We start from the raw sequence: 57,671 nt of genomic DNA, 5'->3' as shown, positions 1-57,671 counted from the left end.
ACTAAAAAACAACAGTCCGATGACCCTGAGACTGTTGGCTATGCAGGGTTAAAATTATATGTCTAACAAAGCAGAATTTAACTGGGAAGATTTCGAAACCAAAGGTTTTGGCGAGGGATATTCCAAAGCGCAACGCGAGCAGATGGCAGCAATGTACGAAGGCACGCTAAGCGAAATCACTGAAAAGGAAGTCATCAAAGGTACCGTTGTAGGTGTTAATGACAAGGACGTGATCATCAACATTGGATTCAAATCTGATGGATTGGTTCCGTTGAGTGAATTTAGAGATCTAGAGTCTATCAAGCCAGGTGATACTGTAGAAGTATTTATCGAAGAGCAGGAAAACTCATTGGGTCAGTTGATCCTTTCCCGTAAGAAGGCAAAGATCGTACGTGCATGGCAGGACATCGAAGATGCTCTTGAGAACGATAACGTGATCGAAGGTTTGGTGAAGAGAAGAACTAAGGGTGGTTTGATCGTGGATATCTACGGTGTTGAAGCATTCTTGCCAGGTTCTCAGATCGACGTGAAGCCTATCCGTGATTTCGATATCTATGTAGGTAAGAAAATGGAAGTGAAAGTGGTGAAAATCAACCACGCAAATGATAACGTAGTTGTTTCTCATAAGATCTTGATCGAGAAGGATCTAGAGAAGCAAAAAGCAGAAATCCTAAACAACCTAGAGAAAGGTCAGGTATTGGAAGGTGTGATCAAGAACATGACCAACTTCGGTGTATTCATCGATCTAGGTGGTGTAGATGGTCTTCTTCACATTACAGATATCTCTTGGGGACGTATCAATCATCCGGAAGAAGTATTGCAGCTTGATCAGAAAGTTCAGATTGTGGTACTTGACTTTGATGACGATAAGAGAAGAATTTCTTTGGGTATGAAGCAGCTTTCTGCTCATCCTTGGGATTCTTTGGCAGCAAGCCTAGAAGTAGGTAGCAGGGTGAAAGGTAAGATTGTAAACGTAGCTGACTACGGTGCATTCCTTGAGTTGGCTCCTGGTGTAGAAGGTTTGATCCACGTATCAGAAATGAGCTGGTCTCAGCATTTGAGAAACCCTGCTGATTTTGTAAAAGTTGGTGACGAGGTAGAAGCAGTAGTATTGACTTTGGACAAAGATGACAGAAAAATGTCTCTTGGAATCAAGCAATTGACTGAAGATCCTTGGACTAAGCAGGATATGAACACGAAATATGCGGTAGGTACTAAGCATAAAGGTGTAGTAAGAAACTTGACAAACTTCGGTCTTTTCCTTGAGTTGGAAGAGGGAATCGATGGTCTAGTTCACGTTTCTGACTTGTCTTGGACTAAGAAAATCAAGCATCCATCTGAGTTTGTGAAAGTAGGAGATGAGCTAGAAGTAGCTGTTCTTGAACTTGACGTAGATAACAGAAGACTTGCTCTTGGACATAAGCAGTTGGAAGAAAATCCTTGGGATACTTTCGAATCTGTGTTCCCAGTAGGATCTGTTCATAAGTGTACTGTCAATTCTAAGAATGACAAAGGTGCCGTTCTTGAGCTTCCTTATGGTCTTGAAGGATTTGCGACTATCAAAAATCTGGAGAAAGAAGACGGTTCTCAGGTAGAAGTTGGTGAGTCATTAGACTTCAAAGTGACTGAGTTCTCTAAAGATGACAAGCGAATCGTTCTTTCTCACACAGCAATGTTCAAAGAAGATGCGAAGCCTGCTAAGAAGGCTGCTTCTAAGAAGAAGGAAGATTCTTCTGATTCAGGTTCTTCTTCTTCAGCACCAGCTGAGAAGTCTACTCTAGGTGACTTGGACGCTCTTGCAGAATTGAAAGAGAAAATGGAAGGAAAAAAGTAAGAAGTTAGATTCTAGACTTTAGAATCAAGACTTACTTAATATTGAAAACGCCGGCTGAATAATCAGTCGGTGTTTTTTTGTGCTAAGTTTTCTTGAATAAGTAGTGCTGATTTTTTTCAGCTTGAAGCGAATTCTTTGGAAAGAGGAATGTGACTAATAATTTTTAAATCAATAATTTTATCAATATCTTTTTCGTTCAAATTAAGGAAGAGAAACTCCGTATATAATTCTTAAAATTATTACACATCAAAGATCCTTTCACCTTTTCATTAATTGACTATGAAAAAAATCATTGTTTTAGTTTGTCTTTTCGGAGTCCATTTTGGCATTTTTGCCCAATCAACTCTCGAAGTGAAAGGTTATTTGGGGGTTTCCAGTACTCAGTTGGCGAGAAAAGCGGATTTAGTAGGAGTGGGGGGCGTTGAAATGAATAATCTAACTGAGTTTGGTTTTTTACTTTCTAAAAGAATCAGTCAAAAGTTAAGGTTTACTGCCGGAGTTGGGTATTCCTTTAGTGAAGTCAAATATCAGCCTCCTTTTTGTTCAAGCTGTGGAGAGGAATTTAATTCAGGCCAAATTTCTGATTTTAAAATGTTGTCTTTTCCCATCTATGCAGAATATACGCTAGGGAAGTACTTTTATGCAGCAGCAGGACCAATCATTGATTTAGAACTCTCAAATGAGGAAACTTATTCTGATCAAAGCGGCATTGGGTACTTAATTGGTTTAGGAGCAAGATGGCAAGCTGAAAAGTTCACTTTTTCCATTTTCCCGAATTACAAAAGGCATGGTATGATTCCTTTTGATAATTCTTCAAAATTCAAACATGTCCTTCAGGAAATCGGGGTTCAAGCGGGAGTAAGATATAGCTTCTAGCATAATTCCTAACGATCGATTCCCGCTTTATTCAAACCTCTAGAAAAATAAAAGCATCCCGAATTCGGGATGCTTTTTTGTTGAGGTCGAGAGCGGATTCGAACCGCTGTACAAGGTTTTGCAGACCTCTGCCTAGCCACTCGGCCACTCGACCAATCTGAATTGGAATGCAAATGTAGGTAATATCTCTATTCCTCCAAAAAAGCAATGAGATATTTTAAGTTCCTAATAAATTTCGAAACTGCTCAATCTAACAAAGTGGGTTTGAGAAAACTCTTTAAGGTTGATTTTCAGCAGTGTACGTATTTGAAGCAAAATAAGCATTATTTATAATCATTCTAAATTAAAAATATCTCCTTTTTGACACCCTAATATGCTGGAAATCAATTTTATATAAATTCAATTGAGACAGGTTACAAACTGTCACAACAAACGAAACCTTGTTTGAAAAATTGGCTTCGGGTAGTACCTTTGCAAGGGTTATAGAAAACCATTTAAACTATTTAATTAGCTAAAATATGTTATCCAAACGCTCGTTAGTAGGGGTTCGATTGAATTTCCACACACTGGCAGTGCTATTTTTCCTCTTGATCGGGACGCAAGCTTTTGCAGCGGATCCATCAGTGGCAAATAGTGACGAAGCAGTAGCAGCAGGTAAGACTGTGTTTAATGCCAACTGTAAGCAATGTCATAAGCTGGATCAAAAGTACACTGGTCCTGCCTTGAGAGGTGCTACAGACCGACAATCAGTTGAGCTTGTCAAAAAATTCATCAAAAATTCCGGTGCTGTCATTGCTTCAGGAGATGCTTATTATGCGGCACTCTACAAGGAATACAATAATTTGGCTATGCCGTCTCATGAGTTTTTGTCTGACGATGATTTAAACAATCTTCTCGCCTACATAGAATATGGTGATGTGGTAGATCCAGCGGCGGCAGTTGCTGCGGCAGGAACTGACGGAGCTGTGGCTACTGGTGGAGGGATTCCAAATGAGTATTTGACTGGGATCGTTGTGGTCTTGGTTTTGGTACTTCTTTTAATCCTGATTGTACTAGGATTGATTATCTCAGTTCTCACCAAGTATTTGAATAAGCAAGAACTTGATGAAACAGACAAAGAATTTGTATCCCAAAAATTTGAGTTTGGAAAAATCCTTCGTAGTGATGGGTTTATCGTCATTGTGACTGCTTTAGTAGTAGCGATGGTTGCCAAAACAGCGATTGATGGACTTTACTCTGTTGGTGTGCAGCAAGGATATGCGCCAACTCAGCCAATTGCTTATTCTCACGCACTGCATGCAGGTACTTTAGAGATTGCTTGTCAATACTGTCATACAGGAGTCGAGATTGGGAAATCAGCAAATATTCCATCTGCTAACATTTGTATGAACTGTCATACACATATTCAAAATGTGGAGGGTAAAGATGGTATATCTCCAGAGATCCAAAAGATTTATGATGCAGTTGATAATAATAAGCCAATAGAATGGGTTAGAGTGCACAATTTACCTGATCTAGCTTATTTCAACCACTCCCAGCACGTGAAAGTAGGAGGCATTGAATGTCAAACTTGTCACGGACCTATCCAGGAAATGGAGGTCGTTGGCCAGCACAGTTCGTTGACCATGGGATGGTGTATTGATTGTCACAGACAAACTGAGATTGCTACGGCTGGAAATGCCTATTACGATAAGTTGGTTCAACTTCATTCTGACTCCAAAGATGCTTTGAAAGTGAAAGATATCGGAGGTTTGGAGTGTGCTAAGTGCCACTATTAATTCATCATTCTATTTGAAAATTCATTCTAGATTATAATGAAGGAAACTAAAAAAACATACTGGAAAGGTCTTGAGCAGCTCAATAACGATCCAGAGTTTGTAAAGAACGCCGACAAGGAATTTGTCGAGCTTCCGTCGAGTTTGAGTGAGGATGGAGGTTCTTCCAGAAGAGACTTCTTGAAAGTAATGGGATTCAGCTTAGCAGCAGCATCTCTTGCGGCTTGCGAGGCTCCGGTAAGAAAAGCGATTCCTTATGTGAATAAGCCGGTTGATATCAACCCATCTATTCCTAATTACTACGCATCGACTTATGCAACTGGTGGAGATTATGCTTCAATTGTAGTGAAAACAAGAGAGGGTAGACCAATCAAAATTGATGGAAACACTCTTTCTCCTATTAATAAAGGAAAAGTAAATGCAATCGTTGAGGGTTCGATTTTATCTCTTTATGATAAAGAACGTCTAGCTGGACCATATATTAATGGTGAGAAAACAGATTGGGCTACCATCGATACGCAAGTAAAATCTAAATTAGCTTCTTCCGGGGCTGTGAAGATCGTATCAAATACAATTCTATCCCCTTCGACACTTCAGGCTCTTCAGCTCTTTGCTGAATCTTTTGGAGGCGCAGAATTGATTCAATATGATCCGATTTCAAACTTTGGAATCAAATCAGCGGCAGAGACCTTCTACGGAACTGCTGTTATCCCTTCTTACTCTTTTGATAAAGCAAAGACAATTGTCTCTTTCGGAGCAGATTTCCTAGGTACTTGGATCTCCCCAATTGAATTTGCAGGTCAATACGCAAAAACTCGTAAGATTAGCAAAGAACGTCCTGAAATGTCGAGACATTATCAGTTCGAATCTAACCTGTCTATGACAGGAGCAAACGCAGATTACAGAACTCCAATCAAAGCTTCTCAAAGCGGATTGGCGGTTTTAGCCTTATATAATGCTATTGCTAAGAAAGCAGGTGCAGCTGCAGTTTCCGCCCCAGCTGTGGAAATCGCTCATCTTGACAAAGCAGCTAATGATCTTTGGGCTAGTAAAGGCGCATCATTAGTAGTTTCAGGATCGAATGATCCAAATGTTCAGGTAGTTGTCAATGCAATTAATGAGATGCTTGGTGCCAATGGTACTACAGTTGATTTTGCAAATCCTGTTCACTTCAGAAAAGGCGATGATTCTAGAATGAATCAGTTTGTCAATGAATTGAAAGGTGGGCAAGTTGGAGCAGTTATCTTCTACAATTGTAACCCAGTATACGACTTTGCACGTGGTGCAGAGGTTGCTGAAGGGATTGCAAAAGCAAAACTGAGTATTGCTACTAATGGTACAATGGATGAAACAGCATCATTGGTACAGATGGTAGCTCCTGATCACCATTATTTGGAATCTTGGAATGATTTTGAACCAAAGCGTGGACATTTCTCATTGTCACAGCCTACGATATCTCCATTATTTGATACAAGACAGGCTCAAGAGTCATTCCTTGTTTGGGCTGGATCCGCTACAAATTATTATGATTTCCTTCAGTCTGTATGGGAAAATGAAGTTTTCACATTAGTAGAGACTGGTAATAGCTTCCAGGAGTTTTGGGATACTACCTTATATAATGGTGTATTGGCAATTGATTCGCCAGCATCTGCTCCAACACCTATTTCTGATGCAAGTGCCGCTGCCGCTGTAGTTGCAAAATCGTATGCTGCAGCAAATGCGGGAGTCGAATTGATTATTTATTCTAAAGTAGGAATAGGAAATGGTATTTATGCCAACATCCCATGGCTACAGGAGATGCCAGATCCAATTACTAAAGCAACTTGGGATAACTATCTAACTGTTTCTCAAAAATGGGCTTCAGAAAATGGAGTAACTATGTATGAGGAGAATACTGGTAAAGCTTCCATTACTGTAAATGGAAAGTCATTAATCGTTCCGATTATGATTCAACCAGGTCAAGCAGATGGTACTTTCGGTTTGGCTCTAGGTTACGGAAGAACAAAAGCTGGAAGAGTTGCTAATGGAGTAGGTGTAAATGCTTACGAGTTATTAGATGCTTCGAAAGGCTTTGTAAATTTTGATATTACTTCAGGTGTAGAAGTTTCTGTAACAGAAGACAAATATAAAATTGCAAGAACGCAGACTCACCAAACCTTCATGGGTCGTGAAAACGTCATCCAAGAAGCTACTTTGGGAGAATACAAAGAAAATGCAGGAGCAGGAAGATATCATCCGGAAATCTACAAGGATGGTGAATTCATAAAGCCATCTAAAATATCGCTTTGGAAAGGTCATCAATATAGCCAGCACCATTGGGGACTTGCTATCGATATGAATTCTTGTATCGGCTGTAGTGCTTGTTCGGTTGCATGTCAAGTTGAAAACAACGTGGCGGTAGTTGGAAAGCAGGAAGTATTAAATAGAAGAGAAATGGCATGGATCAGAATTGATCGCTATTATTCTTCCGATGCGCCAGCTGATGACTTGAAAGCAATGGAAATTGCAGCTGATAATCCAGAAGTGACTTTCCAGCCAATGATGTGTCAGCAATGTAACAACGCTCCTTGTGAGACTGTATGTCCAGTTGCTGCTACTACACACTCCTCAGAGGGTTTGAATCAAATGACTTACAACAGATGTATTGGTACAAGATATTGTGCAAATAACTGTCCGTATAAAGTGCGTCGATTCAACTGGTTCAAATACCATGATAACAAAGATTTCGCTGGTGTCAATGTGGCTCAGAACGATGACATGGGTAAAATGGTATTGAATCCTGATGTAACTGTTAGAGTAAGAGGTGTGATGGAGAAATGCTCCATGTGTGTGCAGCGTATTCAAGCTGGTAAATTGACAGCCAAGCGCGAAAAGCGAAAAGTACAAGATGGCGAAATCAATGTGGCATGTGCTGTAGCTTGTCCAACCGATGCTTTGGTTTTTGGGGATATGAATGATCCAAATAGCCAAGTCTCCAAACTTTTGAAAATTGAGGATAACAACACCTCTGCCTTGAAAGAAGTTGGCGAAGAAAGAGCATACCATGTATTGGAAGAGATCAACGTTAGTCCAAACGTTTGGTACTTTACCAAAATCAGAAATAAAGACAAAAACGAAGCGTAATCTTAATTTTATAAACTATGCAGGTTACTTCATCCGTACGAGAGCCGTTAGTTACCGGGGGTAAAACCTACCATGATGTGACACATGATGTGTCGCGTCAAGTAGAAGGCAAACCATCACTAGCTTGGTTCCTTGCTTTTCTTACCGCTGCCGGAGTTTTGGCTCTAGGATCAATTGCTCTGATAGCCACTCTCTGGGAAGGGATTGGAATGTGGGGCTTAAATAAAACTGTAGGCTGGGCCTGGGATATCACCAACTTCGTATGGTGGGTTGGTATTGGTCACGCTGGTACTTTGATTTCAGCGGTTTTATTGCTTTTCAGACAGAAATGGAGAACATCCATCAACAGAGCTGCAGAGGCAATGACTATTTTCGCGGTTATCTGTGCTGCAATGTTCCCAGTGATTCACATGGGACGTCCATGGTTAGGAGCTTATTGGGCACTTCCACTTCCAAATACCTTTGGATCGCTTTGGGTTAACTTTAACTCTCCGCTTTTATGGGACGTTTTTGCGATTTCAACCTATTTCTCCGTATCACTAGTTTTCTGGTATATTGGATTAATACCTGATTTTGCTACCATTCGTGACCGTGCTACTGGTTTGAGGAAAACGATCTATGGAGCACTTTCATTCGGTTGGGATGGCGCTGCAAAAACTTGGATGAGATACGAATCTGTATCTTTGATTCTTGCAGGTTTGGCTACTCCGCTTGTACTTTCAGTACACACGATCGTATCCTTTGACTTTGCAACATCGGTTATTCCAGGATGGCACACTACGATTTTCCCTCCATACTTTGTTGCTGGAGCGATTTTCTCAGGATTTGCAATGGTATTGACTTTGATGATTGTGACAAGAAAAGTCTTCAAACTTGAGGATTACATCACAATTGGTCACATCGAATTGATGAATATTGTAATTATTGTAACTGGTTCAATTGTAGGTGTAGCTTACATCACTGAGTTCTTTATAGCATGGTACTCTGGAGTTGAGCCTGAATTTTATGCTTTTTACAATAGAGCGACTGGACCATATTTCTGGGCTTATTGGACGATGATGACATGTAATGTTATTTCTCCTCAGCTCTTTTGGATTAAAAAGATCAGAACTTCAATTGTTGCCACGTTTGCGCTTTCTATTGTTGTGAACATCGGTATGTGGTTTGAGCGATTTGTAATTATCGTGACTTCACTTCACAGAGATTACTTACCATCCTCTTGGGCTATGTTCTACCCAACCTGGGCAGATGTCGGAGTATACTTATTTACGTTTGGATTGTTCTTTACTCTCTTCTTCTTGTTTGCTAAATTCTTCCCTGTGATCAATATGGCTGAGGTAAAGTCTGTTTTAAAATCTTCATCTGAAAAAGTGTCTAAATAATCATGGAAAGAGATACAAATTTTGTTTTAGGAGTATTTGACGATGAGGACGTGTTACTCCATGCTGTTGAGGAAGTAAGAGCCAGTGGTGTGAAAATTCACGAGGTTTATTCTCCTTATCCAGTTCACGGGCTAGAGCATGTGCTAGGATATAAAAGAAGCCGACTACCGATTGCAGCATTTCTATTTGGTATGCTAGGCACTAGTTTGGCTTTGACCATGCAGTTCTATATGATGCGGTTTGATTGGCCTATGATCATCGGTGGTAAAGACTACGCTGCTTTCCCTGATTTCATTCCTGTTACCTTTGAAATGACTGTATTGTTAGCAGCTTTCGGTATGGTTGGTGTATTCATGATTAGTTCTAATCTGAAGCCTTGGGCTCAGCCAAGAATTTTTGATGTGCGGAGCACAGATGATAAACACATTATGGCCATAGACATTGCTAATAATTCAGCGATGGATCTTGCTAAAATTGAGGAAATTCTTAAGTCTTCTGGAGCATCAGAGGTTAATAAAAAAAGTTTTGAATAGTAAATCTGGAAATATGAAGATTACTAATACATACAATTTGCTTGGTTTTGCGCTTTCAGGTATTATCCTGTTTGGTTGTAAAGCTGGCGGAGAAGACCAAGGTCTAGAATATGCACCTCAAATGTATCATTCGGTAGCATATGAGCCATTGACTCAAATTACTGACGAATCTCAAGGTTCTTGGCTATCGACTCGTGAGGATGGTAAAGGTGAATATTACAATAGTAATATTCATAATCCCAATAATATGAACATGCGAGAGCCTGTGGCTAATACTGTTCCTAGAAATAAGAACGGATATTTGCCTTATCGATTAAAGGCATTTGAAGTGGATGTTGCCGGGGAGACCGTAAGGAATCCAGTTGAGCTAACTGATGATGTTTTGAAAGATGGGGAGCAATTGTTCTTAAATTACTGTTCTACATGCCATGGAAAAGGTGGTCAAGGTGATGGTAAAGCAGGAGAAAAAATTGGCGGTGTTGCCAATCTAACTGGTGGAGCTTACATCGGACTTCCTGAAGGGCATATTTACCATGTGATTACAAAAGGTAAAGGAAGAATGGGCGCTCACGGTTCTCAAATCCTACCAGAGGATCGATGGAAGATAGTTCACTATGTGAAACAAAAAATTCAAGGTGGTCAAGGTGCACAAACTCCTGTTGTAGCTGAGGCCGAAGTATCAACTGAAGAAACTCCAGCAAATTAATTATGGCTCACGACGCACAACACTATAATCTGGATCAAAAGTTTGAGTTCAAAGCATCGACTAAGAAGTCGATCATGACAGTTTTGGTCATTGGCGCTATTTTGCTAGGCATAGGTATTGTCATGGCAATTTTTGGCGGTCATCATGAAGAGGGAGCCGAAGCAGGTGCTCATGCTTTCCATTGGTACGAGAGACTTTATGCTAACCTTTGGATAAACAATGTCTATTTCACAGGTATTGCTATTGTTGGTGTATTTTTCTTTGCCATTCAATATGCAGCTCAGGCTGGTTGGTCAGCTCCTATCGTAAGAGTAATGCTTTCATTTGGAAACTGGTTGCCATATGCTGCAGTACTTATGATTGCTACATTCTTTTTAGCAAATCATGATTTATTCCACTGGACTCATAGCTATTTGTTTGATAAAGCTTCTCCTGAATATGATAAAATCATTGATGGAAAGGGTGCTTTCTTCTATTGGCCGATGGCAAAAGGAACATTCCCTGTTTTCTATATAGCAAGAATGGTTTTATTCTTTGGTTTTTGGGTCTTTTTCTTTAATAAGTTAAAGAAGCTTTCTTATGCTGAGGATAGCCTAGGAGGTAGTACTTCTTGGTATAAAATCAGAAGTACATCTGCTTACTTCATCATCTTCTTTGCAGTATCTTCATCGATTTCCGCATGGGATTGGGTAATGTCTATTGATACACACTGGTTCTCTACGCTTTTCGGATGGTATGTGTTTTCATCTTGGTTTGTTGCTGGTTTATCTGCAATGACTTTGTTGACAATCTTTCTTAAAGGTCAGGGTTATTTAGAAATGGTTAATGAAAATCATATTCATGACCTAGGTAAGTTTGTATTCGGATTTACAATTTTCTGGACCTATTTATGGTTTTCTCAGTTCTTATTGATCTATTATGCCAATATACCTGAAGAATCAGTTTATTTTATTGAGAGACTGTCAAGTGACGTGTATGGACCGTTCATTTTCGTAAATATAGGGATGAACTTTGTGTTACCCTTCCTAGTTTTAATGACTAGAGATGCAAAGAGACATGGAGTATTCTTAAAGTTAGTTTGTACTTTGATCATTGCAGGTCACTGGGTAGACTTCTTTTTAATGGTACAGCCAGGTACTCTTGGACATAATGGAGGAGTTGGTTTCATGGAAATTGGAATGTTCCTAGTTTATGGTTCGGCAGTGGCGTTGGTGGTGTTAGGAGGTCTAGCCAAAGGGAATTTGATCCCGAAAAATCACCCAATGCTTGAAGAGAGTTATCATCATCATATTTAATAACAGCCTAAAAAATTAAGGTATGTACGGATTTCTGATTGGAGTAGGTGTTCTATTATTACTTTCCATTATCTGGATGGTTTATAGAATCCAAACGTTGGTTTCAGTAGTAAAAGGCTCAGATAAAAAAGTAGCCTCTGGAAGTAATAAAGTAAATGCGATATTATTCGTGTTGTTTTTAGTTGGATCTGGAATTCTAATGTTCTGGTATTCAATTAAAGAGTTTGACAATTATCAGCTTCCTATCGCTTCCGAGCATGGAATGGTCACTGATCAATTGTTTTGGATAACCATGGCAGTTACTGGTGTTGTTTTTCTAATTACTCACGTATTGCTTTTTATTTTCCCTTATAAATATCAATACAGCGAGAAAAGAAAAGCCTCATTCTATCCTGATAATAATAAGCTGGAGATAATTTGGACAATAGTCCCAGGTATTGTTTTGGCAGGTTTGGTTATTTCTGGATGGATGGCCTGGTCTGACATTACTGCTCCGGCTCCTGAAGAAGCTCATGTTGTTGAGATTATGGGTTATCAGTTTGCATGGGAAGTGAGATATCCTGGAACCGATAATGTACTTGGAGATTATGATTACAGATTGATCACAGCCTCTAATTCACATGGAGTTGACTTCACTGATAAAAATTCAATTGATGATTTTCCTTCTCCGAAAGTAGTTATTCCTAAAGGAGAACCAGTTCTCTTTAAAATTAGAGCAAGAGATGTTCTTCACTCTGTTTTTGCTCCTCACATGAGATTGAAAATGGATGCAGTTCCGGGAATGCCAACTAGATTCTGGTTTGTTCCTACCAAGACTACTGCTGAAATGAGAGAGGAATTAGGAGATCCTGAATTTGAATATGAAATTGCCTGTACAGAAATTTGTGGGCGTGGGCACTTCTCGATGAAGAAGGTGATTGAGGTGGTAGAGCCAGAGGCCTATCAGAAGTGGTTAGCAGAACAAAAATCTTTTATCCAGATGAATCCTTCTTTAGCAGAGGGTCTTCCAGCTGAAACAAAAGAACTTGCAGAGATTCAATTAAAGAAATAAACACAAAATTATAAAGATTATGGCTTCAGCATCTGTAGCAAATCATGACACCGCAGCACACGATCATCACGATCATGAGCATCATGATAATTTTGTAACGAAATACATCTTCACCCAAGATCACAAAATGATTGGAAAGCAATTTCTAATCACTGGTATGTTCTGGGCGATCATAGGTGGTTTCCTTTCCATTCTATTCCGTCTACAACTTGGCTTTCCGGAAATGGATATGTCTTTCCTAAGACCGATCTTGGGAGGTTGGATTGATGATACAGGAGCTTTGGATCCTACCTTTTATCTGGCATTGGTTACGATGCATGGTACCATCATGGTATTCTTTGTTTTGACTGCTGGATTAAGTGGTACATTTTCCAATTACTTGATTCCATTACAAATTGGAGCTCGTGATATGGCATCTGGTTTCATGAACATGCTTTCATACTGGTTCTTCTTTTTGTCTGGTGTGATAATGTTTATTTCCTTGTTCATTAAAACTGGTCCTGCCGGTGGGGGATGGGTTGTATATCCACCTTTATCTGCATTGGAGCAGGCTATACCGGGTTCAGGCTTAGGTATGACTCTTTGGTTAGTTGCAATGACTTTCTTTATTGCATCTTCATTACTGGGAGGAATTAACTACATCACTACAGTAATTAATCTTAGAACAAAAGGAATGTCTTTTTCAAGACTTCCGCTTACCATTTGGGCTTTCTTCTTGACGGCTGTTATCGGTTTGCTCTCTTTCCCAGTTTTGTTTGCAGCTGCATTATTGCTTGTTTTTGATAGAAGCTTTGGTACATCCTTCTACTTATCTGATATCTATATTGGTGGAGAGGCTCTCCCTAATACAGGCGGTAGTCCAGTCCTTTACCAACACTTATTTTGGTTCTTAGGTCACCCTGAAGTATATATTGTATTGCTTCCAGCTTTAGGTATTACTTCTGAAGTTATCGCAACCAATTCTAGGAAACCAATCTTTGGCTACAAAGCAATGATTATTTCAATGCTTGGAATTACAATACTTTCATTTATTGTGTGGGCTCACCACATGTTTGTGTCAGGTATGAATCCATTCCTAGGATCAATTTTTATGTTCCTTACATTGATTATTGCGGTTCCTTCTGCGGTGAAAGTGTTCAATTATTTGACTACGCTTTGGAGAGGTAATTTGATCTTCACTCCTGGAATGCTTTTCTCTATTGGTTTGGTTTCTTTCTTTATTTCAGGAGGACTTACTGGTATTTTCCTTGGAAACTCAGCAATTGATATTCAATTGCATGATACATATTTCGTTGTAGCTCACTTCCACTTGGTAATGGGTTCCGCCTCTTTCTTCGGTTTGATGGCTGGTGTTTACCACTGGTTCCCTAAAATGTTTGGAAGAATGATGGATGCAAGACTCGGGTATGTTCACTTCTGGTTGACCTTTGTCGGAGTATACTTGGTATTCTTCCCTATGCACTACATCGGTATTGCAGGTTTCCCAAGAAGATATTATAGCTGGACAAACTTCGAATTTGCAAATATGTACACTGATTTGAATATGTTCGTATCAGTTGCTGCAATCATCACTTTCGCTGCTCAGTTTATCTTTATTTTCAACTTCTTCTACAGCATGTATAGAGGTAGAAAAGCAACATTGAATCCTTGGAGATCAAACACGCTTGAGTGGACTACTCCTTTGTATCCAGGGCATGGTAACTGGCCTGGTGAGATCCCTACGGTATACAGATGGCCTTATGATTATTCTAAGCCTGGTGCTGAGGAGGATTTTATTCCTCAAACCGTTCCTTTGTCTGCTACTCCTGAATCCAACCTACCTCATGAGCAGGAGTTGGTGAAACTTGAACTGGAGATTATGAAGGAAGATGAGGAGGTTTTAGTAGCCAATGAATCTAAACACTAAAAATTCTCTAAACAGCTTTCGCCGTGTAAGTACAATCACGGTGATAGCTGTTTATTTTCTGATACTGGTTGGGGGGATCGTTAGGAGTACAGGTTCTGGAATGGGTTGTCCTGATTGGCCAAAATGTTTTGGGAGCTTGGTACCACCTACAAATGTGGATCAGCTCCCTTCTAATTATCAGGATATTTACCTTGAAAAAAGGTTAGCTAAAAACGAAAGGTTTATAGCAACTCTTGAAAAACTTGGATTAAATGATGCTGCAGAGAAAATCTCAAATGATAAGTCTATTCTGATTGAAGAAGAGTTTAATCCTGTTAAAACTTGGATTGAATACCTGAATCGATTGATAGGTGTTGTAATTGGTTTACTGATAATCTTAACAGTTTGGAAATCATTACCTATTTGGAAAATTGACAAAACTATTCCAATTCTATCGATTTCATCATTGATTTTGGTCTTGTTTATTGGATGGATTGGTTCCATAGTAGTATCCACAAATTTGCTTCAGTGGATCATTACGCTCCATATGATACTAGCCTTAGTTCTTGTAGGATTATTGATTATTGTGAATCATAGGTCCTCCAAATTAAGGAACCGTAAAGGAGTTAATATGGATGTTCCTTCCAAAGTAGAATGGATTCTCATAATTGGTATCATTCTGATGTTCATACAGGTTGTCTTAGGTACACAGGTAAGGGAGCAAATCGATATTATATCAGAATCTATGGGGAATATGCTTAGAGATGAATGGGTTGGTTTAGTGGGAATTAATTTCCTTGTTCATCGATCGTTTTCTTTGTTGCTTCTTGTAATTTATCTTTTGTATTTCTTCTGGGCTTTTAAATACACGCTCAGGAAATCTCAAGTTAATTTGTGGTCTCAAGTATTAATTGGGTTAATCATATTGGAAATAGCTACAGGAATGGGAATGGCATATTTTGGTATTCCAGCTTTTCTACAGCCAATCCATTTACTTATTGGTTCTCTTATTGTAGGAGTTCAGTTGATTCTGATTCTTCAACTTAGAGAACATAGACAATTTCGATTAAATATAAATTGAATATGAGGACAGTTGAAGTAGCTGACCATTCGAATAGTTTTATCCTTGGAAGAGTCAAAGCTTATTCTGAATTATTGAAATTCAGATTATCAGCTTTGGTAACTTTCTCAGCAGTATTCGGCTATATCTTAGGGGATCGAGGGGTTTCTTTTGGCTGGTCCGGATTTCTTGGACTTGCTCTTGGAGGATTTTTAATTAGTGGCGCTTCAGGTGCTGCAAATGAGATCATGGAAAGAGATCTTGATAAGCTTATGAAGCGAACGCAAAATCGTCCCCTTCCTTTAAATATCATTTCTCTTCAAGAAGCCTACTGGTTCACTAGCATGGTTGCATTTGTAGGGATAGGTCTACTCTGGATTTTTACCAATCCTCTTACCACAGGCTTGGGAATACTAAGCATGGTTTTATACGTATTTGTCTATACTCCTCTAAAAAGAGTAGGGCCAATAGCAGTATTTGTGGGTGCGATTCCAGGTGCAATGCCTCCTTTACTGGGTTGGACAGCAGCTACAGGTTCTATTTCTTATGAAGCCTTAATAATTTTTGGGATTCAGTTTATCTGGCAGTTTCCTCATTTCTGGGCTATTGCTTGGGTTTCGGATGAGGATTATAAAGCAGCAGGTTTTAAACTTCTCCCAAGCGGTGGTGGTAAAGATTTGAATACAGCTGTTCAAATCATGATCTACACACTCTTTTTGTTACCATTAGGTTTGCTTCCAAGTTATTTTGGACTTACCGGTTTGAATTCTGGAATAGTAGCTACTGTATGTGGTGTACTGTTTCTAGCACAAACTTTTTCTTTAATGCGGGATTGTTCAAGAAAATCTGCTCTTAAGATCATGTTTGGATCATTCCTCTATTTGCCTATCGTACAAATTGCTTACTTATTAGATAAATTACCATAATGATGGAAAAGGAATTGAAGTACGTTGATTTGGTGGAGCAGCCGATTTCCATGCATCCAAAGAAGTTTGCATTATGGCTTTTTATGGTGACAGTGGTTATGATATTTGCGGCTTTGACTAGTGCATATATCGTTAGACAAGCAGAAGGTAATTGGTTGGAATATGATCTTCCGCAGATATTCTATTATACTTCTGCTTTAGTGATTATTAGCAGTGTTTTCCTTCAATTTGCATACGCCTCTGCGAAAAAAGATAATATTTCAAATCTTAGGTTAGGGCTTGCAGGAGCTGTAATTTTTGGTTCTGCTTTTTTAGTGGGGCAATGGTACAGCTGGGTAGCTTTGGTAGATAGAGAAGTGTTTTTTGTAGGGAATCCTGCGGGATCATTTCTTTATGTTTTTACAGGATTACATGCTGCACACCTTATTAGTGGTGTGATATTTCTCATTATTGTATTAATTTCGACATTCAAATACAAAGTTCATTCTCAATCCATGAATACTATGGAAATGGCAACCACCTATTGGCATTTTCTTGGAGGATTATGGTTGTATTTGTTTATGTTTTTGCTTTTGAATCATTAAATTAAAACCCAGTACAAATTAATATTCTATGTCCGCGCATTCTACTGCTATTGAAGTAAGCTCGAAAAGAGGCATTTGGGGAGGTGGTAACGAACCTTTCAAAGCCAGCTATGGAAAACTCATGATGTGGTTTTTCTTGCTATCAGATATCTTCACCTTTGCTGCTTTCCTGATTACTTATATCTCTATTCGAGTAAGTTATCCGGCGTATGAAGGTTCTCTTGAATCTTTCGCAGGTTCAAATGAATATTGGCCAGTGCCAGAATTGGTTTTTGAAGCTTTGCCTTTCGTGCATGGACTTCATGCTCCATTGATTTTCGTAGGTATTATGACCTTTATCTTGATCTCTAGTTCTGTTACTATGGTACTTGCTGTAGAAGCTGGTCACAGAAATGACAGAGATGATGTGGTGAAATGGATGCTTTGGACGCTTCTAGGCGGAATCACATTCTTGAGCTGTCAAGCTTGGGAGTGGAATCACTTTATCCACGGAACTGACACTGGTACTGTAATGACCTATGTGAACAACCTCAATCAAGTTGTAACTGAGACAATCTATGGTGCCAACTTAACTGTAAATGAATACGGACCCGCTTCTTTTGCTAACCTATTCTTCTTTATTACAGGATTCCATGGTTTCCACGTGACAATTGGTGTTTTCTTACTTTTTCTTTGCTTCTATCAGGCCGCTGTCGGAGTTTATGATAGAAGAGGGCATTACGAAATGGTTGAAAAGATTGGACTTTATTGGCACTTTGTCGATTTGGTTTGGGTATTCGTATTTACCTTATTTTATCTTATCTAGGATTAAAAATTACTGAGCTATGCAAATTCAAGAAAATAAATCAACGCTTAACGTTATCCCTAGGGATAATGAAAAGATTAAAAAAATCTGGAAAACAGCAGGTATCCTACTCGCTATTACCGTTGTAGAATTCATTATGGCCTTTACAATGGATAGAGGTATCTTGCTTTATTTCCTTTTCATGGCTTTGACCGTCTGGAAGGCTAAATATATCATGATGGAGTTCATGCACCTCGGCGAAGAGGCTAAGCCTTTATTTTATTCGATCATCGTACCTTTGATTTTCCTGGTGTGGTTGGTTATCGCTTTGATGAAAGAAGGATCAGATATTTTCATGTTACGCTGGTAATTCATTAAATATTTAAAAAAAAGAAGGTTGAGGTGTGACACTTCAACCTTCTTTTTTGTTAAAGAAATACTATGAGAGGATTAAGAGTACTTCAAGCAATGGTGCTTATATGCATTTTACTTGTCCCGGTATTGATTTTCATGTTTTTGAAAGGATTTGGAAATAATACCTATGATATACCGGTATTCTTCGAAAAAGGTGTGGAAAACCCATTTCTGGAATGCCCCATTGGCGATACTACACAACACTACATCCCTGATTTTACTTTTGTAAATCAAATGGGCAATCCTGTAGGAAAGGCTCAAATGGAAGGAAAGATTACAATTGTCGATTTCTTCTTCACTTCCTGTCCTTCAATTTGTCCTGTAATGTCAAGTGAAATGGAAAGAGTCAATGACATGTTTCGTGATGAACCGAACGTTCAAATACTTTCTATCAGTATTGATCCAGAATTTGATACACCGGAGATCTTGAAAGAGTATGCGGACAAACATAAAGCCCAAGCTGGAAAGTGGGATTTCCTGAGTGGGGACAAGGCAGAAACTTATCAATTAGCAAAATGTGGATTTATTCTCCCAACGTTGGATGGATTCGGTGTTCCTGATGATTTTGCACACAGTGATAAATTTGTCCTAGTGGATGAGCTTGGGAGAATTAGAGGTTATTATTCTGGAACAAATCGTGAAGATGTTGATTTATTAATGTTAGAAGCGAAAATATTATTATATGGAAACGAATAGGCTAGGCTTGCTCCAAGATGAGCAAAAAGTAAAGGGATGGATTGTTGGGATTTCAATCTTGATTCCTATTGTAGTTGCGATTTTATTATTTATGCCCTCCAAGCTTGAGCTTGGAACTGACTTGGTGTATTTTCTACCCCATCTTAATGCGATTATTAATTCTGCTGCTTCTGTAGCACTTGTTGCAGGAGTTATTTTCATCAAGAAAAACAATATTGCTTATCATAGAGCTGCAATGACCACTGCATTTGTGTTAGGAGCGATTTTTCTTGTTTCCTATGTGATCTACCATGCTACGGCGGAGAGTACTACATTTGGTGGAGAAGGAGTAATTAGACCCATTTATTATTTTCTTCTGATTACCCATATTATTTTAGCAGCAGTCGCTTTGTTTCCGATCCTGTTTGCCTATTATTATGGATATACAGATCAGCGGGAAAAGCACCGAAAAGTCGTTAAATTTGCATTTCCGATTTGGTTGTATGTGACTGTTACTGGAGTGATCGTCTATCTGATGATATCCCCGTACTACACACATTGATCTAAAAATTATAGTCAATTGAAATCGAGCTTAATTAAAATTCATAATCTGATATGATTAATTTCTTTCGAGATTTCTCCCGACCAATTATGGGATGGCCTTTAGAAAAAAAATTATAAGCGCATGAAAAGTATCCTAAAAAAAATATTCTACTATTCGTTTTTAGTCTTTGCATTTCTGTTTGTTCAGACTAATTCTTTTGCACAGTGTGCCATGTGCCGTGCCTCGGTAGAAAATAACGTGAGTAATGGCGATACCAGTATTGGAGCCGGCTTGAACAATGGAATCCTTTATTTATTCATTATGCCATACCTTATGGCAGCAGTAATTGGTTTCTTTTGGTATAGAGCAGCAAAAAAGAAAAAAGCCAAATTAGCACTACGCTAAATCAAAAAAGAGCAAAGTTTGATCAGGGACTTTGCTTTTTTTATTTTACATCCAAATGAGCCATGAATCCCGTAGACTGATCATTTTGATCAGTGCTTTCTTGCTTCTTGCAGTCCTTGTCTTGAATTTCTTTTTTTTCCAAAAAAGTGATGAGGAGACCTATCTCCAAGACCTTCAAGATAGAATCCAAGCGGTGGACCGTGAATTTGATGAAGATTTTATTCAGGTTCTGATGGAGTTCCGAAATGAAGACAGCCTTAGCTTTGGTAAGCTTTCAATTCCAGATCATCGGCATCCCTTTTTTATCCTCAATAAAACTGGAGATTTATCCTACTGGTCTGATTTCTCCCTAACCCTCGATTTTTCAAATGTTGATCTGAATAAAGATTATCAGCTTCTCAATGATCCTTATGGGACTATGCTCCTTAAAATCCGACCTATCAGAAGAAATGAGGTTGATTATGTGATAGTCCATGCACTTCGCCTTATTTGGCCTGGAAACATTGAGAATGATTATCTCATCACTGGAGCTAATCCTAGCCTTTTCGGAAATAGCAGAATTGAAATTTTTGCTCCTGAAGAAGCAACCGGTCAATTGGTAGTTAATCCAGCTGGCATACCACTTTTCGGAGTGAATTTTTTACTTGGTTATATACCTGCTGGGCGTATCATTAATGCGGCAATTTTGATTTTCTTCACTTCAATATTCTTGCTTTACTTTTTATTGTCTACTGATTTTGTTCTCAAAAAATGGAGAAAAGGAAGAAAATGGCAAGCGATAGGATATGCCATTTTGGTGTTGTCAGCCTTTAGATTGATTATGCTATTGGTTGATTTTCCAGGTAGTTTTCTCAATATTTCCCTTTTCAATCCGAGTAATTATGCTTCTTCTTGGCTTAATCCTAGCCTTGGAGACCTTCTCCTCAATACGCTTTGTGGAGTATTTATTTTTGGATTGATTATTTATCAACTGGCATCGAAGCAGATGCATGAGAAAATCAAGGTTTTTAAAGAACCCATAGAGGTTAAAATATTCCTTCTTATCATTCTATTTGTCAGCAGTACCAGTCTCTATTTACTTTGGTTTCTTCCTAGAGATTTGATGCTCAATTCTCAATGGGCTTTGAATATAAGTTCTATTCCTTCTTTCGATTTGTTTAAGGGTTTGAGTTTTATTATTCTTTTTCTTTGGGGAGCAGTTTATGTTCTGCTTTCTTTGACACTTTTCAGTTTGCTTCTCAAAATCAGTACAAATAAGAAGCAGCTCTATCTCATTATTATAGCGATAGGAATTCCGGTAGGAATTGCCTTATCCTTCTTTTCCAACTGGTCTGTTTTGGTTTGGGGTATTCATTTGACTTTTCTGTTTTTAATTATCCGATTAGAGCTTTTTAAAAATGTTTTTCGTCTTGGCCTAGATACATTTCTGACTTTTTTCTTCGCATGTTTGATTTCGGCGAGTATTGTGGGCATTAGCACTTTTCAGACAGAAAAATATCAGTTGATTCAGTCTAAATCTCGGTTTGCCACACAAAACTTAATAGAGAATGATGTGATGACAGAGTTCTTTTTGGGAGAAATATTTAATCGTATCAAGGCAGATTTATTTATCCAGAATAGGATTTCAGACCCCCTCTTTTCTAAAGAGCCAATAGAAACTAAAATCAGAAGAATCTATTTGGATAATTATTTTGATCAGTTTGAAGTCCGAATTCGCATCTTTTCTTCCGGTGGTCAGCAGCTACTTGGCCCTCCAGATGGCGAATCATTGGAAAATCTCAGATTGGATTACATTAAGAGCGACTATGCAACCAGTGTCAAAGGCCTTTATTTCCTGCGAGGGAATGAAAATATTGCGGGAAACCGATTTGTGTCCTTCATTCCGGTTTCAAAAGAGACTAGTCAACTTGGGACGATTTTTTTGGAGTTGAATCAATTACGGATTCAACCGAGTAGTGTTTATCCTAAATTATTGTTGGATAAAAAATACAGTGACAAACTTGATCCAGTTCGGTACGACTATGGTATTTTCAAAGAAAATCAATTGATCCGGAGTTCTGGTTCATTTAATTTTCTCCAATTAGACATCCCAAGTTTGGTTGATCGTAATTCTTTTTTCACAGAGGGGATCCACAGCCTGGGGTATCATCACTTTGGGATCAACAATGGGGAGGAGGTAATCGTCATTTCTTCTCCAAATAATACGATTTCTCATTTTTTCGGAAATATCTCCCTCTTCTTCGTAGTCTTTGTATTCTCGACTTTTTTCACAATTCTGATCAATACATTATTTAAAGGCTATAGAAAATTTGAATTCAACTACTCTACCAAGCTCCAATTATATCTGAATTTCGCTTTCTTTTTCCCGATTATCATTATCAGTATAATCACTATAGGACTACTTGCAAATAGCTACCGGGATGATTTGGATAGGCAATACATTCAAAAAGCAACTCTAATTAGAGGAAATCTCGGGAGTTTCTTGAATAACCAAGAACCTGGAAATGTAGCCAATGATCTACTTACTGAAGAAGTCAATAGCTTGGCAAATACTACTGCAAGTGACATTCATCTTTATGATAATCAGGGATATTTGGAAACTACTAACCGGCCAAATATTTTCGATAAGAAAATTCTTTCCCCATTAATCAATCCTCGGGCTTTAGCTGAAATTCAGGAAAATGGGCAAAACCAATTTTTGGCAAATGAGCAGATCGGTAAACTTCGATTCAAATCTGTTTACCTCGCGATTCCTTCTTCCGGTAGCAATGCGAATCTTGGGATCTTGGCAGTGCCATTCTTCGAGTCTGAGGCAGAATTAAACTCCTTAATTGCAGATGTTTTGAGTAATATTTTCAATGCTTTTGTAATCATTTTCATCTTGTTTTTAGTGGTTTCCTACTTCGTTTCTACTAATCTGACATTCCCTTTTAAATTGTTAACGCAAAAACTCAAGACCACCAATCTTGAAAATAACGAACCCATGTATTGGGGTTCAAAAGATGAAATTGGATTGCTTGTCAATGAATACAATAACATGCTCTTTAAGTTGGAATCGAGTAAAAAGATCCTTGCGTCTACCGAGAAAGAGTCCGCTTGGCGAGAAATGGCAAAGCAAGTAGCTCATGAAATCAAAAATCCGCTGACTCCTATGAAGTTAACGCTTCAGCATTTGCTTCGTCTGGAGAATGACGGAAGGTTGGATGATCCTAGCAAATTAAAAAAGTCGCTGGAGACACTTATTCATCAGGTAGATGCCTTGAGTGGGATTGCATCCTCCTTTTCTACTTTTGCTAAAATGCCTTTGCCGAAAAATGAATTTATGAACTTCAAATCTGTTTTGATGAAAGTTCTTGAACTTTTTAAAAATAATCAGGAGGTAGATCTGATTTTTCAGGATGATTCCTACACTGAGGATATTCCTATTTTGGGGGATGATAAGCTCTTTGGAAGGGTGATTTCCAATTTGATTATCAATGGAATTCAGGCGGTGCCGGATGGGAAGAGAGCTGAAATTCGAATTTGGCTTTGGTTGACTGATGAGGCTGTTTTTCTTGAAATCACCGACAATGGAAAAGGGATATCTCCAGAATTGAAAGATAAAATCTTCATTCCAAACTTCTCCACAAAATCAACTGGATCAGGTTTGGGATTGGCTATTGCGAAAAGTGGCGTCGAAACAGCAGGAGGGAAAATCTGGTTCGATACAGAGATTGACAAAGGAACGACATTTTACCTCACCTTTCCCTTAATCAGATAACAAGCTGTTTTTAGTACCTTGGAACTAAAAGCTGATTCAGATTGAATATGCGAGTTTGGATATTTTCCTGGTTTTTACTCTTAGGTTCTTTTTCAGCAGCAAATGCTCAGGAAAAGTGTCGCTGGTATGCAGGAGATTATTTTTTAGAACCTACCGAATTGGATTCCCTTTCAGGAATTGAAGAAAGTATTCGCATAACCAACAAGTCTGGCAATCCTCTTAACTATCGCTTCGACCTAAGTAAGAATTTACTGCAAGTGGATTATGGAGAAAATCCTGTTCCGGATTCAATTCAAGTTTGCTTTCGGACATTCAGTATCCGGTTTGATCAGCCTGTCGCTCGGAGGACACTGATGACAGATTACGATTCCATGGCGAGGTTTCAGGATGCTCAAATGGCTGAGTTGCCAGCTTTTGATTTCCGGGAGGAGCTTTTTCCAACCACGGATTTATACAAAAGTGGAAGTCTCACACGTGGGATTTCCTTCGGAAATACTCAAAATGTATTCGTCAACTCTGCTCTGAATCTTCAGCTGGAGGGAGCTATTTCTGAGAATTTGAATATTCGTGCCAGTATCACAGATCAAAATGTGCCCTTTCAGCCCGAGGGGAATACCCAACAGATTCAAGACTTTGATAATGTCCTTATTGAACTTTACAACGATGACTTTTCCCTTGCTGCGGGAGATGTAGTATTGCAACAACGGCAATCGGAATTTCTTCGCTACTACAAAAATGTGCAAGGGCTTCAATTCACGGCGAATTATAAGCTAAACGAAAAATGGACATCCAGCTCTCAAGGCTTCGCTTCGATCGCCAAAGGGAAATTTGCATCAATTCAACTTCCAATTATCGAGGGCACACTTGGTCCTTACCGGATCAGTGGGCCTAACAATGAACGGTTTGTCATTATAATGGCTAATTCCGAACGGGTCTTTTTGGATGGGAGATTGCTTCAGCGTGGATTCAATGAGGATTATGTGATTGACTACAATCAGGCTGAAATCACTTTTACCCCGAAAGTATTGATCACTCAATATTCTCGAATTCGAATTGATTTTGAATATGCTGAACGAAACTACAGTCGGTCAATTATTGGAGCAAATCACACCCAGACTAATGGGAAATTTGATATTTATTTGAATTACTATCAGGAAAAAGACAACCGAAACCGCCCACTTTTTACTGATTTTTCTCAACAGGAATTGGCTCTTTTGGCATCAGTGGGAGATCAAACGGAGTTGGCTTTGATTCCCAGAATTGACAGCGTTGCTTTTGACCCCAACAGAATTCTTTATGAAAGAATAGAAGAGGAAGGGGAAAATGGAGAAATGCTTACGTATTACCGCTATTCTTCTGATCCGGATCTGGCGCATTTTGCACTTTCATTTTCTCAGGTAGGCCAGGGACTCGGCGATTACCGAAGGTCCAGCCAGCTTTCTAATGGAACCGTGTTTGAATATATCCCTCGAATCAACGGAGTTCGACAAGGGGATTACTCAATCCTCACTCAACTTCCCGCACCTGACAGCAAGCGAATGACTACAGCAGGCACACGTGTCAAATTAGGTGAATATGAAAAAGCCTACACGGAGTTAGCACTTTCATCTACTGATAAAAACCTGTTTTCGGAACTTGGCGATGAGGATAATCAAGGCCTAGCTTGGAAAGTGGGACTTCAATCGGAAGGGCGATCTTCCAATATTTTTAAAGGCTATACCATGAAAGGCCAAACAGAATTTGAATACAACTCAACCAATTTCAATTTCATCGATCGATTTCGATACATAGAGTTTGACCGAGATTGGGGATTGAATCAGTCTGATCTTCGAAAAGCGGCAGCTGAGCATTTCTTTAGGGCTGGCTTGGGATTCGAAAAAGACAATTTGAATCGGTTCAATTACTTGGTTTACATGCGTAACCGTGAAAACGTTCTGAATGGAACTCAGCATACTGGAAATTGGAATATCCAATTGGGGAAGAAAATTCGGGTGAGGCAAGAGTTTTTTAGATTGAACAGTGAGCTTGATAGCTTGAATTCTGACTGGACTCGGTATTTGGCGAATGTCAGTTATAACTCTAAAATTCTCGTTCCGGGATATCAGTTTTCCCTGGACCAAAATGCCCTTCGGAATTCTGAAACGGATTCAGTAGTCAGCACTGCGATGAACTTCAAAGAACATCTGTTTTTTTTGCGCAGCAATGATTCACTTTCATACTCCTTTTTGGCTGATGCAGCTTGGAGAGAGGATAAGGCCCCTTTTGCAGGTGAGCTTCTGAAAGATACCAAAGCCTTTACTTCCAATTTGACCTTTCGCAAGCAATGGACCCAGCATAGTTTGAGTTCTACATTTACATACCGTACGCTTGCCTTTATCCAAAGGGATTTGCCGGAAGAGCTGACTGTGATGGGAAAGTTGGATTATCAGGGTAGTATTTGGAAAAACTCCCTCCGAAATGAGGTGAGCTATGCGATTGGAAATGGTAGGGAATTGCAGCGGGAGTTTGTTTTTCTTCCAGCTCCAAACGGGGACGGTACGCATACTTGGCGGGATGATAATGGCGACGGGGTTCAGCAATTGAATGAGTTTTACCTTGCGATCAATCCGGAAGAAAAGCAATACATCAAAATTTTCGTACCTACAGATACCTACATTCAGGCTTATACCAGTATTTTAAATTATCGTTTGCAGGCAAGATTCCCGGAGAATTGGAAGAAAGAAGCCGGTCTGAAAGCTTTTCTCCAAAAGTTTTCGAATACAACAAGTCTAAGTGTTGAGAAAAAAGTCACTTCTGATCAATTTAAAGATCGCGTGAATCCCTTTATTGGAAATATTGATCGGGATGAAATCATATCCCTTAGGCAAGTCATTCGTAGTAGTTTTTTCTTCAATCGTGCGGCAGCTTCCTATGGGTTTGACCTTTCGCTTTTTGATTCTCAATTCAAGCAGTTGCTTTCGGGAGGCTTTGAGGATTTGATTCAAAAGGATTGGAAATTGAACACCCGCTATAATTTCAATGGGCAGACCACCCTGCGAATAATTGCCGGGACTGGACAAAGAAGTTCTGCTTCCGACTTTCTGCAAAACCGGAACTATACCATTCAACAAAGTCAAATCGGTCCTGAATTCGCTTGGCAACCCAATCCTTATTTCCGAACCACGATGACTTATTCTTTTACAGGAAAAGAAAATTTGCAGAATATAGAGTTTGAAGAAACTGCTCAATTGCATCAAGTTGGAGTGGATTTACGCTACGCAAAAGCAATTCGCACGACGCTTACAGGCACTCTGAAATTGATCCAGATTGATTATAACGGAGAGGTGAATTCTCCAGTGGGCTACGAAATGCTGCAAGCATTGACTCCTGGCACGAATATCACCTGGAACTTGAACTGGCTACAAAAAATAGGAGAGGGGCTACAGTTGAATCTGGTTTATGAAGGAAGAAATTCCCAGGGACTGGACCGGATAGTTCATGTGGGGAGAATGCAAGTTTCCGCACTCTTTTGACAAAAAAATGTAACTTTGCTCGTGCTAGATAGTTGTCACACTAACTATTAAACTACTAACCAAATGATCAAAAGTATCCTAGTCACAGGAGGTACCAAAGGAATCGGAAGAGCGATCATTTCCAGATTTGCAGCTGAGGGCTTCGACATTTTCACCTGTTCTCGAAATGCCAAAGAACTGGAAGAGCTTAAAGAGCAAATTGAAAGTGAGTTTTCTGGGATTAAGGTTTTTGCGAAGCAAGCAGATTTATCTCAAAAAGAGGAAGTCAAGGCATTTGCTGAATATGTCAAAGGAATTGCGACCCCTGATGTCTTGGTAAATAATACCGGGATTTTCCTTCCGGGATCCATTCACGATGAACCGGAAGGAAACTTTGAGCTGATGATGGAGACGAATCTATTTTCCGCATATCATCTGACTCGTGCTTTTGTCAAGGAAATGATAGCTCGGAAATCTGGCTATATTTTCAGTATGGGTTCAATTGCCGGAACAACCGCATACCCAAATGGAGGCAGCTATGCAGTATCAAAGTGGGCAATGCTCGGCATGACCAAATGCCTTCGTGAGGAGCTCAAGCCACATCAGATTAAAGTGACTTCCATTCTTCCAGGAGCTACTTACACTGCAAGTTGGGAAGGGTCTGATTTACCGCTAGAGCGTTTTATGAAGGCTGAAGACGTAGCTGAATGCGTCTGGGGAGCCTATAACCTTTCCCCACAATCCGTTGTTGAAGAAATTACCATCAGACCTCAATTGGGCGATATTTAAGTATTTATGGAGTCAAGCATCAAGAGTTTAGATCAAATCTATTGCGATAGTCTCACGCACTATTCTCGTCGTAAAACCATCCCAGTACAAATCGGCGATGTCATCATCGGAGGAGATAACCACATTGTGGTACAATCCATGACTACAGTGGATACCATGGATACGATTGGTTCGGTGGAGCAGAGTATCCGAATGATCGAGAGTGGTTGTGAACTGATTCGGATCACAGCGCCAAGTATTAAGGAAGCTGAAAATCTAAAAAATATCAAGGCTGAACTTCGTAAAAGAGGCTATACAACACCTCTGGTGGCAGATATTCACTTCACACCAAATGCGGCAGAAGTAGCTGCTCGTATTGTCGAAAAAGTGCGTGTAAATCCAGGCAACTACGCCGATAAAAAGAAATTTGAAGTCATAGACTATACCGATGCCAGCTATCAAGAGGAGCTGGATCGAATCCGCGAGCGATTCCTTCCTTTGGTGAAAATCTGTAAGGAAAATGGCACCGCAATGCGAATCGGCACCAACCACGGTTCCCTTTCGGATCGAATCATGAGCCGATACGGAGATTCTCCCCTTGGAATGGTGGAATCTGCCTTGGAGTTTCTACGAATCTGCGAGGATGAAAATTACAATCAGATCGTGATTTCGATGAAGTCATCCAATACTCAGGTTATGGTTCAAGCTTATCGGCTTTTGGTTCAAAAACTGAATGAGGGTGGTTTCAAACCTTATCCACTTCATCTTGGTGTGACCGAGGCTGGTGAGGCAGAAGATGGCCGGATCAAATCTGCAGTGGGAATCGGAACGCTGTTGGAAGATGGTTTGGGAGATACAGTTCGAGTTTCTTTGACCGAAGATCCTGAATTTGAAGCTCCCGTTGCTAAAGCTTTGATCGATCGCTACGCACATCGCGCTCATCATGATCCGATTCGCCCAATAACCCAATATCCCATTCATCCATTTGATCATGCGAAGCGTGAGACGAAGGAAGTGTACAATTTCGGAGATCACAATGTGCCTCGGGTAATCACTGATATCTCTAAAATTTCGGAAATCACTCCTAAAGAGATGAAGCAGGTCGGGCATTTTTACTTACCAGAACTGGATAAGTGGAAGATGAATGATCAGGGTTGCGACTTCGTGTATTCCGGTAAAAATGCCATCCCTTTCATGCTTCCAAATGGTATGAAAGAAATTCAGGATTTAGAAATATGGAATCAAAGTAAAGACAGAGGAAATAAATTCCCGCTCTTTACCCTAGCAGAATTTGAAAATTCCAAAGCGTTTCATCCGGAGCTAAATTTCTTAGAAATAGCTGATACACAAATTAAAGAAGCTATTCCTTTGGTCGGAAATCGAACTGATACGGTTTTGATTCTAAAGACCTCCAATAGTCATTCTATGCCGGCTTTGCGCCGCGCAATGGTAAGCCTCATGAATGCCGATCTTAAAATCCCGGTGGTCATCAAAGTGAGTTATCCCGATCAAACTGCTGACGAAACGATGCTTTACGCTGCAACAGATGTTGGAGGATTGCTGATTGATGGATTAGGCGATGGGATTTTTATTTCTTTGGAAAAAGAAAAATCACATACTCGGGAAGAGTTTTTGGATCAAATCAAATTGCATAATGCTACTGGTTTTGGTGTGCTTCAAGCAGCGCGAACTAGAATGTCCAAGACAGAATACATTTCTTGTCCTTCCTGTGGAAGAACGCTCTTTGATCTTCAGGAAACCACTGCGATGATCCGTAAGCGCACCGATCACCTGAAAGGAGTGAAGATTGGAATCATGGGTTGCATCGTGAATGGGCCTGGAGAAATGGCAGATGCAGATTTTGGCTACGTAGGTTCGGGAAAAGGAAAAATTACCCTCTATAAAGGGAAAGAAGTGGTCAAGCGATCTGTTCCCTCCGAGCGAGCAGTGGATGAATTGATCAATATCATCAAGGAAGACGGGATGTGGAATGAGCCGGAAGAAATGTAACCTTTGAGGTTTTCAAAACCTCGAAGGTTTCGAATTAGATTAAATTCACAAGTCTAAAGTGAGAAAGTAGGAGGGAAGTTAGAAGTCTAAAGTGAGAAAGTAGGAGGAAAGTCAGAAGTCTAAAGTGAGAAAGCTTAAAGGTTACGTTGTACTTCCCTAAATAGCGTTTACCGATTGATTCACTTGGCAATCAAATCTTAAATCCTATTTCATACCTCTTAAAAAAAAATAAACCAATTCTTTCCTCATCCTGTTACCACTTCAAATAAAGAAATCATGTCTGAAAAAAATAAAGTTGAGGAGTTCTTCAAATTAGGTGAAGTCGGCAATTACTTCTTGAATGTTTTCAAAAAGCCAGATCCAAACAAAAAATCAAATCTTAATCTGCGAATGATGCACGGAATCAATAAGATATCGATCATCGTATTTCTATTCGCAATTATTTTTTGGATTGTGAAGCGATTTATCTAATATTCCGTTTTGGCTTTCATTCCAGTAAGTAGAAATAACTTACCTCAAATTGGGGTGAAATATGGGTTTCTATTTCATCTAACACCCGATACCAGGCTAGCTAAACAAAAAAAACAGGACTACTGGGAGTATAGCCAACAGTCCTATTTTTTTATATTCACTCCATGACTCTTGAATTTTATAGAGATTACTGTCTAGCGAAGGCAGGAGTAACTGAAGACACTCCTTTTAACCCTGATACACTTTGCTTTCGGGTTGGAGGCAAGATTTTTTCCATTTGTACAATCTCCAACTTTGATTTCGTCAATCTCAAATGTGATCCGGAGCGCGCTGCAGAATTGCGAGAACGCTATCCTGGGATTACACCTGGTTACCATATGAATAAGAAAACTTGGAATTCGGTCAGTGTGATTGGAAATGTTCCGGATAAATTGATTTTGGAGTTGGTGGATCATTCATATGACTTAATTTTGAGCAGTCTCCCTAAAAAAATCCAAGCAGAAATTCGCCCATGAGTTATTTTTCGATTCAAGAAGTTTCCAAATCCTATACTGATCAACCTGCCTTACATCCTGTTTCAATTTCGCTTGAAAGAGGCGATTTCTTAAGTATAGTGGGAGAAAGCGGTTCGGGTAAAAGCACCCTACTTCGGATTATGGCGGGTTTGGAAGTACAGGATTCCGGGCGAGTATTTTTGGGAGAAATGGAAATCCAGAGTCCCAAACATAAAATCGTAGCAGGCTATCCGGAAATCAAATTGATTTATCAGGATTTTCATTTGTTCCCCAATTCCACTGTGGTAGAAAACATTGCCCGCCCTTTACTCCAATTTGATAAAAGCTATGCCAAACAGCGGGTGGAGCAGTTAATTCAAATGCTAGGATTACAGCCGTTTCGGGATCGCTTTCCAAGGGAACTTTCCGGAGGGCAAAAACAAAAAGTAGCGATCGCAAAGGCTTTGAGTGTAGAGCCTGAAGTGCTTTTGCTGGATGAGCCCTTTAGCTCGTTGGATACGATCCAGAAACAAGGCTTGATTGCTGAGCTAAAAACTACCCTGAAGGCTATGGGGACCACCGTAGTTTTCGTCACACATGATTTAGATGATGCACTGCGATTGACTGATAATCTTGTGATTCTCCAAAAGGGGAAAGTCGTACAAGAAGGAAATTCAAAACACTTGTGTGAGCGTCCAAAATCAAAATATGTCGCACGTCTTTTCTCTTCGATTAATTCGATATCTAAAGAAGAAAGAACCTATATCCGACCAGCAGACGTCAAGCTAAGAACAAGTAAAGGTATTTTAGCTCACGTGGAGGATTTGCGCTTTTTAGTACACTTTAATTCGCTTCAAATCCGAATTAAAGAATCCGGTGAACTTTGGGAAGTAGACGATCCTCAGCGAAAATTCCAAATCGGTGATCGGGTTTATTTAACTTGGGATGAAGAAAAAGTGATGACGCTCAGGTAATTTTTTTTAACCACCAAGTCCACAGAGGTTTTCGCGGAGGGCACAAAAGATATATTCTAAAATTGGAAGATTCAGTCAAATATTGATTTTGTAGAATCTCCACAGGAGGGACAGCTTAGTATTCCCTTGTCTACGTTAGTATCCTTGCCTCCGTTAGTGTCTTCACCAAAGGAAGAAACAACGATCAAATAGGTATTTTGCAAAAGGGGTAGGCTGTAAGCGGATTGAAAATCCTATGATCCAGATTCGACATTACAAATGTCGAATAGCCGAGCTCCAGAGGAGCGATTTGTTTGTAGCCCTGCTCGAGGTAAATAGGAATCCAACCCCATTTTCTCCTGCGCAGGATTTTGATTTGGAAAACGAATGTAGATGCGGGAGTCTGGAAACGAATTCTTTTTACCACCAAGCCCACGGAGGTTTTCGCGAAGGACGCAAAGGATTTATTCTATGGCTCCGTTAGTATCTTCACTAACGGAGTAAACTACAGAGAAAACATAGCTTTTTAAATCAAAAACCGGATTTAATTTGAAAGGTTAATCTTCCGCTTCATCTTCCTCATACTTATTCCCTTGAGATAGTTCGTCTTCGGTCGCCTCTCGGACTTCCAGTACGCTCCCTTCAAAATGTAAGTCAAAATCTACCAAAGGATGATTAAAGTCCAGTAACAAATCTTCACCCAAGTCCTTGATCACTTTTGCTTGCATAGGATAGCCATTTTCATCCATCAGTGGAAGGAAATTACCTTCCTCAAGCATTTCTTTTGAAAATCCCTGTTCCGTGGAAAATTGACTTTTTGGGAGTGTGATCAATAGTTCCTCACTAGCGGTGCCATATGCTTCTTCTACTTTGATGATAAAGGAGAATTCATCACCCTGAGACTTTTCAGCAAGTAATTCTTCGAATTTTTCAGGCAAACCACTTTGTCCAAATATGAAGTAAAAAGGATCTTCCTCGTCCCGAATCTCTACGCTGAATGGTGCCGACTCAATATCATCTGCATCTTTGCTTACCTTCAATTCGTAAGTCAATCCCACCATTGCATTTTCTGTAATTTTCATTTTCTTTTTTTTAATTCAACCGAAATCAAAATTTCTATTTGACGATTCCATACCGAAGTCGTATCCTCATTCTTTCCTTTAAAACCTCCCATTTTCCCCGAGGAGTAGATTTTCCCAGTGGTTTAGACGCCCTGAACACGAAATATTGATAATCTTTTTCCTGAAAAAATATAGGATAAGTTTCCATCTTTTCAAGATAAAATCCATTCTTAGTCAAGCTTTTGATCAATTCCCCGGAATCCAAAGGCTGATCAATAACTTGAAGTTTTTCCGGTTCATTCTCGATCATCCATTGGAGATAGCGTGGCGCCGGAATGTGAATAAATACCACCGATTCAGAATGCGAATGCTTTTGAATATTCTGAAACAATCGCGCATGCTGATCGACAGGAATGTGTTCCAATACATCTGGGAATACAAAGAAATCAAACTTTTTACCAGGCTTATCAAAATTTGACATGTCCGAAACCTCAAACGTTAGATTCTGCTGATCCTTCCAGATTTCCTTGGCTTTCTCAATACTTTCCGGCGAAATATCCACCGCTAAGACTTCCCCGCTTTTCGCTTGATGCGCAAGCAAATGAGAAACTGTACCAATCCCACAACCGATTTCAAGAATGGAATGATGAGATTTTAGTCCGGCAGTAACGACCTTATCCAGAATGCTTAGGTGTCGGGAGTTGATACCCGTCACTTCCTGCTTCTCGGCAAACTGATCGTAAAAGCTGATGACTTTATCTTTATTGATTTCCATCGGATTGCTTTTTATAGGTAAAGAAAATCCCCGCAATCAATCCCGCCAAAATCAAATATTGGAAAATGATCATTGGGGTTTTGGTGGCGGTATAGCTGGTTGGTGCAAATTTGAAGATGATCTCATGCGAGCCTTCTGGGATATTCAAGCCCCGAAGTAAATAATCCACCCGAATAATTTCCGCCTCTTTCCCATCTATAGTGGCTGTCCAGCCTTTTGGATAGTAGATCTCAGAGAAAACTCCCAATCCAGCCTGTCGCATGGTTGCGGTATAGTTCAATTCATTTGGCAAATAGGAATTCAAGGTAATCTGACCCATACCCGCGTTGATATCTTCGAATTCCGTGGTGTTGACAGTTGCCACTTTTTTGGTATCGATCTCACCAAGTTGCTCGAGTTCGGCTTGATTGCTTTGTACGCCTACAATCTCCATTGGAACCCAAGCTGCACCATTAGCCGCAGGATTTTCAAAAACCGCATTCGCTGCCGTTCCGGCGATAATGTATTTCGTATTCAGCATATTCATAGTCTGAATTCCCTCAAAATCAAATTCACCTTCCTGAGCTTTGGCTATAAAATCATTCAGTTCAAACTGAAGTCTATTGTCCAGTAAATCCTGATATCTTCGAAGTTTTGCGCCATGATAGCCACTTAGACTTTGGAAGCGGTAACTCGTCCGCGCTCCTTTTGTCAAAGATTCTGTTAGACTCAAAACTCTAAAATGAGCATCATCTTTTTCGATTTCCTGCTCGGCAGGAGTGATGGCAAAGAAACTCTTGGCGGGACTAGGCTGGAAAGATTCATTGTTCAGATACTGTCGATTGACAGACCAAAGATCAATCGTAACCAATGCGAGTAGTCCAAGTCCAAGTGCCAAATCGGAGATCTTCCCTTTGATTGTGAAATAGATCAATACGAATGCTGCTGCTAAAAACCCTAAACTCTTCCAAGCGGAGGCTTGTAGCATGGCTTTTCGATCTTGTTTTAGCGAACTAATCAGCCACTCTGGTAAGCTTTGATCTGCTGCACCGTCAAAGCGAAACATCCCTGCACCTATAGCTAAAAGAAGCAAAAGTCCTCCGACAATTCCCCCAGAGATCAAAAGTGGTTTCAGGTTTTTGGATTGTATCAACCGCTCCAATGAAATCATTCCCAGAACCGGTATCGCAAATAGCGTCATTCCCAAAGCCATGGAAACTGCCCGGAATTTATTGTAACCAGGTAAAATATCGAAAAGCAGGTAGTTGAACCAACTCAGGTTTTTTCCCCAGGAGAGTAGAATTGAAAAGATAATAATTGCTCCAAAGGTGTAAAGGCTTTCTTTTGGCGCAGCCCAAATACCAAGTATTGCGAGGAAAACAAGAATTGCGCCCCCGTAAATCGGTCCGCCGGTGAAAGGTTGATCACCCCAATAGGTTGGTGCACCTTGGATAAATCCATTAATCTGTTGCGCATCCAATCCGTTTGCTCGAAGCGCTTTTTCGGAAGCTGAGTTTTTCCCCAAAGGAGTTTGGCTGCCACCTCCATAGAAATCAGGCACCAAAAGGGTGAGGGTTTCTAATTTCCCGTTGGACCAGGAGAATGCGTAATCCTTATCCAAGCCCGCGCCGGCAGACTCTAAGGTAGCCTCTCCCCGGGTAGAATAGGGGCTGTATTCCAAAGCTGTAGCCAAGCGGCCGATATTTCCTCCTACGGCTAGTATAGCTCCCAAAATCAAAAAACCAAGGGTCTTTGAAATCTGCACAATGCCCTCTTTTTTCCAATCAAATATCAATCGCACTAACACATAAATAACAGAAGTGAGGAGTGTGTAATAAGTGATTTGAAGGTGATTGAACTTCAACTGGAGCAAAAGTCCCAAGGCAAGAAGTGCCGCCCCAAGGATTCGCTTTCGCTCGAAAGCCAAGTGAATACCTGTTAGAATTAAAGGAATCAGGCATACCGCCCAGATTTTGGCATTGTGGCCAGCTTCCAGACTGAGGAGATTATAGGTGTTGAATGAAAAAGCTACAGATCCTATGATCGCAAAAACAGGCCTTACCCCAAATGCTAGCAATAACAGGTACATGGAAAGCATTCCAAAAAATAAACCATTCACAGGATGTGGCAGGCCAAGGGTCAAAACTAAAATGACAGCATTGGTGATGTCACCTGGGAACTCCATGCTGATGAAATATGCGGGCATACCACCAAACATGCTATTGGTCCAAAGTGCTTCTTCTCCGGTTGCGGCCCGGAAATCCATCGCTTCCTTTGCCGAACCTTCCCACTGGAGAATATCGCCCTGGAAGATTACCTGATCCTGAAATACAACCGGAGAAAAATAAAAGGCTACTATCGCATAGAAAATAGCAATACCTAGCAAGTGGGGGAGGATGTCTTTTTTGAAATCTGGCTTCATGAAAAAAGAAATTCGGAGAGGATTAGAGATTATGTCGCAAATTAGGAATTTATACCCAAAGCGAAGAATCAAAAAAGCGAAGATCATCTTGGGATTTGATCAAACTCTCCTTTCTATCTGGATTGAAAATTTGTACTTTTGCGACAAATAGCTGAGAAATCGAATGTTTGATAATTTAAGTTTAAAACTCGACCGTGCCTTTAAAACACTTAAGGGAACTGGTAAAATCACCGAAATCAACGTAGCAAGTACGGTTAAGGAAATCAGAAGAGCCTTGATTGATGCTGACGTTAACTATAAAGTAGCCAAGGAAGTAACCGATACCATCCGCACAGAAGCACTTGGAAGAGATGTTTTGATCTCTGTTTCTCCGGGTCAATTACTGATCAAGATCACTCAGGAAGAGTTGACCAAGCTTATGGGTGGATCCAAAGTGGACATCAAACTCAGTGGTGACCCAGCAGTAATTTTGATTGCAGGTTTGCAGGGTTCTGGTAAGACTACATTTACAGGGAAACTTGGTAGCTTTTTGAAAAAACAAGGGCGTCAAGTCCTTTTGGTGGCCTGTGATATCTACCGGCCTGCGGCGATTGACCAGTTGAAAGTGCTGGGTGAGCAGATCGGAGTGGAGGTGTATGCCGAGCCGGAAAATAAAAATGCACTTCAGATCGCCAGCAATGCGATTGCCTACGCTAAGAAGACAGGCAAGAAAACAGTGATCGTCGATACAGCAGGTCGTCTGGCTGTGGATGATCAGATGATGAATGAGATCGAGGAGCTGAAAAGAGCCTTGAATCCATCCGAGACACTTTTTGTCGTGGATTCGATGACCGGTCAGGATGCGGTGAATACTGCGAAGACCTTCGATGAGCGATTAAATTTCGACGGGGTAGTATTGACCAAACTCGATGGTGATACCCGAGGTGGAGCGGCAATTTCGATTCGCCACGTCGTGAATAAGCCGATCAAATTCATCTCCACAGGGGAGAAAATGGAGAATCTGGATATTTTCTATCCGGATCGTATGGCCCAGCGAATCTTGGGAATGGGTGACGTGATTTCTCTGGTAGAGCGTGCGCAACAGTCTTTTGATGAGGACGAGGCTAAGCGAATCAATGCGAAGATTAGAGGCAATAATTTCAATTTTGATGATTTCCTTTCCCAGCTCGAGCAAGTGAAAAAGATGGGAAATATCAAAGACTTGATGGGTATGATCCCGGGAATGGGCAAAGCCATGAAAGGCTTGGATATCGATGATGACTCTTTCAAGCCGATCGAAGCGATTATTAAAAGTATGACTCCAGCTGAGCGATCTAATCCTGATCTCATCGATGGAAGCAGAAGAAAGCGATTGGCAGCTGGATCAGGTAGAACGATCGTCGAAGTGAATAATCTGATGAAGCAGTTTGGTGATATGCGCAAGATGATGAAGCAGATGAACAAAATGGGCGGAGCCAAAGCCGCGCTTGGCAAGATAATGCCGGGAATGGGAAAGCGGTAAGGGATTTAAGATTTTAGAGATAGGATTTTAGATTTAGGAAATCAGCAAATTTGGTTCAAGTCTTCGGGCTTGGACCTTTTTTTTAAATCAGAAAGCTCAAGTCAGAAAGCTGAAAAAAATCAATTCCAATAAAAAACGGTTCAAATCGGAAGATTTCAACCGTTTTTTTTAGAGGTTATAGGTTTTAATTTATCAAGCCTTCCAATCTTTTCAATTCTGAATTAGTTTCTAGATTGGATTGGTGGATATGATTATGGATTTAGGAAGGAGGGGGGGGGGTATTTAGTTAGAACTATCCCTTCTTTAGCTAAAAAATCCAACAAATCCAGCTCATAGATTTCTCCCATTTTAGCCAATTGGAATATGTTTGGAATACTTTTTCCGCTTTCAATATTCGAAAGTGTCTTCTGAGAGACCCCCAATATGTGCGCTACATCATACTGAGAAAGTCTTTTTACTTCGCGGGCTTTCTTCAAACGAGATCCTAGTTCCATAAACAACTAATAAGTAAAAATTTACTAAAAATTAGAAATATCTTACTAGGTTAATACCTAGAGATGTAGGAAATTAGCTTTTAGTTATTAAGAATCAAAAGGAATTAACTTTTTTTAGTTTTCAACCTATGGAAAATACGCTGATCTGTACAAAGAGATTGTTTGACCTGATCAAATTGCCCTATAATTCCGCTTTTCTTAACGGAAAATTGCTCACACATCCAGAGCCGCATAGCTTGTTGTCCATCTCTGATACCTTGGCCGAATACAAGGTGGAAAGTCTTGCGCTTCAAATCGGAGAGGATAAATTGGATCAGCTTCCCTTACCATGTGTTGTTCAAATCAACCAAAATCCCTATCCTTATTTTAGTTGCCTGTCTAAGGTATCAGCTGATCGGGTGGAATATTTGGATGATAAGGGGAAGACTGCTGAGCTGGCTAAAGCTGAATTTATTACTAAATGGACTGGGGTTACACTAGTCTTGGAGAAAGGAGAAGACTCCGGAGAGCCGGGATATCAGCAGCGAAGAAAAGAGCAGCTAACCTATAAAGCATTACTTTTTTTACTAGGTGCTGTTGGCTTAGGCTGGTTTATTGGAAATTTGGTAGGATGGGATGACTATTCTTCGTACTCGATTGGAGTTTTGGCAATCGTCAGTTTAAAATTGGCAGGTTTGTTTGTTTCAACTATTTTGTTGTGGTCTGAGGTGGATAAGAATAACTCTGCAATTACACAATTTTGTACTGGAGGTGAAAATGTGGATTGCAATACCGTATTAGATTCCTTTTCATTCGGAGGTTTGATCAGTTTGAGCAATTTGGCTTTTGCTTATTTTTTCTCCGGATTTTCCCTTTTAATGTTTAGTTCATTTTCAGTCTCAGGATTGGGACTTTTAAGTGTGCTGAGTTATTCCAGCTTAGCGATCATTCCTATTTCCTTATATTATCAGGGCGTAAAGCTCAAAAAATGGTGTGTCTTATGCCTGTGGTTATCCGGCATTCTATTGCTGGAATTTGGGGCTAGCCAATTCCTTTTGCCAGAGCTTAACTCTTCAACACTAAGTGAGTGGAGTGTATTTTCATTTCTTTTTCTAGCTAGTGTGCTAGCCTGGCTGAGTCTAAAGCCCTATTTGATTGCAAAGACCGATCTTTATGCTGTAAAGAGCAAATTGGCTAAGGTCATGTCAAACAAGGAGTTTTTCGATCATTTCCTGAGCAAGTCCAGACAGATCACTTCCAATCCCGAAGGATTGGGGATATTCCTAAATGGGATAAATCCGAAGTACCATGTCTTAAAGGTTTGTAACCCTTATTGTGGTCCTTGTGCCCGTACACATCCGCTATTGGAGCAGCTCTACGAAGCGGGTAATATTGATTTGCAGATCGTATTTGTACCCGGAGGAGGAGATGAGGTTAGACTCAATACCATCCGGCACCTTTTGGGAATTGCTTCTCAGGGAGATTTTGAAAAAACCCGCCAAGCTTTAGATGACTGGTATAGTCAGGACAAAAAGGATTATGAAGCCTTTGCGGCAATCTATCCACTGAACGGAGAACTGGCAAAGCAAGAATCGAACATCAAAGCCATGCTGGACTGGGCAGACAAGGAGCAGATTACCCATACGCCCACTATTTTCATCAATGGCTATGAGTTGCCTTCGGCTTACGCCGTGGAGGACTTGAAATATGTGTTACAATAAAAATTAAAAGCTGCTCTTGCAGTTAAAAATATTCAATCGCGATGAATGGGCATATTGCTCGGGTGCTCCACAATGACCGAGTATAAGCGTAAAAATTTTAACAATACTAAAAATGAAAAAACTTAGTTTAGAAATGCTGAGGCTCACTTCAGGAGAAGTGCTTGAGCGAAGTCAAATGAAAAAGATTACCGGAGGGTATGGGGGAACCTGTTATTTACAATGTGATAACTGGAATAATTTTAGACCAATGCAAGTAGATAATTGCCATTCATCAATTCTAAGTTTGTACTGCAGTGGAGGAGGTGTATGTACTTGTTAATTAATTGATGAAAAATCAAACCGGTTTAAAATAAATTTTAAACCGGTTTTCATATTTAAATATTTATTAATACTAGCCTTTTGATCATGAATTATGTTTAAGAAAATTAGTTTGTGGTGGATTACTAATCTATTGATTGTGTCATTGCTCATGTGGCCACCATTTTCTTTTGCTCAATACAAATTGGAGAGAGTTGATGGTTTTATAATAGACTCGTTATATCCAGTGGAAATTGTGGACTATTTTCCTCAAGATGAACTTTACTTAGGATATATTAATTCTTCTGAAGGAACAAGAATAGCACTCATTAACGAAAAAGGTGATTTTATTATTCAAAAAGTTCTACAAGGAGATGGCCCCAATCTAATTTCATCGTCGTTTAATAGTTTAGCTTTCTCTAAAGAAGGAGGAATTTGGATTCAAACTCCTTTTGAATTAGTCTTGTTTGATCAGAAATTTAACGTTAAAAAAAGAACGAAATACCTCTCTGAAAGTAAAGTTCATTTGTACGGGAGAATGGAGGTTTTTTCCTATTTCTACCAAAATCAATCTCTATCTAGTTTTTCATTCATTACAAATCCTTCTGGTTTATTTCCATATAAGCCAAATAGGGATATTAATAGTATTCAATTAATTGAAATTTATCAGGTAGATAAAAATAAATTGTATAAAATTGCTCCTGTTTCTGATAGACCATTACACAAGAAATTTGAAATTTCTTTAGGTTTAGCTTATGTTCCTTCTTATGTTATAGATAAAAAGTCTAATAAACTTTATTTAACTTCATCTTTAGATAATGAAATCACGGTATATGATTTAGTTTCCGATATGGTGCATTCAAGAATAAAAATAAACCATGGAGATTTCAAAATACTTTATAAGAACATTATTACAAAAAGTGATTTTCCCTCTTATGGAAGGATCTCCTTAGGCCCTAAAAATCATAAATTATTCTTACTTGATGGAGGAAAAATAGTCTTGGATTATATTAGAGAGATTCCTTATGGAACCTATGAGAAAAAGATCGCAGATGATCCTACCTATCATCATTTTCAAGACCCGAACTATCATAGACTAATATTATTTGATAATACTAAGCAGGTAAGTGGGGACATTGCCCTACCAGCCAATGGTAAATTAATGACTTCCTTGCCGGGGAATAGGCTTTTATTCCAGTTGATTGACCCAAACCTCGAGGAGGACTTTGTTCGATATGGGATATATAAAGTAGTCGGCATAAGCAAATAATCATTTCAATAAGTCTATAATTGATTTTTTTTGAAAAGCTCCTTCCCCTTCTACAAGCAACCCGACTCCAAAGACTGTGGTCCTACTCGCCTGCGGATAATCGCCAAGTACTATGGTAAGCGTTATCTATTAAGTAGATGTGGTAAGTATTTGAAATACAAGTAAATATTTACTAAAACTTAGTAAATATGGTATAGGTATCTATTTGATAACTAACTAATTTGGGAGTATTAAAAAGGGATTGGATGGTCCAGTCATTTTAAGATTTTAACCAAAATACTGACAAAATGAAAAAGTTAAGTTTAGAAATGCTGAGGCTCACTTCTGAAGAAGTGCTTGAGCGAAGTCAAATGAAAAAGATTACTGGCGGGTATGGATCGGGAGGTTGTTGTATCCATTTACGTAGTTCTAGTACCGGCGCATATCTTGGAAGAAGTTGTGACCAATCTTTCGAAGCTGCTAGAGGAGCTTGGTTCATGGGAACGCAATATAGTAATGGAACCTATGCATCAGGTTACTGTTGCGCAAGTTGTTAAATTAAAGTCATTAGGTTTCGCTTTGAATTGTGAAGCGAAACCTAATTTTATCCTTGATGAAAAATAAATGATATTTATGAGATTTAGAATAACTTTCCTTTTTTTTCTATTTGTGGCTTGTACTGATTCCAAAGATAAGTCCTATCAAAATTATGAAACCTTGAAGGTTCAAAATCCAAATAGGATTCTGATTATTAATAGTTCAGATATAATCCCTCCATATATCATTAGTAAGGAGCTCACATTTGATGAGCTTTTAAAAGGAGAAGTATATTCTGATACCATCTTTAGTCCAGATACAATATTTTTCAAACTAAATGAGAGTATTCAATTAATTAACATAACTCCAACTGAGGAATATGACCCACATACATTTCTGGTCCAAACTGGAGACACCTTAGACGTACAGTATATAAATAGTAAAATGCATGTAAATCGAATTGAAAATAGTAAGCTTATTCCAATAAAATGGGATTACACTCAGATTATCCCCAAGTCCAAAAAGTTCTTAAAATTAGATTCCATGGAAAGCTTTTTTTTAAAAGAAGAAATGATGGGAAATTTAAAATCTTTTCTTCCTAATATAAAAAATAAAGACAAATGGGATTTTAAACTTCCAGAATATCTTAAACTTATTGATGAAAACTATTCGGCATTAGTTGATTCTCTAAACGCAAATGAGAATCCGCTGAATAATTTATATTCCCAATTAATCAAGGAAAATCAAATTCAACGTATAAGTAAGGTATTAAACATTGTTAACAATAAAGAAGAAACTGAAAAGTTCTATACTAAATATTTAACTTTTGAAAATTTCAGAAATCGGTATTTATTAAACATATATGGTCTTTATTATATGAACAAATTCCATTTTAACAAGGATATTACTTTAACTGAAGAATATGAAAGAGGATTTACAGAATATCCTAAGGAAATTTCTAGATACTTTAAGTTTAGATCGATTTCTTCGATGGTAGTTAAAAAATATAGAAAGGAAACTATCTTAGATTTTTTAGATAAATACAAGGAAGAGTATGGTGATTTTTCTCCGTTACAAGATATTTTAAGTGAAATGGAATATGAAATTCAGACATCCTCTGATCTTGCACTAATTGATTATAAATCAAATGTATCTAATTGGGAAGAAACAAAAAAACAATGGAAAGGAAAAATAATTTATGTAGACTTTTGGGCTAGCTGGTGCGCACCATGTTTGCGAGCAATGCCCTATTCCAAAGAGTTGAAGGAAAAGCTGGAAGGCAAAGAAGTTGTCTTTGTTTATTTAGCATTGAATGATAAGGAAGATATGTGGAGAGAGAGTGCTAAAAAGAATCAGATTGTTGAAAACAACTTTTTGATCCGAAACTCCAAAAGTTCAGAGTTCATCTCTAATTACAATTTAAATGCCATTCCAAGGTATATGATTTTCGACAGAAATGGAATGCTAATCCATGAAGATGCACCTGGATCTGAAACCAAAGAGGTACTTGAAATCCTCAAAGAAGTAATTAATCCATAAGTCTTGAAAAGCTCCTTCCCCTTCTACAAGCAGCCCGACTCCAAAGACTGTGGCCCCACCTGTCTACGGATAATAGCCAAGCACTATGGTAAGCTGATATCCATTACCGAAATCCGTGAAATCTCTGAGACGACCCGGGAAGGCAGTAGCCTGCTCAAGCTGAGTGATGCTGCTGAGTCTATTGGTTTTAAGAGTATTGGAGTCAAACTTAATTTTGAAAAGCTGAAAGACGCTCCAATGCCCTTAATTGTGCATTGGGATAAAAACCACCACGTGGTGGTCTATCGCATTAAAAAGAATGTAGTCTATATTTCTGATCCTGCTTACGGATTGATCAGCTATTCGAAGGGTGAATTTATTTCCAGGTGGATAGGAAACAATGCGGACGAATACTCCAAAGAAGGTATTACGCTGTTATTGGAAGTTACTCCGTCCTTTAAGAAGCAGAAGTGGGAGGAAAGTGACAAGCGTTCACTGGGCTTTCTCTACCAGTATTTGACTAACTACAAGAGCCTGATCATCCAGTTGTGTATCGGACTTTTGGCAGGAAGTCTTTTACAGCTTATTTTTCCTTTTCTGACCCAAAGTATTGTTGATGTAGGGATTCAAAATCAGGATATTGGATTTATCTATCTGATATTAGTGGCACAAGTGATGCTTTTCCTTGGGCGGACCAGCGTAGAAGTATTTCGAAGTTGGATTCTGCTTCACCTCACCACCCGGATCAATATCTCTCTTGTTTCTGATTTTTTTATCAAACTGATGAGCTTGCCCATAGCCTACTTCGATACCCGGATGACAGGAGATATCATGCAGCGTATAGGTGATCACAGAAGAATAGAAAATCTACTGACTGGAACCACGCTGAATACCCTATTTTCTTTTTTTAACTTGATTGTTTTTAGTGCGGTGTTGATTTATTACAGTCTGACCATCTTCCTGATATTTCTCGGAGGAAGTACGATTTACCTCCTATGGATTCTTTTTTTTATGAAGCGAAGGGAGGAATTGGATTACAAGCGTTTTGCACAATTAAGTCAGGAACAGAGCTTAGTGATCGAACTAATCAATGGGATGCAGGAAATCAAAATGCACAATGCTGAGAAGCAAAAACGCTGGAGCTGGGAATTTGTGCAGGCCAGGCTGTTTGGCGTCTCTATTCAATCCCTATCATTGGAACAGACTCAGGAGGTCGGCTCTTCCACTATAAATGAGTTAAAAAATATTTTGATCACCTTCACTTCCGCTTTATTGGTTATCGAAGGAAGCCTGACCCTAGGTATGATGCTTGCCCTACAGTATATCATTGGTCAGTTGAATGGGCCCATTACGCAGCTTGTAGGATTTGTACGGGCCTATCAAAACGCTTCTATTAGTCTGGAGCGACTAAATGAGATCCATGATAAAGAAGAGGAAGAACAGTCGGAAAAGGCCTATGTTAGAAGTTTTCCTAACAATGCTGAATTAACTGTTAAAAACTTATCCTTTCGATACATTGGCTCGGATGAGCATGTGCTAAACGGAATCAACCTAACTGTGCCCTCGCAAAAAATCACAGCAGTGGTAGGTGCCAGTGGAAGTGGGAAAACTACCTTGATGAAGTTGTTGTTGAAATTCTATGAGCCTACTAAGGGAGAGATTTTTTATGGAAATCATGACTTAAAAATGATCAGTGCCAGAAGCTGGCGTGACCACTGCGGGGTAGTGATGCAGGAAGGATATGTTTTCAATGATACCATTGCTGCCAATATCGCTGTAGGACAGGATCGAATCGATCAGGAAAAGTTGATAAAATCGGCTCATATCGCCAATATTCTTGATTTTGTCAATTCATTACCGCTTGGGTTCAATACTAAAATAGGGAACGAGGGTGCAGGAATGAGTACCGGTCAAAAGCAGCGGCTTTTCATCGCGCGTGCTGTTTATAAAAATCCTGAAATTTTATTCTTTGATGAGGCTACTTCGGCCCTCGATGCCAAAAACGAGCGGGTGGTGATGGAAAATCTCAATCAATTTATGCAAGGGAAAACTGTATTTATCATTGCACATCGGCTGAGTACTGTAAAAAATGCAGACCAGATTGTAGTCATCGACCAAGGTAAACTAGTGGAGCAGGGAACCCATGAGGAACTGGTGCATTCTAAAGGTTCATACTATGATTTGGTAAAGAATCAATTGGAACTGGAAAAGATAAAAAGCAATTAATTATGTCCGAACCAGCTACATCCAGCGATAACCTACACCTCCGATCAGAGGAAGTTCAGGAGATTATAGCTACCCCACCAGCTTGGCTTATCCGATGGGGGATTACACTTGTGTTTTTATTGATTTCCATGATTCTTTTATTGTCTTTTTTGATCCGATATCCGGATTATGTGCAGGCGAAAGTATTAGTGACTACGCTGGAACCGATTGAGCGGGTGGAGGCTCGTGTTTCCGGCCAAATCGAAAAGGTGTTTATTGAAAACAGGGAAGAAATCAAAATTGGCCAGCCGCTTGCCGGGATGAAAAGCACTGCAAAATTGGAAGATATTCTGTTTCTAAAAGAAATTCTGGACAGCACTTTATTTGGTAGCCAGAACAACTACTATTTTCCTATTAATTCACTTTCTAATTCAGTTCTTGGGGAGGTGGGGATTTCCTATTTGGAGTTTGAGCGAAATTACATGGAGTACTGGCTTCTACAGGAGTTGCAGCCCCGCAAAGGGCAGTTGGAAGCCGCTAGACTATCCTTGGCAGAAATCCAAAGTAGGATTAAAAGCCAGAACGCCCAAAAGGATTTATTGGAACGGAGGTTAGCCCTATTTGAGATTGATTATGAGCGAAATAAAAGGCTGCATAAAGAAAAGGTAATTGCTGATAAGAATTTTGAAGCCATAGAAATTGAATACCTTCAAATGCAAGAGCAGGTCAATATGATGGTCATCTCCATATCACAATTGCAGGAGGCACTTACTAATGCAAATCAAACTCAACGAAATACAGTAATAGAAAAACAGGAAGAAGAATCTAGAGCTTTAAAAAATTTATTACAATCTTATTACAGTCTAAAACGGACTTTGAGGGACTGGGAGTATTCTTACTTATTGACCTCCTCCACAAGCGGATTGGTCAGTTTTCAAAAAATCTGGGCTGCCAACCAACAAGTAAATTCAGGTGAACTGGTTTTTACTGTGCTTCCGGAAAACAAATCAGAGTTATTGGGATCAATGAAAATCCCTGCTCAAAATGCAGGAAAGGTTAAGGTCGATCAGAAAGTACTGATAAAGCTGGATAATTATCCGTTTCAGCAATATGGCGCACTCATTGGAAGGATCACCACGATCTCGGTATCACCTGATGATGAGTCTAATTATTTGGTTTATGCTTCCTTGCCTAAGGGGATGACCTCTTCCTATAAAAAGCAAATTCCATTTAATCAGGAATTGCTGGGTACTGCCGAAATCATCACCGAAGAGTTGAGTGTGGCAGAACGAATGTTTTTCAGATTTAAATCAGCGATTGTTTATCAAGATGTCAACTGATGATTTCACAGGGCTGCAAACGGTAATTTACCAAATCAACATTAAACTTAAGGATTGATGAAATTTGTTCAGACTTTCTGGATTGATACCGATAAAAATGGGTTTGAGGATTCATTTGGTTGGTGTAGTGCGAAATACCATTTGATGAGCTGGGCTTTAAGCTGTTTGCAGTTGAACAAGTTTTACGATAATGTAGAATTGATTACCGATACCAAGGGAAAAGAACTTTTGATAGATGTACTTAAGCTGCCCTACAAAAAGGTTAGAGTTGAATTGGATAATTTGAGATTTGATGCGCATCCAAGGTTATGGGTTATGAAAAAGATTTATTCTTATAACCTTCATAATGAACCTTTTTTGAATGTAGATGGTGATGTATTTATTTTCAAACCATTTCCACATGAGGTATTATCAGGTGATTTGATCGCTCAAAATATCGAACAGGATTTTGACTATTATAAAGAACTAGTCAACCTCGTAAATGATACTTTTGCCTTCGTTCCCTCAGCGATCAAAAAACAGCTAGAAAGCGCTATGCCGATACAAGCAAGCAATGCCGGCATCTTGGGAGGAAATGACCACCATTTCTTTTCGGATTATTATCAATTTGTTCAAAGATTTGTGTCAGAGAACAAGGATAAAATAAACCAATTGACTGCTTCTCAACTAGTCAACTTCAATGCTGTGGTAGAGCAATATTTTTTTCATTGTCTAAGCAGTAATTTGAATGTAGCCGTAGACTACCTTTTTGATACGGTTTATGATCCTTCTTTTTTTGAAGGGTTTTGTAATTTCCACTATTTGCCAGATAATACTGCCTATATCCATGCTTTGGGAGATTATAAGAAAAATGGATGGGTCTGTGATCAATTGGCCAATAGATTACGGCTGGACTATCCGGAGTACTACAATAGGATCAAGGATCTCTTTGAATCCCGCACAAAAGATTTTATTGGGCACGATACAACTGATGAATCTAAAGCTCTCACAAGTGAAGTCTCCAATTTTTCACTGGCCTATTTGGCAAAATTGGAAACAGTGAAATTTTACCGAACTCAGCTAATCCTATCCGCGATTTGCGAAAAAGAGGGTATCGCTTGGGATACGGCTAAACTTACAATTTCAGGATTAAAGGATTTCTTAGAAAAGAAAATGATCGACACAAGTTCAGTTGCGCTGCTGAATGATGTTTATGAGTTTGAGAAGGAGAAACTTAGATTAATTGAATTATTACCCTTAGATGAATTTGCATGGGAGGAAGGATTTTTAGCCATCGAATCAGCTAACCAAGTTTTAAAGGACGCTTCCTGGCAAGATATAGGAGAGTTGAAATTAGGACCTCATTGTAAGACCATAATATCAGAATGGGACTGGGCTCAAAATTCAGTCTTGTTTGCCAGAGTCAAAATGAATCCAATTGAAAATAACCTTCTTCTCCCTCCTCATTATTATCAAACGCTATTGTTGTGGGATAAGCATCATATGGAAGTCATTGAATATCTACTTGGTCCACTGGGAACTTACCTTTTGTCAATTCTTTCTCAAGAGAACTATATTTCAATGGTAGAAGTAGTAGAAAATGTAAATTCATTTTTTGAGGAAGCTAGTGATATACAGCTTTTAGTCTTTTTGGAAGAGGAGATTAGATTCTTGGCCTATAGTGGAGTGATAGTTTTAAGCAGAAAAGTTGAATAGTCTCTTAGTAAATATTTACTAGAAATTAGTAAAAATGGTATAGGTAATGAGTTGATAGCTAACTAATTTGAGAGTATTAAAAAAGGGATTGGATGGTCCAGTCCTTATGATATTTTAATTCTTTAAAAAACAAAAAAAATGAGAAATTTTAATTTTGGAAAATTAAATTTCCAAGCTAGTGAAATTATTGAGAGGAGTCAATTATGTAGAATTAAGGGAGGGTCAAATGGTGAACCTACTATGATACAATGTAATTGTACCACTTCTAATGGTGGAACTACAACTGCTACCTGCACTGAAGACTTGGTAAATCAGGGAAGAAATCGATGCTGTACTTCGAGTTATGGCTCTGGCTCGCAGCAATCAAATTGTGGAATGACTATTGGAGGTTAATTGGCCAAAATAGCTGCATTATAGAATAGGATGTAATTGATTTTCTATCCTATTCTTGTTTAAAATTTTGAAATTTATATACATGAAACAATTTAATTCATCATTATTCCTTTTTGTTCTGATATTTTTTTCAGCTTGTTCTGGTACCGATACCGTAAATAAAGAAAGAATCTTAAGATTTGAATTGCTAGACTCTATTAAGATAGATATATCACATGATTTTGGTTTTGTATCAACCAGTTCCAATGGTGATAATATTTTGGCATACTCATATTTGGATGAATCTTTTTTTCTTCTTCATTTAGATGGGACAGTAGAGTTAAATTTTATAGCCCGAGGCGAGGGTCCGGAAGAGTATTCAGATATTTTGCCATTCGCGGGGATTTATAATGAAAAGCTATTTTTTTTAGATCATAAAAATCTATATTATTTTTCATTGAATGGAGAATTTATATCTTCTACCCCTTATAAAGATCCGTTAGTCAGTACTTATGGTGGTCTGCCAAGCTCAGAACTATTTTTTTTGAATGATAGCTCATTTATAATACCCAATGTTCATATCGGTGATCTTCCTAGACGCTCTGATCATTTATCTATTTTAGATACCATTCCTGTTTGGATTAAGTATAAATTATCACCAGAAACAAATTCCTTTGAAAGATCTCAAATAGGACTTTTTGACAATAGATCTACCTTATATAATGAATTGAGATTCAATACCTATAAATCGTTTTTTTCTTACGATAATGGATCAGTCTTACAAATACCCTTATTGGGGTCTGATCTATTTAAATATAAATTGGGATTGGACAATCAAATAGAAAAGGTCAGTTTAAATATTCCTGATTTTCAAGTTCAGCAAGGTTTGGATGTTGAGAGGATGACGATAGATAATAATAATTTATTTAATAAAATGGGTGAAGAAAGTAGTTTTATTAATTTTCTTGTTTCAATGCATTCAAATGATATTTTCTTGATTTATTCAATCAAGAACCAATTGGAGCAGTTTGCTGATATTGATAATAAGTCTACGGATGTTAATACTCGATTTTATGGATATTATTACCATATGCCTTCAAAACAAGGTGTTCAGGTACCGCTTCCTAAAAATGGAGAAGATTCATTTTGGAAGAAATCAGTCTACTTAGGAGATAATCGGTTTCTTTTTGTTTCAGAAAATGAGGTGGAAAGAGATTATTATATTGGTAAAATATATAGACTAGTTGACCAGTAAGAATCCCTTAATTTGAAATTAGATTCAATGGTTATATTTCCAAACTAAAAAATACAAACGATGAATCATTATTCTGTTTAGCCTTATACCATAAAATTAATTAGGTCATCTTTTGGAGATATTCTAATTTCCCATCCTATGGGAGAATTACTGGATGATGATTCTAATCAGCTCAAAATCCATCCTCTCAGAAATTCATTAGAGCAGCTCTATTTCGTGTAAAAAGCATCATTTTCGGATACCGATACCAAAGAGCTGAATCCGGTAATCGGAATAGTGACTCTTAAATGATTACTAATTCTAATAGTTAGCTCTTAAGTGTTTCTACCAGAACCCTTCCTGATTAATCTGCTATACTCGTTTTTGGAGAATAGAGGTTTTATTCTCCCAATCCCCGCTCTCTCTTTCATCCAAAACCTCAACTCATCCATCTACTCATAAACTCCAAGAAGGCTTCTTTGTAATTGTCACCTACGGTGATGGATTGATTGCCGATATTGATTGTGTTTTTGGAGACGGATTCGATATGATCCAGTGCGACGATAAAGGAGCGATGCACTCGCATAAACTGATCGGCGGGAAGAAGCTCTTCCATACTTTTCAAACTCGTCAGCGAAAGCAGGGGATTGGTTTTTGAGATCAAATGAACCTTTACGTAGTCTTTGTAGGCTTCTACATAGCTGATATCCTTCAGCATCACCTTGACCAGTTGATATTCGACTTTTAAGAAAATATAGTCGGGAATGCTGGATTCAGTCTTTTTTTGAGCCGAAGTATCAGTTTGATTTAGTTTTTCGAAGTAGGAAAATCCTTTCGTAGCAGCCGAAAGAAAATCTTCATAGCTGTAGGGCTTGAGTAAATAGTCTAGGGCTTCGACTTTGTAGCCTTCGATAGCAAATTGATGGTAGGCGGTGGCAAAGATAATCCTGGTCTTATCCGAGTTTTTCTTCCCATCAAGTACCCGGGCAAGTTCCATCCCCGATAGATCGGGCATCTGTATATCCATAAATATAAGCTGAACTTCGTTTTGGTTGATAAAGCCCAAAGCTTCGATGGCATTTGAGAATTTGCCAATTAATTTCAAAAAGGAAGTTTGCTCGATGAATTTGCTGACCAACTCTAAGGCTAAGGGTTCATCGTCTATAGCTACGCAGTTGAGAATCATGATAGATCAATGGTAAGATTAACCCAATACTCCTCATTGGATTCGTCTTTACCAAACTTCAGGCGATGTTTTTCTGGATAAAGCAGACTCAATCTTCGTTTGGTGTTGACCAAACCGATGCCGTTTTCCTTTGCCTCCGGGCTCTCCGGGTGAAGCGGGAAAATATGATTTCGGGTTTCAAAGAATAGCGTTTCTCCCATTACTTCGAGTTTAATCAGAATCTCACTTTCTTTTTGAGAGCTCACACCATGTTTGAAACAGTTTTCAAGGAAAGGCAACAATAGCATAGGAGCAATGACCAAATCCTCTTTTGGAGCCTCCACCTGTATATCGAGCTTTACGTTTGCAGAGAGTCGCATTTTCATCAATTCAATGTAGTCGTTGATGAAATTGACCTCTTTGCTCAGAAGCGTTTCATCCTTTTGATTTTCATAAAGGACATAGCGCATCATTCGCGAAAGTTTCAATAAAGCTTCCTGTGCTTTTTTTACATCAAGGTTGGTGAGGGAATAGATGTTATTAAGTGTATTGAAAAAGAAATGCGGATTAATCTGCGCTTTTAAATAAGATAATTCAGTATTAATTCGCTGACGATCAAGTTCCTTTCGGATAGATTCATCCTTTTGCCATTTCTGAACAGAAGCCACCGAAGTGCTAATTCCTAGGGAAAGCAAGAAAAGCATCAGGTGAAACACATCTCCAAAAACCCATCTTCCGTTAGGCTTGAAAGGCTTACCCGGGTTAAATGCGTTATGCATTATTTCGGGAAGGTTGATGATATTTTCGAAGTAAATAATCAGACCGAAGTAGAATACCACTCCGATTAGCAGAATCATGAGGTACAGGTAGAGTTTGTCCTGCAAGAGAAATCTTGGTACCAGCACCAGCATATTGATATAAAAAATAACCGATAATAGACCTCCCAGGAAAATCTGTTTCCACCAATATTGGATCGGTACGTCTACTCGCCATGACAACGGGGATAAAAGTAAAAGCACAATCCCCAACATGGTCCAGCCCAGAATATGGATTAGAACAGAGACTCTTTTGCTTTTATTTTGAATTGGTATCGTCATAATATTTCTAATTATTAGAGCAAGCTAAAGAAACTTTTATGTCTGTATCAAGCGTAATCTACCAAAAGTGCTTTTTTGACGCTGAACTCTTCAGTACACCTGATAAAAGCCAAATCTTTCTAAATCCCTGTTTTTATCAGGCATAAAACCCTCTTTGTCGATAAAACCACCCTTGCGGTCTATTAGCTGTAAATACTCAAAACATTCACTGTTTTTTTGGGGTATTAGAATCGTGAGTTGGTTCATTAACCATTCGAAGCAACTCAAAAATTATTCTTTCAAAGGATTTATTTTATACCAACACCACATGAAAAATCTAATCAATCTACTCGCAATCACCTTTTTCTTGGCTGTGGGGACAACATTTGCGCAGCAAACACCACAGCAAACCAAGCAGCCTGCGAGAATCATCGGAACGGCAAAGGATCTGAAAACAGGAGAGGCTGTGGCTTATGCGACAGCTGCTCTATATAAATCAGGCTCTGAAACCAATATCGCCGGAGGAGTGGCAGATGATGAGGGGAAGTTCTTTATCGCCGGTTTTGAAGTTGGGACCTATGATTTAAAGATTAGCTTTTTGGGCTTTGAGACAAAAGTCATTAAGGGAATCGAAGTAACCTCACCTACAGGAGATGTGAACCTAGGAGAAATAGAACTTACCGACGAAGGCGTGGCGCTCGAAGAAGTGACCGTGCAGGGTCAGCGTGAATTGATTGAAGAGCGTGTAGATCGTACCATCTATAAAGCAGAAAACGATAAGACTACTGCCGGTGGTGATGCTACGGATGTATTGAGAAGAGTGCCTATGCTTTCAGTGGATTTTGATGGTAACGTATCCATGAGAGGAAGTAGCAATATCCAGGTATTGATTGACAATAGACCATCTGCGATAACTGCAAGCAGTATTGCCGATGCCTTGAGACAGATTCCGGCGGATGAGATTAAAGCAGTGGAGGTAATTACTTCTCCTTCGGCGCGATTTGATGCAGAAGGTACTTCTGGGGTGATCAACATCATTACTAAGAAGAATAATTTCCAAGGAATGACTTTGAATATTAATAGTGGTTTTGGTCTACGAGGATCAAATCTGAGCTTGAATGGAGCAGCTAGAAAAGGGAAGTTAGGTTTCTCTTTAGGTGGATTCGGTAGAGCTGGATATAATATTAATGGTCGGTTTGAAAATGACCAATTGCTCTCTAACCCGGACAACAGTATGTCAAGAATCTTGCAGTCAGCAGATACTGAGCGAAGAGACCTTTTTGGTAGATACAACTTCGGAGTAGATTATGAGATTGATAAGTTCAATTTCTTGACAGGTTCGGTGAATTTTGGAGTTAGAAATTCCAATAGCAATCAAAACGATTTTCTTACACAAAATTTCCTGAATGATCAGTTGATTAGAACTGCCCTTCGTGGTACGGATGTAGTAGATGAGTCCAATACGATTGATGTGAGTGTGAACTACACCAAGACCTTTGAGAAAAAAGGAAAAGAGTTCAGCTTACTGACACTATACAGCAGAAATAACCGTCAGAATTCTTTTGTTAACTCACTTTATGAGGATGATTTAGAGACAATAGACTCTAGACTTAGAAATGACAACCCGAGCAGAAATGAGGAATTTACAGCTCAGGTGGATTTCGTAAATCCAATAGGAGATGAAGGAAAATCGATTTTAGAATACGGTGCTAAGAATATTTTGAGAAAGGCTTATTCTGACTTTGCCTACTTCCAGGCAGATGGAGCAGATGGAGAATATGTTGAAAACCCGAATCCAAGTCTAAGCAATGAATTCAGTTACGATCAAAATGTGACTGCGGGTTACGCTTCTTACACCTTTAACCTTTTGAAGAATTACACTTTAAAGACAGGTTTGAGATATGAGTACACTTCGATCAATGCAGATTTCAAAACAGAAACTACCGTAGATATTCCTTCTTATGGAACCTTGGTGCCAAGTATCAATGCGAGTAGAAAATTGAAAAACGGAAATCTGATTAAAGCAGCTTACAATAGAAGAATTTCAAGACCTTCTTTAAGATTCTTGAATCCAAACATCGAAGCTTCTAATCCACTTCAGATTTCTCAAGGTAATCCGACTTTGGATCCTGAGTTGACAGATAATTACGAAGTAGGCTACAGCACTTTTATCAAAGGCACTGTAATCAATTTCACTTCATTCTACAGAAATACCACTGGCTCCATCCAGTCTGTTCGTACGATTCAGGATGATGGCGTGATTTTCACCACTTTTGAAAATATCGGCCGTGAGCAGGCGATTGGTGGAAGTGTGTTCTTTAATATCAATGCGAGCAACAAGCTTTCTTTCAACGGTGGATTTGATACTTACTACGCCATTTTAGATAATGGATTGACTGATCCATTGCTTGCTGCCCAAAATGAAGGTTTTGTAGTAAGCGGTAGAATGTTTGGAAACTACACACTTCCTAAAAACTGGCAGTTGCAGTTGTTCACCTTTGCAAGAGGTAGAAGAGTAGAATTGCAGGGTAGTTCAGGAGGATTTGCTGCATACGGTTTGAGTTTGAATAAGCAGTTTGCAGAGAAAAGAGGAAGTATTGGATTTGGAGCTGAGAATTTCTTAGCTAAAGAATTCATCATCCGTAATGAAATCATCACTCCGACTATCGTACAAAACAGTACTTCTGCCATTCGTAACATGAACTTCAAAGTGAATTTCAGCTACCGAATTGGAAAGCTTAGTATGGATCAAGGAAGACCTCGAAAGAGAAAGTCAGTCAACAATGATGACTTAAAAGAAGGTGCACCAGCAGGTGGAGAGAACAACTAGAATTAAACAATAAAGGGTTCCAACTTGTTGGAACCCTTTATTTCTAAAATAAAATAATAGATAGATTGGGTAACAAAAAAACCCGCCTTTGGATAAAGGCGGGCTTTTTTATGTATTTCTGATTTCCTTTTAAACTGTTTTATAATTTAACCAAATGAAATCGAGCATGACTAAAAAGTCAAACACTGGGATGATTATAATCTGCGAGATTCCATATGGCCTTTAAAAAACAAGTTATAATCATATGAAAACTGAATAGATAGTATTTTCAATCTACTTCGGTCTGCGGTCTTCTGTCTTCTGTCTTCAAATAAATTTAATCTTCCGATCTATTTCAGAAAATTAAAATTACTTATAAGTTACTTTCTTGATCGCATCAATGGTTCGTTTCACATTAGGAAGCGTAGCCTCGATGTAGTTTGGCGAGTAGCTCAATGGGATATCCATAGAGTTTACTCGGATCACAGGAGCATCCAAATAGTCGAATGCATAGCGCTGGAAGTGGTAAGTCAATTCTGAGGAAATACCTGCAATAGGATTTGCTTCTTCCACGATGACTACGCGATTGGTTTTCTTTACAGATTCCAAGCAAGTGGCATAGTCAATTGGCCTAACGGTTCTTAGATCGATTACTTCGCAATCAACTCCTTCTTTTGCCATTTCTTCGGCTGCTTCCAAAGCGACTTTCATCATTTTTCCAAAGGAAATCACAGTTACATCTTTTCCTTTTCGCTTGATATCTGCCACACCGATTGGAAGTAGGTATTCTCCCTCAGGCACTTCACCTTTGTCAGAATACATCACTTCAGATTCCATGAAGATCACTGGATCCGGGTCACGGATTGCGGCTTTCATCAAGCCTTTTGCATCATATGGATTGGATGGTACAATCACCTTTAGACCAGGCGTATTTGCAAACCAATTTTCAAAGTTGGACGAGTGTGTTGCTCCCAATTGACCTGCATTTCCGGTAGGACCTCTGAAAACAACTGGGACACTATAAGCTCCGCCAGACATGGCAAGCATTTTAGCTGCTGAGTTAATGATCTGATCTATAGCAACTAAAGAAAAGTTGAAGGTCATAAACTCGATGATTGGCTTCAATCCATTCATGGCAGCTCCAACACCCAGACCTGCAAATCCTAGCTCGGCGATTGGGGTGTCATAAACTCTTTCAGGACCGAATTCATCCAGCATCCCTTGAGACACTTTGTATGCTCCGTTGTATTCAGCTACTTCTTCTCCCATCAAAAAGACGTTTGGATCACGTCTCATTTCCTCGGACATTGCCTCTCTTAGGGCTTCTCGAAACTGTATTTCTCTCATTAGTATATGACTAAATTTTGGCTCGTAAAAATAGAAAGGAATTGGCCAAAAGCAAAAATAAGCAGCTTTTAATACCTAAACGGTCAGCCTAAGAAAACGGTCTTTGAATTCACGAATTCTAAGATGCCATTTCTGCTTAATTCCCGTCCATAGCCCGATTTTTTCACTCCTCCAAAAGGAAGGTGCGGATTAGAGGCTGTCATAGAATTAATAAAAACAGCTCCTGTTTCGATTTGCTCGGCTAATTTTTCACCTTTTTCCAGATTTCTAGTCCATAGCGAACCACCCAAACCGAATTCGGAATCATTGGCTAGTAAAACAGCTTCTTGCTCATTTTCCACTTTAAAAATTAAGGCAACCGGTCCAAACATTTCCTCAGAATAGGCCGGAGCATTTTTTGGTATTTCGGTTAAAATGGTTGGTTCAAAAAATGGCGAATCCTTCGCTGGTTTTTTACCTCCAAGAAGCAATTTTGCGCCTAGATCAACAGATTTTTTTACCTGCTCATATAGCTCCATCGCTAAATCTCCCCGAGCCATACAAGCAAAGTCGGCCTCCTCATCCATAGGATCACCTTTTTTTAGCTTAGCAAGTTCTTTAGTGAAACTTTCCAGAAATTGATCATAAACTCCTGCTTCGATAATGAAACGCTTAGCGGCGATACAGCTTTGTCCGAAATTAATCATTCGGGATTTTACCGCAGTGGTTGCAGCCAAGTTAACGTCTGCATCATTCAACACTATAAACGGATCGCTTCCTCCAAGTTCTAAAAGCGATTTTTTGATGTTTTTTCCGGCTTCAGATGCAACCGAAGCGCCAGCTTTTTCGCTTCCTGTCAGGGTTACGGCTTTGATTCTAGAATCAGAAATCAGTTTAGTTGTAGCTTTGGAATCAATCAAAAGGCTTTGAAATACACCTTTTGGAAAACCAGCGGATGTAAAAACTTCCTCGATGGCCAATGCACACTGTGGGACATTCGAGGCATGCTTCAATATTCCAACATTCCCCGCCATTAAAGTCGGTGCAGCAAATCTAAAAACTTGCCAAAAGGGAAAATTCCAGGGCATTACTGCCAAGACCATTCCGAGAGGTTGAT

General features: G+C 39.1%; 44 protein-coding genes and 1 tRNA gene (1 of these 45 cut by a window edge). 36 read left to right on the top strand and 9 right to left on the bottom strand.

Going from position 1 to position 57,671, the window contains the following annotated elements; all coding sequences use genetic code 11:
* Positions 1–58: 58 nt before the first annotated feature.
* Both rpsA and BVC88_RS05430 read left to right on the top strand, forming a co-directional pair.
* Positions 59–1,834: a 30S ribosomal protein S1 gene (rpsA, locus tag BVC88_RS05435; protein ID WP_075349638.1), complete on the top strand. Its 1,776-nt coding sequence runs from the start codon at positions 59–61 to the stop codon at positions 1,832–1,834.
* A 279-nt stretch (positions 1,835–2,113) separates the two neighbouring features.
* The gene (locus BVC88_RS05430; RefSeq protein WP_075349637.1) at positions 2,114–2,710 is read left to right on the top strand and encodes an outer membrane beta-barrel protein; all 597 of its coding nucleotides are present in this window, start codon (positions 2,114–2,116) and stop codon (positions 2,708–2,710) included.
* A gap of 83 nt (positions 2,711–2,793) precedes the next feature.
* Here BVC88_RS05430 and BVC88_RS05425 read toward each other — a convergent pair.
* Positions 2,794–2,864, bottom strand: a tRNA-Cys gene (locus tag BVC88_RS05425).
* Between the two features lie 364 nt (positions 2,865–3,228).
* On the opposite strand from BVC88_RS05425, the gene BVC88_RS05420 reads away from it, so the two are divergent.
* From BVC88_RS05420 to BVC88_RS05310, 23 genes are all read left to right on the top strand, one after another.
* The gene (locus BVC88_RS05420) at positions 3,229–4,488 is read left to right on the top strand and encodes a c-type cytochrome (protein WP_075349636.1); all 1,260 of its coding nucleotides are present in this window, start codon (positions 3,229–3,231) and stop codon (positions 4,486–4,488) included.
* Positions 4,489–4,524: 36 nt separating this feature from the next.
* Entirely contained in the window at positions 4,525–7,608 is a 3,084-nt protein-coding gene (locus BVC88_RS05415) for a TAT-variant-translocated molybdopterin oxidoreductase (RefSeq protein WP_075349635.1), read from the top strand.
* A gap of 17 nt (positions 7,609–7,625) precedes the next feature.
* Positions 7,626–8,990, top strand: coding sequence for an NrfD/PsrC family molybdoenzyme membrane anchor subunit (gene nrfD / locus BVC88_RS05410; protein WP_075349634.1), 1,365 nt, complete (start codon positions 7,626–7,628; stop codon positions 8,988–8,990).
* A gap of 2 nt (positions 8,991–8,992) precedes the next feature.
* A complete protein-coding gene (locus tag BVC88_RS05405) occupies positions 8,993–9,523 on the top strand; it encodes a DUF3341 domain-containing protein (protein ID WP_075349633.1) in 531 nt (176 codons plus the stop codon).
* Between the two features lie 13 nt (positions 9,524–9,536).
* Positions 9,537–10,229 carry a c-type cytochrome gene (locus tag BVC88_RS05400; RefSeq protein WP_083639013.1) on the top strand — a complete coding sequence of 231 codons (693 nt, stop codon included), beginning with the start codon at positions 9,537–9,539 and terminating at the stop codon, positions 10,227–10,229.
* Positions 10,230–10,231: 2 nt separating this feature from the next.
* Positions 10,232–11,524, top strand: coding sequence for a quinol:cytochrome C oxidoreductase (locus tag BVC88_RS05395; RefSeq protein WP_075349632.1), 1,293 nt, complete (start codon positions 10,232–10,234; stop codon positions 11,522–11,524).
* A gap of 22 nt (positions 11,525–11,546) precedes the next feature.
* Complete coding sequence (locus BVC88_RS05390) at positions 11,547–12,575, top strand: cytochrome c oxidase subunit II (RefSeq protein WP_075349631.1); 1,029 nt, start codon at positions 11,547–11,549, stop codon at positions 12,573–12,575.
* Positions 12,576–12,594: 19 nt separating this feature from the next.
* Positions 12,595–14,481 (top strand): cytochrome c oxidase subunit I, encoded by a 1,887-nt coding sequence (locus tag BVC88_RS05385; protein ID WP_075349630.1) that lies wholly within the window; start codon positions 12,595–12,597, stop codon positions 14,479–14,481.
* Positions 14,465–15,541: a COX15/CtaA family protein gene (locus BVC88_RS05380; protein WP_075349629.1), complete on the top strand. Its 1,077-nt coding sequence runs from the start codon at positions 14,465–14,467 to the stop codon at positions 15,539–15,541. The genes BVC88_RS05385 and BVC88_RS05380 overlap by 17 nt, the downstream gene beginning before the upstream one ends.
* Positions 15,542–15,543: 2 nt before the next feature.
* Positions 15,544–16,446: a heme o synthase gene (gene cyoE / locus BVC88_RS05375; protein WP_075349628.1), complete on the top strand. Its 903-nt coding sequence runs from the start codon at positions 15,544–15,546 to the stop codon at positions 16,444–16,446.
* Between the two features lie 2 nt (positions 16,447–16,448).
* Positions 16,449–17,030 (top strand): cytochrome c oxidase subunit 3, encoded by a 582-nt coding sequence (locus BVC88_RS05370; protein WP_075349894.1) that lies wholly within the window; start codon positions 16,449–16,451, stop codon positions 17,028–17,030.
* Between the two features lie 28 nt (positions 17,031–17,058).
* Positions 17,059–17,835, top strand: a complete 777-nt coding sequence (locus BVC88_RS05365) for a cytochrome c oxidase subunit 3 (protein ID WP_075349627.1) — start codon at positions 17,059–17,061, stop codon at positions 17,833–17,835.
* Between the two features lie 19 nt (positions 17,836–17,854).
* Positions 17,855–18,184 carry a cytochrome C oxidase subunit IV family protein gene (locus BVC88_RS05360; RefSeq protein WP_075349626.1) on the top strand — a complete coding sequence of 110 codons (330 nt, stop codon included), beginning with the start codon at positions 17,855–17,857 and terminating at the stop codon, positions 18,182–18,184.
* Between the two features lie 71 nt (positions 18,185–18,255).
* The gene (locus BVC88_RS05355; RefSeq protein WP_075349625.1) at positions 18,256–18,924 is read left to right on the top strand and encodes an SCO family protein; all 669 of its coding nucleotides are present in this window, start codon (positions 18,256–18,258) and stop codon (positions 18,922–18,924) included.
* Positions 18,911–19,465 (top strand): DUF420 domain-containing protein, encoded by a 555-nt coding sequence (locus tag BVC88_RS05350; RefSeq protein WP_075349624.1) that lies wholly within the window; start codon positions 18,911–18,913, stop codon positions 19,463–19,465. The genes BVC88_RS05355 and BVC88_RS05350 overlap by 14 nt, the downstream gene beginning before the upstream one ends.
* Positions 19,466–19,588: 123 nt before the next feature.
* Positions 19,589–19,852, top strand: coding sequence for a hypothetical protein (locus BVC88_RS05345; RefSeq protein ID WP_075349623.1), 264 nt, complete (start codon positions 19,589–19,591; stop codon positions 19,850–19,852).
* Positions 19,853–19,907: 55 nt separating this feature from the next.
* Entirely contained in the window at positions 19,908–23,612 is a 3,705-nt protein-coding gene (locus BVC88_RS05340; protein ID WP_075349622.1) for an ATP-binding protein, read from the top strand.
* Positions 23,613–23,659: 47 nt separating this feature from the next.
* Positions 23,660–27,124 (top strand): hypothetical protein, encoded by a 3,465-nt coding sequence (locus BVC88_RS05335; protein ID WP_075349621.1) that lies wholly within the window; start codon positions 23,660–23,662, stop codon positions 27,122–27,124.
* Between the two features lie 63 nt (positions 27,125–27,187).
* Entirely contained in the window at positions 27,188–27,892 is a 705-nt protein-coding gene (locus BVC88_RS05330) for an SDR family oxidoreductase (RefSeq protein WP_075349620.1), read from the top strand.
* Between the two features lie 6 nt (positions 27,893–27,898).
* The gene (gene ispG, locus BVC88_RS05325; RefSeq protein WP_075349619.1) at positions 27,899–29,881 is read left to right on the top strand and encodes a (E)-4-hydroxy-3-methylbut-2-enyl-diphosphate synthase; all 1,983 of its coding nucleotides are present in this window, start codon (positions 27,899–27,901) and stop codon (positions 29,879–29,881) included.
* Positions 29,882–30,157: 276 nt separating this feature from the next.
* Complete coding sequence (locus BVC88_RS05320) at positions 30,158–30,352, top strand: DUF6728 family protein (RefSeq protein ID WP_075349618.1); 195 nt, start codon at positions 30,158–30,160, stop codon at positions 30,350–30,352.
* 164 nt (positions 30,353–30,516) lie between these two features.
* Positions 30,517–30,867 (top strand): MmcQ/YjbR family DNA-binding protein, encoded by a 351-nt coding sequence (locus tag BVC88_RS05315; protein ID WP_075349617.1) that lies wholly within the window; start codon positions 30,517–30,519, stop codon positions 30,865–30,867.
* Complete coding sequence (locus BVC88_RS05310) at positions 30,864–31,820, top strand: ABC transporter ATP-binding protein (RefSeq protein WP_075349616.1); 957 nt, start codon at positions 30,864–30,866, stop codon at positions 31,818–31,820. Before BVC88_RS05315 ends, BVC88_RS05310 begins: the two co-directional genes overlap by 4 nt.
* A 536-nt stretch (positions 31,821–32,356) precedes the next feature.
* On the opposite strand, the gene BVC88_RS05300 is transcribed toward BVC88_RS05310, so the two are convergent.
* The 3 genes from BVC88_RS05300 to BVC88_RS05290 are packed head-to-tail and all read right to left on the bottom strand — an operon-like array spanning position 32,357 to position 36,036.
* Complete coding sequence (locus BVC88_RS05300) at positions 32,357–32,881, bottom strand: FKBP-type peptidyl-prolyl cis-trans isomerase (RefSeq protein WP_075349614.1); 525 nt, start codon at positions 32,879–32,881, stop codon at positions 32,357–32,359.
* A gap of 34 nt (positions 32,882–32,915) precedes the next feature.
* The gene (locus BVC88_RS05295; RefSeq protein WP_075349613.1) at positions 32,916–33,635 is read right to left on the bottom strand and encodes a class I SAM-dependent methyltransferase; all 720 of its coding nucleotides are present in this window, start codon (positions 33,633–33,635) and stop codon (positions 32,916–32,918) included.
* Positions 33,622–36,036, bottom strand: coding sequence for a YfhO family protein (locus tag BVC88_RS05290; RefSeq protein WP_075349612.1), 2,415 nt, complete (start codon positions 36,034–36,036; stop codon positions 33,622–33,624). The genes BVC88_RS05295 and BVC88_RS05290 overlap by 14 nt, the downstream gene beginning before the upstream one ends.
* A 163-nt stretch (positions 36,037–36,199) precedes the next feature.
* On the opposite strand from BVC88_RS05290, the gene ffh reads away from it, so the two are divergent.
* Entirely contained in the window at positions 36,200–37,537 is a 1,338-nt protein-coding gene (gene ffh / locus BVC88_RS05285; RefSeq protein ID WP_075349611.1) for a signal recognition particle protein, read from the top strand.
* A gap of 251 nt (positions 37,538–37,788) precedes the next feature.
* On the opposite strand, the gene BVC88_RS21730 is transcribed toward ffh, so the two are convergent.
* The gene (locus tag BVC88_RS21730) at positions 37,789–38,031 is read right to left on the bottom strand and encodes a helix-turn-helix domain-containing protein (protein WP_075349610.1); all 243 of its coding nucleotides are present in this window, start codon (positions 38,029–38,031) and stop codon (positions 37,789–37,791) included.
* Positions 38,032–38,159: 128 nt separating this feature from the next.
* Here BVC88_RS21730 and BVC88_RS05275 point away from each other — a divergent pair, with 128 nt between their 5' ends.
* From BVC88_RS05275 to BVC88_RS05225, 9 genes are all read left to right on the top strand, one after another.
* A complete protein-coding gene (locus tag BVC88_RS05275; protein ID WP_075349609.1) occupies positions 38,160–39,731 on the top strand; it encodes a cysteine peptidase family C39 domain-containing protein in 1,572 nt (523 codons plus the stop codon).
* Positions 39,732–40,143: 412 nt separating this feature from the next.
* On the top strand, positions 40,144–41,298 hold the full coding sequence (locus tag BVC88_RS05265; RefSeq protein WP_139316528.1) for a hypothetical protein: 1,155 nt from the start codon (positions 40,144–40,146) through the stop codon (positions 41,296–41,298).
* Between the two features lie 308 nt (positions 41,299–41,606).
* Entirely contained in the window at positions 41,607–41,834 is a 228-nt protein-coding gene (locus tag BVC88_RS05255; RefSeq protein ID WP_175574372.1) for a hypothetical protein, read from the top strand.
* Positions 41,835–41,994: 160 nt separating this feature from the next.
* The gene (locus BVC88_RS05250) at positions 41,995–43,353 is read left to right on the top strand and encodes a TlpA family protein disulfide reductase (protein WP_175574377.1); all 1,359 of its coding nucleotides are present in this window, start codon (positions 41,995–41,997) and stop codon (positions 43,351–43,353) included.
* 3 nt (positions 43,354–43,356) lie between these two features.
* On the top strand, positions 43,357–45,558 hold the full coding sequence (locus BVC88_RS05245) for a peptidase domain-containing ABC transporter (protein WP_075349604.1): 2,202 nt from the start codon (positions 43,357–43,359) through the stop codon (positions 45,556–45,558).
* Positions 45,559–45,560: 2 nt separating this feature from the next.
* Positions 45,561–46,877 carry an HlyD family secretion protein gene (locus BVC88_RS05240; RefSeq protein ID WP_075349603.1) on the top strand — a complete coding sequence of 439 codons (1,317 nt, stop codon included), beginning with the start codon at positions 45,561–45,563 and terminating at the stop codon, positions 46,875–46,877.
* Positions 46,878–46,934: 57 nt separating this feature from the next.
* Positions 46,935–48,572: a DUF6734 family protein gene (locus BVC88_RS05235; protein ID WP_075349602.1), complete on the top strand. Its 1,638-nt coding sequence runs from the start codon at positions 46,935–46,937 to the stop codon at positions 48,570–48,572.
* Positions 48,573–48,710: 138 nt separating this feature from the next.
* A complete protein-coding gene (locus BVC88_RS05230; protein WP_075349601.1) occupies positions 48,711–48,965 on the top strand; it encodes a TIGR04149 family rSAM-modified RiPP in 255 nt (84 codons plus the stop codon).
* 82 nt (positions 48,966–49,047) lie between these two features.
* A complete protein-coding gene (locus BVC88_RS05225; RefSeq protein ID WP_075349600.1) occupies positions 49,048–50,199 on the top strand; it encodes a hypothetical protein in 1,152 nt (383 codons plus the stop codon).
* 418 nt (positions 50,200–50,617) lie between these two features.
* On the opposite strand, the gene BVC88_RS05220 is transcribed toward BVC88_RS05225, so the two are convergent.
* Complete coding sequence (locus BVC88_RS05220) at positions 50,618–51,364, bottom strand: LytR/AlgR family response regulator transcription factor (protein ID WP_075349599.1); 747 nt, start codon at positions 51,362–51,364, stop codon at positions 50,618–50,620.
* Positions 51,361–52,440, bottom strand: a complete 1,080-nt coding sequence (locus BVC88_RS05215; RefSeq protein ID WP_075349598.1) for a sensor histidine kinase — start codon at positions 52,438–52,440, stop codon at positions 51,361–51,363. Before BVC88_RS05215 ends, BVC88_RS05220 begins: the two co-directional genes overlap by 4 nt.
* Positions 52,441–52,747: 307 nt before the next feature.
* Here BVC88_RS05215 and BVC88_RS05210 point away from each other — a divergent pair, with 307 nt between their 5' ends.
* Entirely contained in the window at positions 52,748–55,249 is a 2,502-nt protein-coding gene (locus tag BVC88_RS05210) for a TonB-dependent receptor domain-containing protein (RefSeq protein WP_075349597.1), read from the top strand.
* A gap of 348 nt (positions 55,250–55,597) precedes the next feature.
* Here the strand turns inward: BVC88_RS05210 and BVC88_RS05205 are convergent, their stop codons facing one another.
* Entirely contained in the window at positions 55,598–56,575 is a 978-nt protein-coding gene (locus BVC88_RS05205; protein ID WP_075349596.1) for a pyruvate dehydrogenase complex E1 component subunit beta, read from the bottom strand.
* Positions 56,576–56,658: 83 nt separating this feature from the next.
* Positions 56,659–57,671, bottom strand: the 3' portion of a protein-coding gene (locus BVC88_RS05200) for an NAD-dependent succinate-semialdehyde dehydrogenase (RefSeq protein WP_175574376.1). It continues 358 nt past the right edge of the window; only the last 1,013 of its 1,371 coding nucleotides appear in the window; the start codon falls outside the window, past its right edge; it ends in the stop codon at positions 56,659–56,661.

The organism is Algoriphagus marinus (genome assembly GCF_001936475.1).
In the GTDB taxonomy this organism is placed as follows: domain Bacteria; phylum Bacteroidota; class Bacteroidia; order Cytophagales; family Cyclobacteriaceae; genus Algoriphagus; species Algoriphagus marinus.
This window is presented reverse-complemented; position numbering and strand designations above follow the sequence as displayed.

Excerpts from the sequence above, each read along its gene's own strand:
- rpsA (WP_075349638.1), top strand. The coding sequence starts at position 59 with ATGTCTAACAAAGCAGAATTTAACTGGGAAGATTTCGAAACCAAAGGT.
- BVC88_RS05430 (WP_075349637.1), top strand. The coding sequence starts at position 2,114 with ATGAAAAAAATCATTGTTTTAGTTTGTCTTTTCGGAGTCCATTTTGGC.
- BVC88_RS05420 (WP_075349636.1), top strand. The coding sequence starts at position 3,229 with ATGTTATCCAAACGCTCGTTAGTAGGGGTTCGATTGAATTTCCACACA.
- BVC88_RS05415 (WP_075349635.1), top strand. The coding sequence starts at position 4,525 with ATGAAGGAAACTAAAAAAACATACTGGAAAGGTCTTGAGCAGCTCAAT.
- nrfD (WP_075349634.1), top strand. The coding sequence starts at position 7,626 with ATGCAGGTTACTTCATCCGTACGAGAGCCGTTAGTTACCGGGGGTAAA.
- BVC88_RS05405 (WP_075349633.1), top strand. The coding sequence starts at position 8,993 with ATGGAAAGAGATACAAATTTTGTTTTAGGAGTATTTGACGATGAGGAC.
- BVC88_RS05400 (WP_083639013.1), top strand. The coding sequence starts at position 9,537 with ATGAAGATTACTAATACATACAATTTGCTTGGTTTTGCGCTTTCAGGT.
- BVC88_RS05395 (WP_075349632.1), top strand. The coding sequence starts at position 10,232 with ATGGCTCACGACGCACAACACTATAATCTGGATCAAAAGTTTGAGTTC.
- BVC88_RS05390 (WP_075349631.1), top strand. The coding sequence starts at position 11,547 with ATGTACGGATTTCTGATTGGAGTAGGTGTTCTATTATTACTTTCCATT.
- BVC88_RS05385 (WP_075349630.1), top strand. The coding sequence starts at position 12,595 with ATGGCTTCAGCATCTGTAGCAAATCATGACACCGCAGCACACGATCAT.
- BVC88_RS05380 (WP_075349629.1), top strand. The coding sequence starts at position 14,465 with ATGAATCTAAACACTAAAAATTCTCTAAACAGCTTTCGCCGTGTAAGT.
- cyoE (WP_075349628.1), top strand. The coding sequence starts at position 15,544 with ATGAGGACAGTTGAAGTAGCTGACCATTCGAATAGTTTTATCCTTGGA.
- BVC88_RS05370 (WP_075349894.1), top strand. The coding sequence starts at position 16,449 with ATGGAAAAGGAATTGAAGTACGTTGATTTGGTGGAGCAGCCGATTTCC.
- BVC88_RS05365 (WP_075349627.1), top strand. The coding sequence starts at position 17,059 with ATGTCCGCGCATTCTACTGCTATTGAAGTAAGCTCGAAAAGAGGCATT.
- BVC88_RS05360 (WP_075349626.1), top strand. The coding sequence starts at position 17,855 with ATGCAAATTCAAGAAAATAAATCAACGCTTAACGTTATCCCTAGGGAT.
- BVC88_RS05355 (WP_075349625.1), top strand. The coding sequence starts at position 18,256 with ATGAGAGGATTAAGAGTACTTCAAGCAATGGTGCTTATATGCATTTTA.
- BVC88_RS05350 (WP_075349624.1), top strand. The coding sequence starts at position 18,911 with ATGGAAACGAATAGGCTAGGCTTGCTCCAAGATGAGCAAAAAGTAAAG.
- BVC88_RS05345 (WP_075349623.1), top strand. The coding sequence starts at position 19,589 with ATGAAAAGTATCCTAAAAAAAATATTCTACTATTCGTTTTTAGTCTTT.
- BVC88_RS05340 (WP_075349622.1), top strand. The coding sequence starts at position 19,908 with ATGAGCCATGAATCCCGTAGACTGATCATTTTGATCAGTGCTTTCTTG.
- BVC88_RS05335 (WP_075349621.1), top strand. The coding sequence starts at position 23,660 with ATGCGAGTTTGGATATTTTCCTGGTTTTTACTCTTAGGTTCTTTTTCA.
- BVC88_RS05330 (WP_075349620.1), top strand. The coding sequence starts at position 27,188 with ATGATCAAAAGTATCCTAGTCACAGGAGGTACCAAAGGAATCGGAAGA.
- ispG (WP_075349619.1), top strand. The coding sequence starts at position 27,899 with ATGGAGTCAAGCATCAAGAGTTTAGATCAAATCTATTGCGATAGTCTC.
- BVC88_RS05320 (WP_075349618.1), top strand. The coding sequence starts at position 30,158 with ATGTCTGAAAAAAATAAAGTTGAGGAGTTCTTCAAATTAGGTGAAGTC.
- BVC88_RS05315 (WP_075349617.1), top strand. The coding sequence starts at position 30,517 with ATGACTCTTGAATTTTATAGAGATTACTGTCTAGCGAAGGCAGGAGTA.
- BVC88_RS05310 (WP_075349616.1), top strand. The coding sequence starts at position 30,864 with ATGAGTTATTTTTCGATTCAAGAAGTTTCCAAATCCTATACTGATCAA.
- BVC88_RS05300 (WP_075349614.1), bottom strand. The coding sequence starts at position 32,881 with ATGAAAATTACAGAAAATGCAATGGTGGGATTGACTTACGAATTGAAG.
- BVC88_RS05295 (WP_075349613.1), bottom strand. The coding sequence starts at position 33,635 with ATGGAAATCAATAAAGATAAAGTCATCAGCTTTTACGATCAGTTTGCC.
- BVC88_RS05290 (WP_075349612.1), bottom strand. The coding sequence starts at position 36,036 with ATGAAGCCAGATTTCAAAAAAGACATCCTCCCCCACTTGCTAGGTATT.
- ffh (WP_075349611.1), top strand. The coding sequence starts at position 36,200 with ATGTTTGATAATTTAAGTTTAAAACTCGACCGTGCCTTTAAAACACTT.
- BVC88_RS21730 (WP_075349610.1), bottom strand. The coding sequence starts at position 38,031 with ATGGAACTAGGATCTCGTTTGAAGAAAGCCCGCGAAGTAAAAAGACTT.
- BVC88_RS05275 (WP_075349609.1), top strand. The coding sequence starts at position 38,160 with ATGGAAAATACGCTGATCTGTACAAAGAGATTGTTTGACCTGATCAAA.
- BVC88_RS05265 (WP_139316528.1), top strand. The coding sequence starts at position 40,144 with ATGTTTAAGAAAATTAGTTTGTGGTGGATTACTAATCTATTGATTGTG.
- BVC88_RS05255 (WP_175574372.1), top strand. The coding sequence starts at position 41,607 with ATGCTGAGGCTCACTTCTGAAGAAGTGCTTGAGCGAAGTCAAATGAAA.
- BVC88_RS05240 (WP_075349603.1), top strand. The coding sequence starts at position 45,561 with ATGTCCGAACCAGCTACATCCAGCGATAACCTACACCTCCGATCAGAG.
- BVC88_RS05235 (WP_075349602.1), top strand. The coding sequence starts at position 46,935 with ATGAAATTTGTTCAGACTTTCTGGATTGATACCGATAAAAATGGGTTT.
- BVC88_RS05230 (WP_075349601.1), top strand. The coding sequence starts at position 48,711 with ATGAGAAATTTTAATTTTGGAAAATTAAATTTCCAAGCTAGTGAAATT.
- BVC88_RS05225 (WP_075349600.1), top strand. The coding sequence starts at position 49,048 with ATGAAACAATTTAATTCATCATTATTCCTTTTTGTTCTGATATTTTTT.
- BVC88_RS05220 (WP_075349599.1), bottom strand. The coding sequence starts at position 51,364 with ATGATTCTCAACTGCGTAGCTATAGACGATGAACCCTTAGCCTTAGAG.
- BVC88_RS05215 (WP_075349598.1), bottom strand. The coding sequence starts at position 52,440 with ATGACGATACCAATTCAAAATAAAAGCAAAAGAGTCTCTGTTCTAATC.
- BVC88_RS05210 (WP_075349597.1), top strand. The coding sequence starts at position 52,748 with ATGAAAAATCTAATCAATCTACTCGCAATCACCTTTTTCTTGGCTGTG.
- BVC88_RS05205 (WP_075349596.1), bottom strand. The coding sequence starts at position 56,575 with ATGAGAGAAATACAGTTTCGAGAAGCCCTAAGAGAGGCAATGTCCGAG.